This window comes from Pseudonocardia sp. ICBG601, from assembly GCF_020496245.1.
Window position 1 is genome coordinate 1 of sequence record NZ_JAHLJA010000068.1, and the last position, 43,919, is coordinate 43,919.

General features: G+C 72.1%; 39 protein-coding genes, 1 tRNA gene, 1 other RNA gene and 8 pseudogenes. 11 read left to right on the forward strand and 38 right to left on the reverse strand.

Translation table 11 applies throughout. The features are described from left to right. Positions 1-46 precede the first annotated feature (46 nt). The 11 genes and pseudogenes from KPL57_RS69965 to KPL57_RS66945 all read right to left on the reverse strand — a co-directional run bounded on the left by KPL57_RS69965 (position 47) and on the right by KPL57_RS66945 (position 10,878). Entirely contained in the window at positions 47-748 is a 702-nt protein-coding gene (locus tag KPL57_RS69965; RefSeq protein ID WP_226352849.1) for a hypothetical protein, read from the reverse strand. Beyond that, positions 706-2,220, reverse strand: a pseudogene (locus tag KPL57_RS20585) (hydantoinase/oxoprolinase family protein); the annotation flags it as partial. The pseudogene KPL57_RS20585 and the gene KPL57_RS69965, both read right to left, overlap by 43 nt. 14 nt (positions 2,221-2,234) lie before the next feature. Beyond that, the gene (locus KPL57_RS20590; RefSeq protein WP_226352821.1) at positions 2,235-3,650 is read right to left on the reverse strand and encodes an amidase; all 1,416 of its coding nucleotides are present in this window, start codon (positions 3,648-3,650) and stop codon (positions 2,235-2,237) included. Beyond that, the gene (locus KPL57_RS20595) at positions 3,647-4,327 is read right to left on the reverse strand and encodes a carbon monoxide dehydrogenase subunit G (RefSeq protein WP_226352822.1); all 681 of its coding nucleotides are present in this window, start codon (positions 4,325-4,327) and stop codon (positions 3,647-3,649) included. Before KPL57_RS20595 ends, KPL57_RS20590 begins: the two co-directional genes overlap by 4 nt. Then, positions 4,324-5,568, reverse strand: a complete 1,245-nt coding sequence (locus tag KPL57_RS66935) for a molybdopterin cofactor-binding domain-containing protein (protein WP_264198351.1) — start codon at positions 5,566-5,568, stop codon at positions 4,324-4,326. Before KPL57_RS66935 ends, KPL57_RS20595 begins: the two co-directional genes overlap by 4 nt. After that, a complete protein-coding gene (locus tag KPL57_RS66940) occupies positions 5,514-6,701 on the reverse strand; it encodes a molybdopterin cofactor-binding domain-containing protein (RefSeq protein ID WP_308252951.1) in 1,188 nt (395 codons plus the stop codon). Before KPL57_RS66940 ends, KPL57_RS66935 begins: the two co-directional genes overlap by 55 nt. Next, entirely contained in the window at positions 6,698-7,183 is a 486-nt protein-coding gene (locus KPL57_RS20605) for a (2Fe-2S)-binding protein (protein WP_226352823.1), read from the reverse strand. The genes KPL57_RS66940 and KPL57_RS20605 overlap by 4 nt, the downstream gene beginning before the upstream one ends. Next, positions 7,180-8,010: a xanthine dehydrogenase family protein subunit M gene (locus KPL57_RS20610; protein ID WP_226352824.1), complete on the reverse strand. Its 831-nt coding sequence runs from the start codon at positions 8,008-8,010 to the stop codon at positions 7,180-7,182. The genes KPL57_RS20605 and KPL57_RS20610 overlap by 4 nt, the downstream gene beginning before the upstream one ends. Then, complete coding sequence (locus KPL57_RS72440; protein WP_374203759.1) at positions 8,007-8,216, reverse strand: hypothetical protein; 210 nt, start codon at positions 8,214-8,216, stop codon at positions 8,007-8,009. The genes KPL57_RS20610 and KPL57_RS72440 overlap by 4 nt, the downstream gene beginning before the upstream one ends. Continuing rightward, positions 8,132-9,428, reverse strand: a pseudogene (locus tag KPL57_RS69975) (uracil-xanthine permease family protein). The gene KPL57_RS72440 and the pseudogene KPL57_RS69975 overlap by 85 nt, the downstream one beginning before the upstream one ends. A 166-nt stretch (positions 9,429-9,594) precedes the next feature. Further along, a complete protein-coding gene (locus KPL57_RS66945) occupies positions 9,595-10,878 on the reverse strand; it encodes a hypothetical protein (RefSeq protein ID WP_264198352.1) in 1,284 nt (427 codons plus the stop codon). Between the two features lie 76 nt (positions 10,879-10,954). Between KPL57_RS66945 and KPL57_RS69980 the strand changes: the two genes are divergently transcribed. From KPL57_RS69980 to KPL57_RS20640, 3 genes are read left to right on the forward strand one after another with little or no spacing between them, the layout of a single operon-like run. After that, positions 10,955-11,662, forward strand: a complete 708-nt coding sequence (locus tag KPL57_RS69980; protein WP_226352827.1) for a DUF2877 domain-containing protein — start codon at positions 10,955-10,957, stop codon at positions 11,660-11,662. Then, positions 11,659-13,086 (forward strand): FdrA family protein, encoded by a 1,428-nt coding sequence (locus tag KPL57_RS20635; RefSeq protein WP_226352828.1) that lies wholly within the window; start codon positions 11,659-11,661, stop codon positions 13,084-13,086. The genes KPL57_RS69980 and KPL57_RS20635 overlap by 4 nt, the downstream gene beginning before the upstream one ends. Before the next feature lie 13 nt (positions 13,087-13,099). Further along, positions 13,100-14,506: a DUF1116 domain-containing protein gene (locus KPL57_RS20640; RefSeq protein WP_226352829.1), complete on the forward strand. Its 1,407-nt coding sequence runs from the start codon at positions 13,100-13,102 to the stop codon at positions 14,504-14,506. On the opposite strand, the gene KPL57_RS20645 is transcribed toward KPL57_RS20640, so the two are convergent. Continuing rightward, entirely contained in the window at positions 14,484-14,789 is a 306-nt protein-coding gene (locus tag KPL57_RS20645; protein ID WP_075308864.1) for a hypothetical protein, read from the reverse strand. The two genes, KPL57_RS20640 and KPL57_RS20645, sit on opposite strands and share 23 nt — an antisense overlap. Before the next feature lie 295 nt (positions 14,790-15,084). On the opposite strand from KPL57_RS20645, the gene leuA reads away from it, so the two are divergent. Beyond that, complete coding sequence (leuA, locus tag KPL57_RS20650) at positions 15,085-16,881, forward strand: 2-isopropylmalate synthase (RefSeq protein ID WP_075308866.1); 1,797 nt, start codon at positions 15,085-15,087, stop codon at positions 16,879-16,881. 59 nt (positions 16,882-16,940) lie between these two features. On the opposite strand, the pseudogene KPL57_RS20655 reads toward leuA, so the two are convergent. The 6 genes and pseudogenes from KPL57_RS20655 to KPL57_RS20680 form a co-directional block, all read right to left on the reverse strand. Beyond that, positions 16,941-18,065: pseudogene (locus KPL57_RS20655) on the reverse strand (ABC transporter ATP-binding protein). Beyond that, positions 18,062-19,060, reverse strand: a pseudogene (locus KPL57_RS20660) (ABC transporter ATP-binding protein). Before KPL57_RS20660 ends, KPL57_RS20655 begins: the two co-directional pseudogenes overlap by 4 nt. After that, on the reverse strand, positions 19,057-19,983 hold the full coding sequence (locus tag KPL57_RS20665) for an ABC transporter permease (protein WP_020623366.1): 927 nt from the start codon (positions 19,981-19,983) through the stop codon (positions 19,057-19,059). Before KPL57_RS20665 ends, KPL57_RS20660 begins: the two are co-directional and overlap by 4 nt. Continuing rightward, positions 19,980-20,986: pseudogene (locus KPL57_RS20670) on the reverse strand (ABC transporter permease). Before KPL57_RS20670 ends, KPL57_RS20665 begins: the two are co-directional and overlap by 4 nt. A gap of 76 nt (positions 20,987-21,062) precedes the next feature. Then, positions 21,063-22,700: an ABC transporter substrate-binding protein gene (locus tag KPL57_RS20675; protein WP_226352830.1), complete on the reverse strand. Its 1,638-nt coding sequence runs from the start codon at positions 22,698-22,700 to the stop codon at positions 21,063-21,065. 129 nt (positions 22,701-22,829) lie between these two features. Beyond that, a complete protein-coding gene (locus tag KPL57_RS20680) occupies positions 22,830-23,750 on the reverse strand; it encodes a helix-turn-helix transcriptional regulator (RefSeq protein ID WP_226352831.1) in 921 nt (306 codons plus the stop codon). Positions 23,751-23,995: 245 nt separating this feature from the next. Here KPL57_RS20680 and KPL57_RS20685 point away from each other — a divergent pair, with 245 nt between their 5' ends. Continuing rightward, complete coding sequence (locus KPL57_RS20685) at positions 23,996-24,199, forward strand: hypothetical protein (RefSeq protein WP_226352832.1); 204 nt, start codon at positions 23,996-23,998, stop codon at positions 24,197-24,199. A gap of 179 nt (positions 24,200-24,378) precedes the next feature. On the opposite strand, the gene recR is transcribed toward KPL57_RS20685, so the two are convergent. Beyond that, complete coding sequence (recR, locus tag KPL57_RS20690; RefSeq protein WP_020624774.1) at positions 24,379-24,996, reverse strand: recombination mediator RecR; 618 nt, start codon at positions 24,994-24,996, stop codon at positions 24,379-24,381. Position 24,997: 1 nt separating this feature from the next. After that, entirely contained in the window at positions 24,998-25,312 is a 315-nt protein-coding gene (locus KPL57_RS20695; RefSeq protein ID WP_020624775.1) for a YbaB/EbfC family nucleoid-associated protein, read from the reverse strand. Between the two features lie 126 nt (positions 25,313-25,438). Between KPL57_RS20695 and KPL57_RS20700 the strand changes: the two genes are divergently transcribed. After that, positions 25,439-26,263: an N-acetylmuramoyl-L-alanine amidase gene (locus tag KPL57_RS20700; protein WP_226352833.1), complete on the forward strand. Its 825-nt coding sequence runs from the start codon at positions 25,439-25,441 to the stop codon at positions 26,261-26,263. A 22-nt stretch (positions 26,264-26,285) separates the two neighbouring features. Here the strand turns inward: KPL57_RS20700 and KPL57_RS72445 are convergent, their stop codons facing one another. The 3 genes and pseudogenes from KPL57_RS72445 to ffs form a co-directional block, all read right to left on the reverse strand. Then, positions 26,286-27,227: a hypothetical protein gene (locus tag KPL57_RS72445; protein WP_374203760.1), complete on the reverse strand. Its 942-nt coding sequence runs from the start codon at positions 27,225-27,227 to the stop codon at positions 26,286-26,288. 53 nt (positions 27,228-27,280) lie between these two features. Next, positions 27,281-28,816, reverse strand: a pseudogene (locus tag KPL57_RS20710) (DNA polymerase III subunit gamma and tau); the annotation flags it as partial. 51 nt (positions 28,817-28,867) lie between these two features. Beyond that, positions 28,868-28,962: signal recognition particle sRNA small type (ffs, locus tag KPL57_RS20715), an RNA gene on the reverse strand. 80 nt (positions 28,963-29,042) lie between these two features. Between ffs and KPL57_RS20720 the strand changes: the two genes are divergently transcribed. Next, a tRNA-Ser gene (locus tag KPL57_RS20720) sits at positions 29,043-29,127 on the forward strand. 77 nt (positions 29,128-29,204) lie between these two features. Here KPL57_RS20720 and KPL57_RS20725 read toward each other — a convergent pair. From KPL57_RS20725 to KPL57_RS20745, 6 genes and pseudogenes are all read right to left on the reverse strand, one after another. Continuing rightward, positions 29,205-30,434, reverse strand: coding sequence for a site-specific integrase (locus KPL57_RS20725; protein ID WP_226352836.1), 1,230 nt, complete (start codon positions 30,432-30,434; stop codon positions 29,205-29,207). Further along, positions 30,431-30,625, reverse strand: a complete 195-nt coding sequence (locus KPL57_RS20730; protein WP_226352837.1) for an excisionase family DNA-binding protein — start codon at positions 30,623-30,625, stop codon at positions 30,431-30,433. Before KPL57_RS20730 ends, KPL57_RS20725 begins: the two co-directional genes overlap by 4 nt. After that, positions 30,622-32,220 (reverse strand): helitron helicase-like domain-containing protein, encoded by a 1,599-nt coding sequence (locus KPL57_RS20735; protein ID WP_226352850.1) that lies wholly within the window; start codon positions 32,218-32,220, stop codon positions 30,622-30,624. Before KPL57_RS20735 ends, KPL57_RS20730 begins: the two co-directional genes overlap by 4 nt. 98 nt (positions 32,221-32,318) lie before the next feature. Beyond that, positions 32,319-33,910, reverse strand: a pseudogene (locus tag KPL57_RS20740) (FtsK/SpoIIIE domain-containing protein). Positions 33,911-34,280: 370 nt separating this feature from the next. After that, a pseudogene (locus tag KPL57_RS72450) lies at positions 34,281-34,433 on the reverse strand (hypothetical protein); the annotation flags it as partial. Between the two features lie 357 nt (positions 34,434-34,790). After that, a complete protein-coding gene (locus KPL57_RS20745) occupies positions 34,791-34,988 on the reverse strand; it encodes a hypothetical protein (RefSeq protein ID WP_226352838.1) in 198 nt (65 codons plus the stop codon). 114 nt (positions 34,989-35,102) lie between these two features. Here KPL57_RS20745 and KPL57_RS20750 point away from each other — a divergent pair, with 114 nt between their 5' ends. Together KPL57_RS20750 and KPL57_RS20755 are read left to right on the forward strand one after the other, a co-directional pair. Beyond that, the gene (locus KPL57_RS20750) at positions 35,103-35,444 is read left to right on the forward strand and encodes a GntR family transcriptional regulator (protein WP_226352839.1); all 342 of its coding nucleotides are present in this window, start codon (positions 35,103-35,105) and stop codon (positions 35,442-35,444) included. Positions 35,445-36,332: 888 nt separating this feature from the next. Next, positions 36,333-36,830 carry a hypothetical protein gene (locus KPL57_RS20755; protein ID WP_226352840.1) on the forward strand — a complete coding sequence of 166 codons (498 nt, stop codon included), beginning with the start codon at positions 36,333-36,335 and terminating at the stop codon, positions 36,828-36,830. A 906-nt stretch (positions 36,831-37,736) separates the two neighbouring features. On the opposite strand, the gene KPL57_RS20760 is transcribed toward KPL57_RS20755, so the two are convergent. From KPL57_RS20760 to KPL57_RS72455, 9 genes are all read right to left on the reverse strand, one after another. Then, positions 37,737-38,543 (reverse strand): site-specific integrase, encoded by an 807-nt coding sequence (locus KPL57_RS20760; RefSeq protein WP_226352851.1) that lies wholly within the window; start codon positions 38,541-38,543, stop codon positions 37,737-37,739. Next, complete coding sequence (locus tag KPL57_RS69985) at positions 38,458-38,844, reverse strand: hypothetical protein (RefSeq protein ID WP_226352841.1); 387 nt, start codon at positions 38,842-38,844, stop codon at positions 38,458-38,460. Before KPL57_RS69985 ends, KPL57_RS20760 begins: the two co-directional genes overlap by 86 nt. 157 nt (positions 38,845-39,001) lie before the next feature. Then, positions 39,002-39,289: a helix-turn-helix domain-containing protein gene (locus tag KPL57_RS20770; protein ID WP_226352842.1), complete on the reverse strand. Its 288-nt coding sequence runs from the start codon at positions 39,287-39,289 to the stop codon at positions 39,002-39,004. Between the two features lie 12 nt (positions 39,290-39,301). Further along, the gene (locus tag KPL57_RS20775) at positions 39,302-40,426 is read right to left on the reverse strand and encodes a DUF3631 domain-containing protein (protein ID WP_308252953.1); all 1,125 of its coding nucleotides are present in this window, start codon (positions 40,424-40,426) and stop codon (positions 39,302-39,304) included. Between the two features lie 22 nt (positions 40,427-40,448). Next, positions 40,449-41,564, reverse strand: a complete 1,116-nt coding sequence (locus KPL57_RS69990) for a bifunctional DNA primase/polymerase (protein WP_308252954.1) — start codon at positions 41,562-41,564, stop codon at positions 40,449-40,451. Beyond that, on the reverse strand, positions 41,561-41,758 hold the full coding sequence (locus KPL57_RS20785) for a DUF4236 domain-containing protein (RefSeq protein WP_226352843.1): 198 nt from the start codon (positions 41,756-41,758) through the stop codon (positions 41,561-41,563). The genes KPL57_RS69990 and KPL57_RS20785 overlap by 4 nt, the downstream gene beginning before the upstream one ends. Next, positions 41,755-42,177 carry an RRQRL motif-containing zinc-binding protein gene (locus KPL57_RS20790; RefSeq protein WP_226352844.1) on the reverse strand — a complete coding sequence of 141 codons (423 nt, stop codon included), beginning with the start codon at positions 42,175-42,177 and terminating at the stop codon, positions 41,755-41,757. The genes KPL57_RS20785 and KPL57_RS20790 overlap by 4 nt, the downstream gene beginning before the upstream one ends. A gap of 220 nt (positions 42,178-42,397) precedes the next feature. Further along, positions 42,398-42,883 carry a hypothetical protein gene (locus tag KPL57_RS20795; protein WP_226352845.1) on the reverse strand — a complete coding sequence of 162 codons (486 nt, stop codon included), beginning with the start codon at positions 42,881-42,883 and terminating at the stop codon, positions 42,398-42,400. Continuing rightward, complete coding sequence (locus KPL57_RS72455; protein ID WP_226352846.1) at positions 42,880-43,167, reverse strand: zonular occludens toxin domain-containing protein; 288 nt, start codon at positions 43,165-43,167, stop codon at positions 42,880-42,882. The genes KPL57_RS20795 and KPL57_RS72455 overlap by 4 nt, the downstream gene beginning before the upstream one ends. 249 nt (positions 43,168-43,416) lie before the next feature. Here KPL57_RS72455 and KPL57_RS20805 point away from each other — a divergent pair, with 249 nt between their 5' ends. Next, on the forward strand, positions 43,417-43,635 hold the full coding sequence (locus KPL57_RS20805) for a hypothetical protein (RefSeq protein WP_226352847.1): 219 nt from the start codon (positions 43,417-43,419) through the stop codon (positions 43,633-43,635). Between the two features lie 21 nt (positions 43,636-43,656). Further along, the gene (locus KPL57_RS20810) at positions 43,657-43,839 is read left to right on the forward strand and encodes a hypothetical protein (protein WP_226352848.1); all 183 of its coding nucleotides are present in this window, start codon (positions 43,657-43,659) and stop codon (positions 43,837-43,839) included. Positions 43,840-43,919 lie beyond the last annotated feature (80 nt).

The following is a 43,919-nucleotide window of genomic DNA, read 5'->3' on the forward strand; positions in this document are numbered from 1 at the left end:
CGGCCGGGCGCTCGGTCGCCGCCGTCGTCGCTGGGGTTCGCTGGGGTCACTGGGCGGCCCTCCGGGTCACGATGATGTTCAGGCGGCTGTCGACGCGGGCGGTGAAGCCCGGGTGCAGCGGGACGGTGGAGCCGAACTCCTCGACGATGGCCGGGCCGTCGACGACCGCGCCGGGGACGAGGTCGGTCCGCCGGTACACCGGGGTGTCGAGGTAGCCCTGCGCGGCGTCGAAGCAGACCGGGCGCCGGCCCGCCGCGGCGACGACCGGGTCGGCGACGAGGTCGTGGGTGGCGATCTCCCGGCGGCGGATCGGGCCGATGCCCGAGACGCGGAGGTTGACCCACTCGACCTGCTGGCCGGGGTCGCCCGCGAAGTCGTAGCCGTAGAGGGCCCGGTGCGCGGCGTGGAAGGCGTCGGCGACCGCGGCCAGGGTGTCCGGGTGACGGGTCCGTCCGGCACCGGGACGCGCACCTCGAAGGCCTGCCCGAAGTAGCGCAGGTCGGCGGTGCGGACGAAGGCGTGCTGCGCGGCCGGGAACCCCTCCCGGTCCAGCGCGGCCGCGGCCTGCGCGGTGAGGTCGTCGACGACGCGGGAGACCTCGGCCGGGTCGAGCCCGTCGGCCAGCGCGACGTGGGTCTGCACGTAGTCGTTCTTCACGTCCACGGTGAGCAGGCCGAACGCGGACACGTTGCCGGGGTTCGGCGGGACCAGGACGGTCGGGACGCCGAGCACGTCGACGAGCCGGCACAGCAGCAGGGAGCCGGACCCTCCGAAGGTGGTGAGGGCGAAGTCGCGCACGTCGAGGCCGCGCTTGACGGTGACCTGGCGCAGCGCGTTGGCCTGGTTCCAGGCGGAGATCTCCAGGACGCCGGCGGCGCAGGCCTCCGGGGTCAGGTCGAGCTCCTTGGCGAGGCGCTCGACGCCAGCGCGGGCGGCGGCGACGTCGAGCGGGATCTCCCCGCCGAGCAGGTGCGGGGGGATGCGGCCGAGGACGACGTGCGCGTCGGTGACGGTCACCTCGGTGCCGCCCCTGCCGTAGCAGAGCGGACCGGGGTCGGCGCCGGCCGAGTGCGGGCCGACCTTGAGGGTGCCCTCCGGGGAGATCCAGGCGATCGAGCCACCGCCGGCGCCGACGGTCACGACGTCGATCATCGGGATCTTGGACGGGAACCGCCCGACCGTGCCCTCGGTGGTGAGCGTCGGCTCGCCCCCGATGACGACGCTGACGTCGGTGGAGGTGCCGCCGCCGTCGGAGGTGAGGACCTTGTCGTAGCCGGCCTCCTGCGCGATCAACGCGGCGCCGAGCGCCCCGGCGGCGGGCCCGGACAGAACGGTCGTGATCGGCTGGTGGACGACCTCGTCGGCGGACAGGACGCCGCCGTTGGACTTCATGACGTAGAACGGGATCGCGCGGCCGTCGTACTCGGTGAGCCGCTCGGTGATGTTGGCGACGTAGGCCGACAGCCGCGGCTTCACCGCGGCGTCGACGAGGACCGTCGTGGCCCGCTCGAACTCGCGGTACTCGCGCAGGACCTCGCTGGACAGCGACACGACGGCGGCCGGGTGCTCCTCGGCGAGGACCTCCCGCATCCGCTGCTCGTGGGTGGGGTCGGCGTAGGCGTGCAGGAAGCAGACGCCCAGGGTGTCGACGCCGTGGTCGCGGAACCAGCGGGCGGTCGCGCGGGCCCCGGCCTCGTCGAACGGGCGGACCTCGGCGCCGGTGAAGTCGAGCCGGCCCTCCACCCCGCGGACCAGGTCGCGGGGCACGATCCGGTTCGGCTTGACCCAGAAGTAGGAGTTGCCGTAGCCGTCCGGCACCGACTGGCGGGCGATCTCCAGCATGGCCTCGTAGCCGGCGGTGGTCACGAAACCGAGCCGGCCGACCTTCCCCTCGAGCAGGAGGTTGGTGGCGACGGTCGTGCCGTGGCTGACGGCCTCGATGTCGGCGGCTGTTCTGATGCTCGTTCCGCCTGCGCTCCTCTGGCCCGCACCCAGCAGCTCCAGGACCTTGTCGATGCCGGCGAGAAAGCCGTCCGCCGGGTTGGCCGGGGTGGAGGGCGTCTTGGTCGTGACGAGCTCGCCCGACCCTTCGTCGAAGGCGACGACGTCGGTGAACGTGCCACCGGTGTCGATGCCGATCCGGATGCGCCGGCTCATCGGGGTCCTTCCTGCCTGGGGTCGGTAGTGTCGATTGAACTCACCGACCGAGCGGTGGGACATGGCGACTTCTGCCGTCAAAGCGCCGTTCGAGTGGCACTCTTCGCCAGTGCCTCGACCGCGGCCGCGACCTCCAGGAGGTACCGGTCGGCGCCGTGGCGGGCCACGATCTGGACACCCACCGGGAGCCCGTCGGGGGTGGTCCCGAACGGCACCGAGACGGCGGGGCAGCCGGTCACGGTGATCAGGTAGGCCGAACGCATCCAGTCCAGGTAGGAGTCCATCGGCATCCCGTCGACGGTGTCCGGGAACTCCCGGTCGGCAGGGAACGGCGGGACCTGCGACACCGGCAGCACCAGCACGTCGTGGTCGGCGAAGTACTCCCGCATCCGGTGCGCCAGCGTGGTGCGCCGCTGGAACGCGACGGCGACGTCCGCGCCGGTCAGCGACTCCCCCGCCCGGATGTTCGCTGCCAGCGAGGACTTGAACTCGGTCGGGTGCACGGCCAGCTGCAGACCGAACCGGGCCTGGAAGTGCCACGCACGCAGGGTGCGGAAGCACTCGTCGGCGCCCGTGAGGTCCGGGATCGAGCCGGTCACCGCCGCGCCGGCCCCGGCCAGCGCCACCCCGGCCGCCTCGACGACCGCCCGGACGCTCCGGTCGACGGCGAAAGCCCCGTCCAGGTCTGCGGACAACCCCACCCGCAGCCCGGCGAGCGACGCCGGGACGACCGGTGCCCCGAAGGCCGCGCCGGGGTCGCCGAGCGCATGCGGCGCCCGCGGGTCCGGCCCGGCCAGCACCGACAGCAGCAGCGCCAGGTCGTCGACGGTGCGGGCCATCGGCCCACCGGTCGAGGTGGGCTCCCACATGTTCGCCGACGGCCACTCCGGCACCCGCCCCCAGGACGGCCGCAGTCCGACGACCCCGCAGAACGACGCCGGGTTGCGCAGCGAGCCGCCCATGTCCGAGCCCTCGGCCAGCGGCACCATCCCGGTCGCCAGCGCGCACGCCGCCCCGCCCGAGGACCCGCCGGCGGACCGGGTCGGGTCGTGCGGGTTGAGCGTGGTGCCGAACACCCGGTTGAAGGTGTGCGAACCGGCCGCGAACTCGGGGACGTTGGTCTTGCCGATCGTCACCGCACCGGCCGCCCGCACCCGCTCCACCAGCAGCTCGTCGGTGTCCGGGACGTGCTCGGCGAACAGCGGGGAGCCGTACGTGGTCCGCCAGCCGGCGACGGCGTGGGTGTCCTTGAACGCGAACGGCAGCCCGTGCAGCGGACCGGGCTCCGCCCCGGCGGCCAGTGCGCGGTCGGCGGCCTCGGCCCCGGCCCTGGCGCGTTCCTCGTCGAGGGAGACGATCGCGTTGAGCCGCGGGTTGCGCAGCGCGATCCGCTCCAGGTGCAGGTCGAGCAGCTCGCGGGCGGAGATCTCCTTGGCCCGGACCGCGGCGGCCTGCTCGCGGGCCGGGGTCGCGACCGTGATGTCGGCGCTCACCGGCGACGCCCGATCACGGCGCCGACCAGCACGCCCAGCAGCGCGACGGCCGCGCCGATCCCGATGCCGCGGGTGAGCTCACCGCTGCCCGGGCCCCCGGCGGCGGACGCGGACGTGAACACCTGCGCGCCCGTCACCGGCTCGGCGTAGGCCGGAGCGCCGACGAGCGGTGCCGGCTCCGCCACCGCTACGGCAGGCCCGGGGACGGCGGGCACAGGGGGCACGGCACCCGCACCACCTGCGCCGATCGCCGCGCCGACGGCGTCGAAGAACCGGTCCGCCATCCGGGTGGACACGCTGGCGAGCATCCGCTGGCCGACGCCGCCGACCATACCGCCGACCGTCGCGTCGGCGGTGTAGCCGATCCGGGTGCCGCCCGCGCCGAGGTCGTCGAAGGTGACGTCGACGACGGCGTCGACCGTGCCCGGCCCACCCGCCCCGTTCAGGGTCATGACCAGCGACTCGTGCGGTTCCAGCTTCGACAGCGCGCAGCTGCCGGTGTAGGTGCCCCTGATCGCGGCGACCCCGGCGGTCACCGTCATCGCGTAGGCGTTCTCGCCGGTCGGCTCCAGCCGTTCGCAGCCGGGAATGGTCGCGACCAGCACCCGGGGGTCGAGCAGCGCCTCCCAGACCCGCTCGACCGGGTGCTCGACGACGTTGCTGCCACTGATCTTCACGAGCGGTGCTCCTCACGCAGGCTGAACAGGTCCGACGGCGAGATCGGCATCGCGGTGACCGGGAAGCCCTCGGCGTCCTCGACCGCGGCGGCGATCACCGCCGAGACCGGGATGACACCCGCCTCGCCCGCCCCCTTGATCCCGAGGGGGTTGAGCGGCGAGGGCGTCTCCAGGTGGTCGATCTCGATCCCGTCGGGGACCTCGGACACGTACGGCATCAGGAAGTCCATGAAGGACGCGTTGAGCAGCTGGCCGGACTCGTCGTAGGCCATCCGCTCGTACAGCGCGCCGCCGACGCCCTGGGCGACGCCGCCGTGGATCTGTCCCTCGACGACCATCGGGTTGATCAGGTGGCCGCAGTCGTGGACGACGGCGTAGCGCAGGATCCGGATCTCGGCGGTGTCCGGGTCGGTCTCGACGATCGCGGCGTGCATCCCGGAGGCGTAGGTCGCCCGCGGCGTGCTGTGGAAGTCGGTGCCCTCCAGACCCGGTTGTTCCCCGTCGGGGACCGGCAACGCGTCCGTGTCCCCGACCGAGAACTGGGTGGCGGCCTTCGAGGCCTCGTCGAAGGCGTAGCGCAGCGGGTTGGACAGCACCGACAACGTGCCCAGCGGGATCGACCGCTCGGTGCCCCGCACCCCCACCACGCCGTCGACGATCTCCAGGTCCGCGACGTCGGCCTCGAGCGCGTCGGCGGCCAGCCGCAGGGCCTTCTCCTTCGTCCGCCGGGCGGCCTTGAGGACCGCCGAGCCGGACATGACCGCGGCCCGGGAGGCGAACGTGCCGACCGCGTAGGGCATCCGCCGGGTGTCGCCGGTGACGACCTCGACGTCGGAGAACCGCACCCCCAGCTCGTCGGCGACGATCTGGGCGAACGCGGTCTCGTGGCTCTGGCCCTGGGTGGTGAGCCCGGTCGCGACCGTGACCCGGCCGGTCGTCGCGACGTGCACGTGCGCACCCTCGTAGGGGCCGACGCCGGTGCCCTCGACGTAGCAGGCCAGCCCGATCCCGACGGTCCGGCCCTGCTCGGCGCAGTCGCGGCGGAAGGCCGCGAACCCGTCCCAGTCGATCAGCGTGCGCAGCTTCTCCAGCAGGGCCGGGTAGTCGCCGGAGTCGTACTCCAGCGGCCTGCCGTCCTGGAAGATCAGGCCGTGGTCGTAGGGGAACTCGTGCGGGTGGATGAAGTTCACCGCGCGGACCTCGGCGCGGTCGCGGCCCAGGTAGCCCGCGATCGCGTCCATCGTGCGCTCCATGGCGAAGCAGCCCTGGGGCGCCCGGCGCCGCGGTACGGCGTCACGATCACGGTGTTGGTGTAGAGCGAGGAGAAGGCGACCCGGTAGGCGCCCGGCTTGTACGGGCCGAGCAGCTGGGTCGAGGTGATGATCGGGACGATCAGGCCGTACGGGGTGTAGGCGCCGTGGTCGTGCCAGAACTCGACGTCGAGGCCGAGCAGCCTGCCGTCGTCGTCGAAGCCGACCTCGACGTGCTGGACCTGGCCGCGCTCGTGGGCGGAGGAGACGAAGTGCTCGCGCCGGTCCTCCACGAACTTCACCGGCCTGCCCAGGGCGCGGGCGGCCATCGGGACCAGCAGCTCCTCCGGCCACGGGTGGACGATCTTGACGCCGAAGCCGCCGCCGACGTCCGGGGTGATCACGTCGACCCGCCCGATGTCCAGGCCCAGCCGCGTCGCGACGGCGGCGCGGACCCCGGTGGAGCTCTGGGTGGAGGTCCACAGGACGAGCCGGCCGAGGGCGGGGTCCCAGCGGGCGACGGTGCCGCGGCCCTCCAGCGGCATGCACGCGCTGCGCTCGATCTCCAGGTCCAGCTCCAGGCGGTGTGGCGCCGCGGCGATGGCGGCCGGGGCGTCGCCGACGGCCTGCTCCAGCCGGGCGCCGACGTTGCCGGGCACGTCGTCGTGCACGAGCCGCTCGGCCGCGCGGGCCGCCGCGACCCCGACGACGGCGGGCAGCACCTCGTAGTCGACGACGATCCGGTCGACAGCGTCCTCGGCGAGGTAGCGGTCCTCGGCGACGACGAACGCGACCGCCTCCCCGACGTGGTTGACCTCGTCGCGGGCCAGCGCGAACTGGGTGCGGCCGTGGGTCAGCGCGGGGTGCGGGATGAGCACGGGCAGCGGCTCCGCCATCGGGCCGGTCAGGTCGTCGTGGGTGTAGACCGCGTGCAAGCCCGGCACGTCGAGGACGCCGGACACGTCGATGTCGCGGATGCGGGCGTGCGCGTGCGGGGAGCGCAGCACCGCGGCGTGCAGCACGCCGGGTCCGGGGTCGACGTCGTCGAGGTAGCGGCCGCCGCCGCGCAGGAAGCGCTGGTCCTCGACCCGCTGGACGCGCTGGCCCATGAGCTTGGTGGTCACCGGGCGGCCCCGATCTCGGCGGACCGCTCGACCGCCGTGACGATGTTCTGGTAGCCGGTGCAGCGGCAGAGGTTCCCGCCGATCATGTCGCGGGCCCGCTCGTGGGTGGGGCAGGGGTCGCGGCGCAGCCCGGCGGTGATCGTCGTCAGGAAGCCGGGGGTGCAGAAGCCGCACTGCAGACCGTGGCACTCCGCGAAGGCCTGCTGCACCGGGGACAACGACCCGTCCGGCTCGGCCAGCCCCTCGACGGTGGTGATCGCCCAGGACTGCGCGGCGACGGCGAGCATCAGACAGGCCCGTGCCGGCTCGCCGTCGAGCAGGATCGTGCAGGCCCCGCAGACCCCGTGCTCGCAGCCGACGTGGGTGCCGGTCAGGCCGAGGTCGTGGCGCAGCGCGTCGGACAGCAGCCGCCGTGCCGGGACCCGCAGGTCGTGGACGACGCCGTTCACCGTCAGCCGGATGTCGTGGAGCGTCTCGCTCATCGCCCGCCTCCCTGCGCGGTCGCGTTCCGGGTCGCCGCGGCCACCACCCGGTCGGTCAGGACCCGGACCAGCTGTCTCCGGTAGGCCGCCGTGGCGTGGATGTCGGTGGTCGGGTCCAGGTGGTCGAGGGCGGCGTCGGCCCGGTCGGCCGGGGCCACACCGGTCAGGTCGACGACCACCGGGACGTCGCTCACCGACAGGTAGCCGACCCGGACCCGGTCGCCGTCGACGACCGCCCCCGCACCGACCAGGGCGTAGTCGCCGTGCCGGCGGGCGACCTCGTCGAAGGCGACGCCCGCGCCCGCCGGCAGGGCGGGGAAGAACGCCGAGACGGCGATCTCGTCCGGGCCGACCGCCGACTCCAGCGGGCCGACGAACAGCTCACGCGCTCCGATCGTGCGGCGCCCGGCGGGCCCCTCGACGTCGAGCGACCCCTCCAGCAGCCGCAGCACCACCGGCATCTCGGCGGCGGCGTCGGCGTGCACGAGGGACCCGACGGTCGTGCCGCGGTTGCGGATCGTGGGGTGCGCGACGTGGGCCAGCGCGGCAGGCACCAGCGGCTGGAGCCTGGCGAGCAACGGTGACTCCAGGACCGCGGTGTGCCGGGCCAGCGCGCCGACCCGGACACCCCCCTCGACCTCGGTGATCGTGTCCAGGCCGGGTACGCCGTTGATGTCGACGACCAGGGACGGTGCGGCCAGCCGCATGGACAGCAGCGGCACGAGACTCTGTCCACCGGCCAGCACCTTCGAGTCCGGCGCCGCGAGCGCGGCGACGGCCCCGGCCAGGTCCGTCGGGCGGACGTAGTCGAAGGGTGCGGGCTTCACGGGCTGTCCTTCGCCTCCCCGTCGTCGACCCTGGTCACCATCGTCCCGGCGTGGCGTCCCGGACGGGCCGGTCGTCCCGGACCGGCGGTCGCGCAGCGCACGACGGCGTGGAAGTAGACGATCACCAGGATGGTGCCGAGCGCGATGCCGCCCAGCTCGAACCCGTTGCCCAGGTCCAGCGCGACGCCGCCGATGCCGGCGACCATGCCCGCCGCGAGGCCGACGAGGTTGCGGGGCTCGCCGAAGTCCACCCCGTTCTCCACCCAGATCTTGGCGCGCCGACCAGCGCGATCATCCCGTAGAGCACGAGCGTGATCCCGCCGAGCACGCCGCCGGGGATCGCCCCGACCAGCACGCCGAACTTGGGGCACAGTCCGAGCAGGATCGCCACGGCGGCCGCGACGTAGTAGGCCGCGGTGGAGTACACCCTGGTCGCACCCATGACGCCGATGTTCTCGGCGTAGGTCGTGGTCGGGGACCCGCCGAACAGGCTGGCCAGCGCGGTGGTGGCGGCGCCGTCGGCGCCCAGCGCCCGGCCCAGGTAGGGGGTCGAGGTCGTCGCCGGTCATCTCGGCGACCGCCTTGACGTGCCCCAGGTTCTCGGCGACCAGCGCGATGACGCCGGGGAGCACCAGCAGCACGAACATCAGCGAGAAGCTGGGCGCGTGCACGGCCGGGACGCCGTCGTCCAGGGTCCCGCTGGGCAGGCCGAACCAGGCGGCGTCGGCCAGGCCCTCGAAGGAGACGCGCGAGTGCGGCTCCGGGGTGCAGTCCGTACCGCCGCAGGAGGTGATCGGGCCGCTCAGGAGGTCGAGCAGCCAGGAGAGCACGAACCCGAAGACGAGCGCGAGGAACACCGCGATCCGTCCCCAGAACCCGCGGAACAGCACGGCGGCGCAGACCAGGAACGTCGCGGTGAGCAGCGCGGTCCACTGGTCCACCGGCCAGTACACCGACGCGACGACCGGGGCCAGGTTGAACCCGATCAGCATGACGACCGCACCGGTCACCGCGGGCGGGAGCACCCGGTGCACGAGCCGGGCGCCCGCGACGTGCACGAACACACCGATCGCGAGCAGCACCAGGCCGGAGACCATGATCGCCCCGGTCACGGCGGCGGAGTCGCCGCCGGCCGCCCGGATCGCCGCGACCCCGCCGACGAAGGCGGCGCTGGTGCCGAGGTAGCTGGGCACCATGTTCTTGCAGACGACCAGGAACAGGACGGTGCACAGGCCCGAGAACAGGATCGCGAGGTTGGGGTCCAGCCCCATCACCACGGGGAACACGAAGGTCGCCCCGAACATCGCGACGACGTGCTGCATCCCCAGCCCGACCGTCTTCCCCCAGGGGAGCCGCTGGCGGGGTGCGACCGCCTCCCCCGGCCCCGGATCGACCACTTCCCACCTGAACATCGACATGGCGATCCCTTCACACGGCACCGGAGACCCGACTCAAGCTAATGAGACCCAGGTCGCACCTCGACGGCTACTACTGCCGATTGATCGGTGGATCCACTGGCACGAATTGATGACGCCAGCACGATGCCTGCATGCGTCGGGCCGTGCGGTTTCCGCTGGATGTCGTTCACGTTCCGCCCGGTCGGCCGACGATGCGCAGCGCCTGCAGCGCGACGGCGACGTCGAGCCGCAGGTTCGGGTCCGTCGACAACGGACCGAGGAGCCGTTCCAGCTTGGCGACGCGGGTAGCGCATCGTGTTGTAGTGGAAGAACTGCACCCGGGCCGCCTCGGCCACGGTGAAGTTCGTGTCGAGCAGGACCTGCAGGGTCTCGCGCAGCTCGGCGGCCTCGGTGGTGGCCTCGGCGAGCGGGCCCAGCGCGTCGCGGACGAAGGAGTCCAGCTCCGCCGGGTCCGGGACGAGCGCGAGCAGCCGGTGCAGGCCGAGCTGGTCGAAGAACGTCGTGCTGCCGCCCCCGGAGATCCGGCGGCCCACCTCGACCGCCCGCCGTGCCTGGGCATAGGCACCGGGCAGGGCGTCGATGTCGGGCACCGGGCGGCTGACCCCTGCCGAGAACTGCCGTCGCCCGCCGCCCTTGTCCCCGGCGACCGCGGTGACGGCCCGCCGCACGATGTCGCGGCCGGGGGCGGACCGGGGTCCGCGTCGACCGGCAGCAGGGTCACGACCTCGGAGGAGAAGTCGACGGTGGGGATGCCCTCCCCCAGCCCGGAGCAGACCTGGCGCCACCCCGCCGAGAACCGCTTCTGCCAGGCGCGCCACTGCTCGGCCGGGACCCGCGCGTCGATCGGGTCGAGCTCGGCGGTCAGCACGACCATCGGGCGGCGCAGGTCCCAGCCGAGGGTGTCCGCGTGCTCGGCGACGTAGGCGGGGTCGGCGGTGCGGCGCAGCAGCAGGTCCCGCAGGAAGTCGCCCTGGTACTTGGTCTCGACGGCGGTGACCGCCTCCTCGCGGGTGATCAGCAGCGCGGCCACCGCGGCGGCGCGCTCCAGCGCCTGTACGTCGTCCGGGGCGAGCCGGGCGGTCAGGCGCACGCAGACCAGCCGGGCGAGGTTCTGCCCACCGGCCGCGACCCGCAGGGTGCGGGCCTCCCCGCCCGCGACCGGGACACCGTCGATCCCCATCCGCTCGACGCGCAGCCGGCCCGTCGGGTCGACGAGGTCGTGCTCGGTCAGCATCCGGAGCTGGTCCTCCGACAGCGCCGACGCCCGCTCCCGCCCGTCGGTGGAGGTGACCGCGACGCCCACGTCGAGCACCCGCCCGACCTCGGCCGCGATCCCCGCGAGGTCCCCGCCCTCCAGCGCGATCCGGGTGAGCCCGGTGTGCAGCGCGTCGAGCCGGGCCAGCGCCTCGCGGGCCGGGAACTCCGGGTCCCCGGTCTCCTCCGTCAGCAACTGTTGCCGCCCCTTCGGTCCGAAAGTGGCACAAGTTAACATCGGCGGACGCTGCTGCCCAGGCTAGTTTCGGTCCGTGATCGGAGTCAGCGCACCCGTCCGGGTCCGTGACCTGCTGCGGCGGGCCGCGGACGGCCCGGTCCGGGTCGTGCACCGCGGGTCCGACGCCGTCTACCTCGCCGTCCACGACGACGGTCGCGAGACCTGCGTCGGCGGCCTCGGCGCGGACGCGGTGCCGGTGCCCTGCGGACTGCGGTCCCGGCTCCCCTCGCTCGCCGTCGGCACCGCCGCCGTGCACGGCGGGGTCCTGCACCTCGACGACGAGCCGGTCGTCGTCCGGCGGCTGGTCGACACCCGGGTGCCCGCGCGGTCCCCGCTGCCCCGCACCGGGCTCCGGCCGGCCCCCGGCCTGCCGGCCGAGGTGACCCCGGCCGCCGTCGCCGGGCTCGTCGGACGCGGCGAGGGGCTCACTCCGCTCGGCGACGACGTCCTGTGCGGCTGGCTCGCCCTGCACCGGGCCGCCGGCGTCGCCACCCCCGAGGTGGACGCCGTCGTCCTGGCCCACCTGCACCGCACCACGCTGCTGTCCGCCGAGCTCCTGCGGTGTGCCCTGCGCGGCGAGGTCGTGCCCCAGTTCGCCGCGCTGGTCACCGCACTCGGCACGTTGGCCGAGCCCGCGGCCCGCGCCGCGCTCGACGCCGTCGGGCACACCTCCGGGGCCGCGATGGTCCACGGCGCCGCGCTCGCCCTGTCCGCCCTGCACACCGAAGGAGTCGCCGCATGACGACGACGCACGTCGAGGTCCGGCCCGGCGCCTACGCCGACTCGGTCACGCTGCTCCGGGTCAGCCGCACCGCCCAGCAGCTCGACGGGGTGGTCGCCGCGCAGGTCGCCATGGCCACCCCGCTCAACGTCGACGTCCTGACCGGCATGGGGTTCTCCGTCCCCGCCGGGACCGGCGCGAACGACCTGGTCGTCGCCCTGCACCTGACCGGTGACGACGCGTTGCCCGCCGCCGTGGCAGGTGTCGACCGCGCGCTCGCCGAGGCGGCTCGCCCGGCGCCGGACGGCGGCGGGGCCGGTGCGGTCGCGCCGCCGCGCACCACCGCCACGGCGCTGGACAGGGCACCGGGCTCGGTCGTGCTCGTGTCGGTGCCCGGGCCGCACGCCACCGTCGAGGCGATGGACGCCCTCGACGCCGGCAGCGACGTCATGATCTTCAGCGACAACGTGCCGGTGGAGCAGGAGGTGGCGCTCAAGCAGGCCGCCGCGCAGCGATCCCTGCTGGTCATGGGCCCGGACTGCGGGACGGCCGTGCTGGACGGGCTCGGCCTGGGGTTCGCCAACGTCGTCGAGCCCGGCCCGGTGGGACTCGTCGCCGCGTCCGGGACCGGGTGCCAGCAGGTGATGGCGCTGCTCGACCACGCCGGGGTCGGTGTGCGCGCCGCGCTCGGCGTCGGCGGGCGGGACCTGTCCGCGCCGGTCGGCGGCCTCGCCACCCGGGAGGCCCTGCGCCGCCTCGACGCGGACCCGGCCGTCGAGCTGATCGTGCTGGTGTCCAAGCCCCCCGCCGCCGAGGTCGCCGAACGGATCGACCGGCTGGTCGCGACGCTCACGACGCCGGTCGAGTACGCGCTGCTCGGGCCGGGCAGGCCCGACCTGACCGCGGCGACCGAGGCCGCCCTGGTGCGGCTGGGCCGACCCGTCCCGGACTGGCCGGTGCACGGCACCGCGCGGCCGGCGTCCGGCGGGCACCGGCTGCGCGGCCTGTTCGTCGGCGGCACGCTCGCCACCGAGTCCGCGCAGATCGCGGGCGAGGACGCTGCCCGGGCCGGCCACACCTTCGTCGACTTCGGCGACGACGAGTGGACCCGTGGCCGCGCCCACCCGATGATCGACCCGACGGTGCGCCTGGAGCACCTCGCGGCCGCGCTGGCCGACCCGGAGACCGCCGTCGTCCTGCTCGACGTGGTGCTGGGGCACGGCGCCGAGCCGGACCCGGCCTCCGTGCTGGCCCCCGCGGTCGCCGGGTCCCGGGTGCCGGCCGTCGTCTCGGTCGTCGGGACCGGCGCCGACCCGCAGGACCTGGCCGCGCAGATCGACGCGCTGGTCGCGGCCGGCGCGGAGGTCCACCTCTCGCACGCCGGCGCCACGCGCCGGGCACTCGCACTCCTTCCCGCCGACACGACGACCGGAGCCGCCCGATGACCACCCCTCGCTGGTGAGCACCGGCACCGACCTGCTCGCCGACGCCGCCGCCGACCAGGCGGTCCCGGTCACCCGGGTCGACTGGCGCCCGCCGATGGACGGCACCGCGGCCGATCTGGCGACCGTCGCCACCGACCCGCTGCGCCGGGCGGCGAACGACCGCGCCCTCGCCGCGATGCTCGACGTCACCGCGACGCTCGTCGACGTCGCCCCGGCCTCGGAGGTCCTCGGCCTCACCCCGGGAGAGTTCCTGCACGCCGGGCCACCGATCACCTGGGAGCGCGCGTCAGGCCCGCTCCGCGGCGCCCTGATGGGCGGCGCCGCGCTGGAGGGCCTGGTCACCGACCCGGAGGACGCCGCGGCGCTGTTCGCGTCGGGCTCCTCGGTCTCGCTGGAGCCGTGCCACCACCGCGGGGCGGTCGGCCCGATGGCCGGCGTCGTCACCCCGGGCATGTGGATGTTCGTGCTCGAGGACCCGGCCACCGGCCGCCGTGCCCACTGCTCGCTGAACGAGGGGCTGGGCAAGGTCCTGCGCTACGGCGCGTACGGCCCTGAGGTGATCCGGCGGCTGCGCTGGATGGGCGACGTGCTGGACCCGCTGCTGCGCGGCGCCGTCCGGGCGCGGCGGGACGCGGGTGAGCCGGTCGACGTGACCGGCGTGCTGACCCAGATGCTGCAGATGGGCGACGAGGCGCACAACCGCAACCGGGCGGGGACCCTGATGCTGCTGCGGGACCTGGGCCCGGACCTCGTCGCGACGGCGGCCGCCGCCGGCGTCCCGAGCACCGACGTCGCGGAGGCGCTGCGGTTCGTCGGGGGCAACGACCACTTCTTCCTGAACCTCGCCATGCCCGCGTGCAAGCTGGCCCTGGACGCCGCCCGGGACGTCGACGGCTCCACCATGGTGGTGGCGATGGCGCGCAACGGAACCGACTTCGGCATCCAGGTCTCCGGCACCGGCGACGAGTGGTTCACCGGCCCGGCCCAGCTGGCCGACGGCCTGTTCCTGGGCGACTACGGCCCGGCCGACGCCAACCCCGACATCGGCGACTCGGCGATCACCGAGACGGCCGGGATCGGTGGCTTCGCCATGGCGACCGCCCCGGCGATCGTGCGGTTCGTCGGCGGGACCGTGCCGGACGCACTGGCCACCACCCGCCGGATGCGCGAGATCACGCTCGGGGAGAGCCGGCGGTGGACCGTCCCGATCCTGGAGTTCGCCGGGGTCCCCAGCGGCATCGACGTCACCCGGGTCTGCCGGACGGGCATCCTCCCGCAGATCAACACGGGGATGGCCGGACGGGTCGCGGGCGTCGGGCAGGTCGGGGCCGGGCTCGTCACCCCGCCGGCCGAGATCTTCCCGAAGGCGCTCACCCGGCTGGCGGAGCGGACGGTCCTCAGACGCGGCGCAGCAGCCTGACGACGACCGTGGTGATGATCAGCCAGAGGATCGCCGCGACCCCGTAGTTCAGCGTGACGGCCATCTTCGGCTGGGCCGGGGTGAACAGGTCACCGAGGCCGAGGTTCAGCTGGGCCGCCCACGACGAGATGTACTCGGTGAGGAAGTTCGCCGGGTTGGCGTCGAGCAGGGTCAGCACGATGTGCGCGACCAGGATGGCCACGATCACCAGGCCCACGATCCGCACGATCGTCGCGATGATGCCCACGCCCTGCCGCACGGTCGTACCCACGGTTGCCGCCATCACACACCCCTTTGTCTCCGACGGCGTCATGGTCGCACCGCCGTGCCCTCACTGCCCCCACAACGAGGAAGAACGCTCTCGGTTGTGATCACTTCGTTGCGTGCCGTCGTCCGGGTGACACCAACACCGGTCCGGGACAGCGGGTTGCCGTGCAACGGGGGGTCGGGTCTACGGTGGGGGCATGGCGCGCCTGCTCCTTCGCCGCCGCGGCGGGGTCTGAACCGACCGGCCCCTCGTCGCGGGGTTTCGCGTGTCCGCCGGTCGCCACGACCGTCCGACATCAGGAGCAGTTCCCGTGACCACCTCTCCCGACGCCTACGAGGCCCGCGCCCGCAGCAACGTCCGCACCCCCGAGGGCGCGCCGCACGCGACCCAGCCGGCCTGGAACCGCCAGCGCGGCTCGCAGATGCCGGTGCACCGGTACAAGCCGTTCCATCAGCTGGTCGAGCCGGTCTCGCTGCCGGACCGCACGTGGCCGGACAAGGTCATCGACACCGCGCCGCTGTGGTGCGCGGTCGACCTGCGTGACGGCAACCAGGCGCTGATCGACCCGATGAGCCCGCTGCGCAAGCGGCGCATGTTCGACCTGCTGGTACGCATGGGCTACAAGCAGATCGAGGTCGGCTTCCCGGCGGCGAGCCAGACCGACTTCGACTTCGTCCGCGAGATCATCGAGGACGAGGCGATCCCGTCCGACGTGCAGATCCAGGTCCTGACCCAGGCCCGGCCGGAGCTGATCCAGCGGACCTTCGAGGCCTGCGAGGGCGCGCACTCGGCGATCGTCCACCTCTACAACTCGACCTCGATCCTGCAGCGCCGGGTCGTCTTCCGCTCCGACCGCGCGGGCATCACCAAGATCGCCACCGACGGCGCGGAGGAGGTCGCGAAGTTCGCCGAGAAGTACCCGGCGACCGACTGGACCTTCCAGTACTCGCCGGAGTCCTACACCGGCACCGAGCTGGAGTACGCCGTCGAGATCACCAACGCGGTGAGCGCGATCTGGCAGCCGACGCCCGAGCACCCGATGATCGTCAACCTGCCGGCCACCGTCGAGATGGCGACGCCGAACGTCTACGCGGACTCCATCGAGTGGATGCACCGCAACCTGGCCCGGCGCGACGCGCTGATCCTGTCGCTGCACCCGCACAACGACCGCGGTACCGGCATCGCCGCCGCCGAGCTCGGCTACCAGGCCGGCGCCGACCGCATCGAGGGCTGCCTGTTCGGCAACGGCGAGCGCACCGGCAACGTCGACCTGGTCGCGCTGGGCATGAACATGTTCACCCAGGGCGTCGACCCGCAGATCGACTTCTCCGACATCGACGAGATCCGCCGCACCGTCGAGTACTGCAACCAGCTGCCGGTGCACGAGCGCCACCCGTGGGGCGGCGACCTGGTCTACACCGCGTTCTCCGGCTCCCACCAGGACGCGATCAACAAGGGCTTCGCCGCGATGGAGGCCGACGCCGCCGAGGCCGGGCACCCCGTCGCCGACCACACCTGGGAGGTCCCGTACCTGCCCGTGGACCCGAAGGACATCGGCCGCACCTACGAGGCCGTCATCCGGGTCAACAGCCAGTCCGGCAAGGGCGGCATCGCCTACATCATGAAGACCGAGCACCAGCTCGACCTGCCGCGACGGCTGCAGATCGAGTTCAGCCACGTCATCCAGGCCTTCACCGACACCGAGGGCGGCGAGGTCGAGCCCAAGGCGATGCGCGACGCGTTCGACGTCGAGTACCTGGGCCGCGAGACCCCGCTCAAGCTGGTGCGCCACCGCGTCCACAGCGACGGCGAGGGCCGCGACGAGATCGTGGCGACGGTGCGCGTCGAGTCCGACCTGCACGAGATCGCCGGCTCGGGGAACGGGCCGATCGCGGCGTTCGTGGACGCGCTGGCCGGGATCGGGTTCGACGTCCGGGTCCTCGACTACCACGAGCACGCGATGGGCGGCGGTGACGACGCCCGCGCCGCGGCCTACGTCGAGTGCGCCGTCGAGGAGAAGGTGTTCTGGGGCGTCGGGATCGACAGCTCGATCACCAGCGCCAGCCTCAAGGGCGTCGTGAGCGCGATCAACCGCGCCCTGCGCTGACGCCTCCACCACGCCGCGCGAACGGGCCGTCCGTACGACCTCTCGTACGGACGGCCCGGTCACGGGTGACCGGTGGGCCGGTCAGCGGCCGATCGCGTCGCCGAGGGTGATCTGCTGGCCGGGTACCTCCGGGCGCTGCCCGGGCCGACGGCGGCGTCGGCCTCCTCCGCGGTCACCTCGTGCGGGTGATGACCCCGTCGCGGATGGCCTCGGCGTGGTGGCAGGCGACCCGGTGCCCGGTGGTGTCGCCGTCGAGCGTCCGGAGCTGCGGGCGCTCGGTGGAGCACCGGTCCTCCTGACGCCACGGGCAGCGGGTGTGGAACCGGCACCCGGCGGGCGGCGCGGCCGGCGACGGCAGGTCCCCGGACAGCAGGATCCGCTCGCGGGTGTCCTCCACCGTCGGGTCCGGCTGGGGCACCGCCGAGAGCAGCGCCCGGGTGTAGGGGTGCAGCGGGCCGTCGTAGAGCGCGCGGGCCGGCGCCTCCTCCACGATCGACCCGAGAGTACATCACCCCGACCCGGTCCGACACGTGCCGCACGACGGCCAGGTCGTGCGCGATGACCAGGTAGGTCAGACCCACTCACGCTGCAGCGAGCGCAGCAGGTTGAGCACCTGGGCCTGCACCGACACGTCCAGCGCGGACACCGGCTCGTCGGCGACGACCAGGTCGGGCTCCACACACAGCGCCCGGGCGATCCCGATGCGCTGGCGCTGCCCGCCGGAGAACTCGTGCGGGTAGCGGCGCAGGGCCGCCTCGGGCAGCCCGACCGCACGCATCAGCTCGGCGAGCCGGTCCGACCCGGCCGCGATCCCGTGCGCGGGCCAGCCCCTCGCGCAGCAGCGACCCGACCGACTGGCGCGGGTCCAGGCTGGACATCGGGTCCTGGAACACCATCTGGAACCGGCGGCGCATCCGGCGCAGCGGCTCCCCGGTGAGCGCGGCGACGTCGGTGCCGTCGAAGGACACCGTGCCCGCGGTCGGCTCGGTGAGCTTGAGGATCGCCCGCCCGAGGGTCGACTTGCGCAGCCGGGACTCACCGACCAGGCCGTAGGTCTCGCCGCGCTCGATCCGCAGCGAGACGCCCGTCGACGGCCTTGACGTGCCCGACCGTGCGCTGCACCAGCACACCCCGGGTGATCGGAAGTGGACCTGCAGGTCCTCGACCTCCAGCAGGGGGCTCATGCCGTCGCTCCGATCGGCTCGGGGTTGTGGCAGCGCAGCAGCCGGCCCGCCGCGTCGTCGGCAGCCGGGGTGACCGAGGTGCAGGTCTCCAGCGCCCGCGGGCAGCGCGGCGCGAAGGCGCAGGCGTGGTCCCAGGGCAGGTTGTCCGACACCGACCCGGTGATCGCGGGCAGCTCCGCGGCGGGGTCGGAGTCCAGCCGCGGGATCGACCGGATCAGCCCGGAGGTGTACGGATGCCGCGGACCGCCGAACAGCGCGTGCCGCTCCGCGCGTTCCACGACCCGGCCGCCGTAGAGCACGTTGACCCGGTCGCAGAGCCCCGCGACGACGCCGAGGTCGTGCGTGATCATGATCAGCGCCGTCCCCGTCTCGGCGACGAGCTCGCGCAGCAGCTCCAGGATCTGGGCCTGGATGGTGACGTCGAGGGCGGTGGTCGGCTCGTCGGCGATGAGCAGCTTTCGGCCGGCAGGCCAGCGCGATCGCGATCAGCGCGCGCTGGCGCATCCCGCCCGACATCTGGTGCGGGTAGGCCGACACCCGTCGGCCGGGTCGGGGATGCCGACGCGCTCCAGCAGGGAGACGGCCTCGCGGCGGGCCTCGTCCTTCCCCATCCCGCGGTGCCGGGTGAGCGCCTCGGTGATCTGGACGCCCACCGACACGACCGGGTTCAGCGACGACAGCGGGTCCTGGAAGACCATCCCGATGTCGTGACCGCGCCGCTCGCGCAGCTGCGCGTCGGACAGGGTGAGCAGGTCGGTCGGGCTGCCGGTCCCGTCGTCGAACGTCACGGAGCCGCCCACCCGGGGGGTCCGCCCCGGGAGCAGCCCCATGATCGCCAGTGAGGTCACGGACTTGCCGCAGCCGGACTCGCCGACCAGGCCGACGACCTCACCGGGGCGCACGTCGAACGACACCCCGTCGACGGCGACGACGTCGGCCTCGCCCCGGCGCACGAAGCGCACGGACAGGTCCTCGACGGACAGCCGGGGGTTCATCGGCGTCCCTTGGGGTCGATGGCCTCGCGCAGCGACTCGCCGAGCAGCGTGAACCCGAGCGCGACGACGATGATCGCGATCGCCGGGTAGACCGCCAGCCCGGGCCGGACGTCGAGGTAGGGCTGTGCGGAGGCGAGCATCAGGCCCCACTCCGCGCGGGCCGGGTCGGCGTCGCCGAGGCCGAGGAAGGAGAGCGCGGCCGCGTCCAGGATCGCCGTCGCCAGGGTCAGCGTGGCCTGGACGATCACCGGGCCGATCGCGTTGGGCAGCATGTGCCGCAGCACCACCGCCCGTCGCTTCACCCCGAGCGCGGTGGCCGCGAGGACGTGGTCGGAGTCGCGCTGGGCGAGCATCGATCCGCGCAGCAGCCGCGCGAAGATCGGCACGTTCACCAGCGCGACGGCGATGATGACCGTGGTCTGGCTGGGCCGGGCGGCCAGCGCCGCGACCGAGATGGCGAGCAGCAGCGACGGGATCGACAGGAGCACGTCGGTGACCCGCATGAGGACGGTGTCGATCCAGCCGCCGAAGGCCCCGGCGAGCACGCCGATGACCAGACCCACCGCGAGCCCGAACACGGTGGCGAGCACGCCGACCAGCAGGGTCTGGCGCGACGCCAGGATCATCCGGGAGAACTCGTCGCGGCCGTTCTGGTCGCTGCCGAGCGGGAAGCCGGGCTGCGGTCCGGGGATCGAGCCGGGACGCAGCTGGTCGAGCAACTGCGGGAAGGCCTGGGCCGGGTCGTGCGGGGCCAGCAGCGGCGCGAACACCGAGACCAGCACGAACAGCCCGATGATCACCGCGCCGACGATCGCGGTGGGGCTGCGACGCAGCCGGCGCAGCGCGTCGGCAGACAGGCTGCGGCCCGCGGTGTCGTCGATCCGGTCCCTGCGCCGTTGCGCCCAGGTGGTCGGTGCGCTCATCGCAGCCTCACCCTCGGGTCGATCACGGCGTAGGACAGGTCGACGAGCAGGTTGACCAGCACGTAGATCAGTGCGCCGAGCAGCACCACGGCCTGCAGCCGCGGGTAGTCGCGACGCTCGATGCCCTCGGCGATCAGGGTGCCGATGCCGGGCCGGTTGAACACCTTCTCGGTCAGCACCGCGCCGGCGAGGAGCAGGCCGGTCTGCAGGCCGATCGTCGTGGAGACCGGCAGCAACGCGTTGCGCAGGACGTGCCGGCCGCGGACGGTGCCCGGCGCGAGGCCCTTGGCGTTGGCGGTGCGGACGAAGTCGGACTCCAGCACGTCGAGCACCGAGGCCCGGGTGATCCGCACGATGACGGCGAGCGGGATCGTCGCCAGCGTGACGGCCGGCAGCACGAGGTGCATCAGCGAGTCCCAGCTGGCGTCGAACTCGCGGGTGAGCAGGCCGTCGAGGGTGGGGAAGCCGGTCACCGAGGTGGCGTCGATGCCGGTCGACTGCAGCCCGGACGGCGGGAACAGGCCGAGGTCGACGGCCAGGAACTGCTTGAGCACGTAGCCGAGGAAGAACACCGGCACGGCGACGCCGACCAGCGTTCCGACGATGGTCAGGTTGTCCCAGATCCCGCCGCGGTGGCGGGCGGCGAGGTAGCCGAGCGGGATCCCGAGGGCGACGGCGAGCAGCAGCGCCGCCAGGGAGAGCTCGATCGTGCCCGGCAGCGCGCGGCCGAGCTCGGTGATCACCGGGTCTCCGGTGACGAGGGAGGCGCCGAAGTCGCCGGTCAGCGCCCGGCCGAGGTAGTGCAGGTACTGGATCGGGATGGGTTGGTCCAGGCCCAGCGTCTTGTTGAGTGCGGCGATCGACTCCGGGGTCGCGCCTTGTCTCCGAGCAGCGCACCGGCCGGTCCACCGGGCAGCGAGCGCAGCCAGGCGAACAACAGCACGGACAGGATGAGCAGCGTCGGGACGACCTGGAGCAGGCGGCGCGCGACGAAGCGCAGCATGCGTGGATGTCCTCAGTGGTGGGAGGCGGGACACGCGGCCGGGCGCCGCGGGGTCTCCGCGGCGCCCGGGGCACGGTCAGTTCTTGCTGACGGAGACGAAGCGCTCGTCGGTCAGCGGCGACGGGACGAGGCCCTGCACGTTCGGTCCGACGACGATCGCCGGTCCGGTGGTCAGGATCGGCACGGCCGGCAGGTACTTGGCCATGATGTCCTTGTTGGCCTGCTGGTACGCCGCGGCGTGGCCGGCCGGGTCCGGGATGGCGTCGGCCTTGGCCAGCTCGGCGAACATCGCCGGGTCCTGCGGCCCGAACTCGGCCTTCTCCCGGCCGAAGAACGTGCCGACGAAGTTGCCGGCGTCGTTGTAGTCGCCGGTCCAGCCGAGCAGGTGTAGGTCGTGCTTGCCGGCCTTCTGGACGTCGTCCTTGTAGCCGCCGTTCCACGGCCGCGCGACCGGGTTGACCGTGATGCCGACGGCCTTCAGGTTCGCCGACATCGCCGAGAACAGGTCCGCCGGGTTCGGCATGTAGGGGCGGGTGATCTCGGTCGGGTAGTAGAAGTTCAGCGTCAGGTTCTGCGCGCCGGCCTCGGCGAGCAGCTGCTTGGCCTTCTCCGGGTCGTACGGGTACTCGGTGACGTCGTCGGCGTAGCCCGCGACGGTCGGCGGCACGAACTCCTTCGCGACCGCGGAACCCTCCGGCATCTTCGTGCGGACCAGCGACTCGCGGTCGATCGCGTAGGCGAGCGCCTGACGGACCCGAAGGTCCTTGAGCTTGGGGTTGTTCTTCGTGTTGATGCCCATGTAGAGCAGCGAGAACGGCTGGCGGATCAGCACCTGGTCGCCCTGGTCCTTCAGGGTCTGGTAGTCCGCGGGCGACGGGTAGTCGTAGCCGTCGATGGTGCCGGCGGCCAGCTCCTGCTTACGGGCGTTCTCGTCCGGGATGATCTTGAAGATGAGCCGGTCGAGCTTGGCCTTCTCGCCCCAGTACTGGTCGTTGCGGACCAGGGTGATCGTGTTGTTCGCCTTGTCGAAGCTCTCGAACTTGAACGGCCCGGTGCCCGTCGGGTGCTCGTTCGCGTAGGCGGGGTAGGTGAAGGAGTCACCGCTCTGGGTGACGGCATCGGCGTCGTACTGCTTGAGCGCCGTCGGGCTGGAGATCGAGAACGACGTGAGGCCGAAGGCGGCCGGGAACGCGCCCTTGAACTTGTTCAGTGTCAGGACGGCGGTGTTCGGGCTCTGCGCCGTGCAGGACTTGTAGAGCGGTGCGCCCGAGGCGTCACCCTCGTTCTTGGCGAAGCCCTCGAAGACGTCGCCGTAGTAGATCATCTGGCTCTGGGCCGCGGCGCCCTTCATGTTGAACCAGCGGTCGAAGTTCGCGCAGACCGCGGTCGCGTCGAACGGCGTGCCGTCGTGGAACGTGACGCCCTCGCGGAGGGTGAACGTCCAGGTCTTGCCGTCCGGAGTGGACTTCCACTCGGTGGCCAGGCCGGGCTCGAGCTCGGTGATCCCCGGCTTGTAGGTGATCAGCGTGTCGAACATCTGCCGCGCCGGGCGGAAGCTCTCGCCGTCGTCGTTGAAGATCGGGTCGAAGTTCTTCGGCGCGCCGGCGGCACCGAAGACGAACGTCCCCCCTGCGGCGTCGCCGCCCGCTCCGCGCTCCGAGCTCGCGCAGGCGGTCATGCCCACTGCGAGCACGCCCGCCATGACCGCCGTCATCCACCGTCTGCGCATTCCGGTCCCCTCGTAGGCAGAGGTGTCCACCCGATGTGCGCGTGAGGACACCTGATGACGGGGAAACCTATAGCGGTCCGTTACCAACCGGTAGACCCTTGCGTCACGATAGTGCTACGAACTGGTACGCACGTCCCGTTCGCCCGGCCCCTCGACGACGGCCGTCCGGTGCGCGTCCCGGTGGTTCGCGACCGCATCCCGTGAGGCGTCCTCGTCGAGCGCGGCGGCCCGGACCTCGGCGAAGACCTCACGGTAGGTGCGCAGGTCGGTGGGCGATTCCAGGAACGACTCCCCTGCGTGCCCCTCGGTGTGGACGACGTCGGGTCCGAGTGCGTCGGGGACGGTCAGGATCGCGAAGCGGCCGGCGTGGGCGCGCTGCGGCCCGGCGTCGAACGGGAGTACACGCAGCGTCACGTCGGGCAGCTCCGACAGCGTGAGCAGCCGGTCGAGCTGCTCGGCCATCACCGCGGGACCGCCGGTCGCGCGGACGAGCACGGCCTCGTCGACGACCACGTCGAGCACCAGCGGCGGTGTCGCGGTGAGCGCCTCGTGGCGACGACCGCGCAGCCGCACGAGCTGGTCGATCTCCCAGTCCGGGCGACCCGGGAGCCGAGCGCGCAGCGCGGCGTGGGCGTAGGCGGGCGCCTGGAGCAGCCCGTGCAGCACGGTCAGGTCGAACGCGGCGACGGCGGTCGCGTCGGTCTCGGCGGCCGCGTAGCGACCCGGCGACGGCAGGAAGTGCGGGTCGGTGCGCAGGCCCTCGGTGAACGGCTCCCACCAGCCACGGGTGCGGCTCTCGGTGACCAGCCGCTCGAGCATCTCCGCCTCGACCCCGGCGACCCCGCCGTAGACCTCGACCAGCGCGGCGACGTCGGCCGGGCGCGGCACCCCCTTGCCGTTCTCCAGCCTGCTGATCTTCGACGCCGAGCAGCCCACCCCGGCCGCGGCGTCCGCCAGCTTCAGCCCGGCGTTGACGCGCAGCCGGCGCAGCTCGGCACCCAGCCGTCGTCGTGCGCCGGTCGGCTCCTGCTCCACCTCGCACCCCTCCCCGGTCCCGCCGTGCAATCTACAGCTCCGTGCAATTCCCCGAGTCTGCAATTGCACGGGAGCGCTCCGTCGGGCATGCTGGCATCACCCGGACGTGACGGCAGCCACACCGACCGTGGCGGACGGGGACCACGGACCGACCGCGACACACGAAGGGAGATGGACATGATCCGCAGGACGCAGGTGCCGCACACAGGCACGTACCACCGCGCCCGTACCGGGCGGTGGTCGCCGTGATCGCGCTGGTGGCGGTGGCCCTGGCCGGGCTGGTCACGCTGGTCCTCTCGGCGATCGTGATCGGGGTGACCGACCGGCGCCAGAGCGAGGCGTGGCGTCGGATCGCCGAGCAGCGCCGCCGGGAGTGGGAGCGCAGGCAGCGCCAGCTCCACGGCCGGTCGCACCACGTGGACGCGTGGGGCGACGAGGACACCGACTGAGGCTTACCGAAGGAGCATCAGCCCCGCTGAGGCTTGCCGAAGGAGCATCAGCCCGACCGAGGCTCCGCAGTCGGGATCTCACCAGGAAGGAGGCGCAGCGGCGGGGGGTTGCTGCGCCGGGTGGCCGGTCACGACCGGGGCGTCGCGCCCGGTACGGACCGGCCGTTCCGTGTCCGGGTCTACAGGGCCCGTCGGCCGGCGAGCGCGCGGCCGAGCGTCATCTCGTCGGCGAACTCCAGGTCGCCGCCCATCGGCAGGCCGGACGCGAGCCGCGTGACGCTCAGGCCGGGGAAGTCGCGCAGCAGCCGCACCAGGTAGGTCGCGGTGGCCTCACCCTCGGTGTTGGGGTCGGTCGCGATGATGACCTCGGAGATCTCGGTCTCGTCGGTCGCCGGACCGGTGCCGCCGAGGCGGGCGAGCAGCTCACGGATCCGCAGGCTGTCCGGGCCGATCCCGGCCAGCGGGTCGAGCGCACCGCCGAGCACGTGGTAGCGGCCCTTGAACTCCCGGGTCCGCTCGACGGCCAGGACGTCCTTGGGCTCCTCGACCACGCACACCAGCGTCGGGTCGCGTCGCGCGTCGGAGCAGTAGCGGCAGCGGGTGTCCGACGCGACGTTGCCGCACACGTCGCAGAACGCGACGCCCTGCTTGACCGTCTGCAGGACCTCCTGGAGCCGGTTGATGTCGGCCGGGTCCGCGGCGAGCAGGTGGAACGCGATGCGCTGGGCGCTCTTCGGACCGACCCCGGGCAGGCGTCCCAGCTCGTCGATCAGGTCCTGGACCGGTCCTTCGAACACCTCAGGCGCCCGGGAGGCCCAGGCCGCCCATGTCGAGGCCGCCGGCGAGCGGGCCCATCTTCTCCTGCTGCAGCTCCTGCGCACGGCGGACCGCGTCGGCGAGCGCGCCGGCGACGAGGTCCTGCAGGGTCTCGACGTCGTCGGGGTCGACGACCTTCGGATCGATCCGCACCGAGCGCGGCTCCAGACCCGCGGTGACGGTGACCTCGACGAGCCCGTTCCCGGCCTGGCCGGTGACCTCGGCGGTCGCGAGCTCGGCCTGCGCCTGCTGGAGCTGCTGCTGCATCTTCTGGGCCTGCTGCAGGATCATCTGCATGTCGGGCTGACCGGGTTGCACGCGTACCCCTCGCTGTCGGGTCCGGCTCGCGCGATCGGGGGCTTCCCCGGCGCGACCGGCGCGGACGTGTCGTTCTCCAGGGTAGACGTGTCAGGCTGACCGACCGTGCGCGCCCTGATCCGTTCCGCCACGGCCGTCCTCCCGCTCGTCGTCGCGTTGGTGTGCGCCGGCTGCGGTGCGCCGGCGCCGGTCCCGCCTCCCGTCGACGCGGCCCCGCGACCGGCCGCGACGACCCGTTCGCTGCCGACCACGCCGGCACCGCTGCCCACCACGCCGGCACCGGTCCCGCGCCCGGTCGTGCTGCTCGACCCCGGTCACAACGGCGGCAACGCCGCGAACAAGGCCGCGGTGAACCGGCCGGTCCCCGACGGGCGCGGCGGGACCAAACCGTGCAACACGACCGGCACCTCCACGAATGCCGGCTACGCCGAGCACGCCTTCACCTGGGGCCTGGCCGGGCGCGTGCGGTCCCGGCTGGAGGCCGCCGGTGTGCGGGTGGTCCTCACCCGTTCCGACGATGTCGGCGTCGGCCCGTGTGTCGACGCCCGCGGGGCGGCGGGCGGCCGGGCCGGCGCGGCGCTGGCCGTGTCGCTGCACGCGGACGGCGCGGCGGCCTCGGCCCGCGGGTTCCACGTCGCCTACGCCGAGCCCGCCGTGCACGGGACGGGACCGGCGTCGCTGCGCCTGGCCACCGGGCTGCGGGACGCGCTGCGCTCGGCCGGGTTCGCCCCGGCCGGCTACATCGGCCGCGACGGGCTCGACGGCCGCCCGGACCTGGCCGGTCTGAACTCCTCGACCGTCCCGACGGCGCTGGTGGAGGCGGGCAACATGCGCAACGCCGGCGACGCCGCCGTGCTGACCGACCCGGCCGGGCGGGACCGGATCGCGGCGGCGGTGGCCGAGGCGGTGCTGGCACAGCTGCGCCGCTGACCGCGCTCCGTCCGGGCCGGGGTCAGCGTGGGTCGAGTTTGCGTGCTCCCAGGTGCGAGGTGAGGATCTCCAGCGCGGCGGCCTCGGGGTCGCGACGGGCGCCCGGCGACGCCGCCTCGGCCGCGGCCTCGGCGAGCATGTCCTCCTCCTCGGCGGCCTGGTTCCGCACCGGGGCCGGTCGTGCGCCCGGACCGTCGCCCCCCTGCGGTCCGGCATCACGAGGGTCCGGCGGTGCATCCTCCGGCGGCGGTTCCGGCGGCAGCGGGACGTCGGAGTCCCCTGCGGGTCGGCGAGCGGGGCGCCCGCCCTGCTCACGCTGCGGGGCGTCGCGCTGCGAGGGACGCTGCGGCACCGCCCGCTGGGCGCGGTCCGGTGCGGCGGCGCGACGCGCGGTCGCGGCCTCCCCGGTGTCGCAGTGGACCCGCCACTGGACCCCGAGGACGGCGCGTAGGGCGTCGGCGATCACGTCGGTGTTGCGTGCCTCGGACAGTCGCCGGGCCAGCGGCGGAGCGCCGATCGCGAGGACCAGGGTGTCACCGTCGACCGCCCGGACGGTGGCGTTGACCAGCAGTGCCTCCGTGCTGCGGCTGCGCTGACGGACGGCGGCGAGGATCTCCGGCCAGACCCGGCGGACCGCGGTCGCGTCCAGCGACGACGTCGACGACACCGGCTGCGCCGACTCCGGCGGCACGGCGTCGGGGGGCGCGCCGTCGCGGGGCGGAGCGGGGCTCCGGGACGGAGCCGCCTGCGCTGCCGGTTCCTCGGTGTCTTCGGCACCGGCTCGGCCCGGGCCGGGATCGTCCGCCCGCCGGGCGCCGTCACCGGGGCCGTCGGCCTGCCGGGTGGGCTCGCCGTCCGTGTGCCCGGTACCGGTGGCGGGAGCGTCCGCTGCGGGGCCGTCCGCCGGGACCGGGCCGTCGCCCGCCCCGGGGGCGACAGGGTCCGACTCGGCAGGCGCCGACACGGCGGGACGGACGCGTCGGGGACGGAGTCGTCGGGCACAGGGACATCAGGCACAGAGGCATCGGGGACGGAGGCCGGAGCGCGTTCCGCGGAACGCGGGTCGGCCTCGGCCCGGTCGCCGGAGCGTGCCGGTGCGGCCGGACCGGCGGCCGGCGTGGCCGCGGAGCCGTCCTCGTCGTCGCGTTCCGCGGAACGCGACACGTCCGCAGCCCTGGTCACCGCGGGCCGCGGTGCCGGCTCGTCCGGTCGCGCCGGCGCCGGGGCGGGCACGGCGGCCGGGGCCCCGGCGTCGCGTTCCGCGGAACGCGCCGGCGCGCCGCCGCCCGCACCCGGGGCGGCGCCGTCGGAGGTGGGCGCCGGCGGGCGCTCGCTGGGCCGCACGAACCGCTTGGCGGCGCCGTCGTCGGACGGGCCGGCGGGGTCGGGGGCGATCGCGTTGCGCCGCTCGATGCGCTCCAGGCGTTCGAGCAGGCCGCCGTCGGAGGTCGTGGCCGCGGGGAGCAGCATCCGGGCGACCAGCAGTTCCAGCAGCAGCCGCGGCGCGGTGGCCCCGCGCATCTCGATCAGGCCCTGGTGCAGGATCTCGCCGTAGCGGGTGAGGGTCGCCGGACCGAGCCGGGCGGCCTGGTCCGCCATCCGGGCCAGCTCGTCCTCGGCGCCGTCGACCAGGCCCTGCTCCGCGGCGTCCGGCACGGCCTGCACGAGCATCAGGTCACGGAAGCGCTGCAGCAGGTCCGAGGCGAAACGCCGCGGGTCGTGCCCGGCCTCGACGAGCCGGTCGACCGCGCCGTAGACGGCGGCCCCGTCGGCCGCGGCGAGCGCGTCGACGGTGTCGTCGATCAGGCCGGAGTCGGTCACCCCGAGCAGCGCGACCGCGCGCTCGTAGGTGACGCCCTGCGGCCCGGCACCGGCGAGCAGCTGGTCCAGCACCGACAGCGTGTCCCGGGCCGAACCACCCCCGGCCCGGATGACCAGTGGGAACACCGGCGGCGCGACGGTCACCTGCTCCTCGCCGCAGATCTTCTCCAGCAGCGAGCGCATCGTCCCGGGCGGGATCAGCCGGAACGGGTAGTGGTGGGTCCGCGACCGGATCGTCGGGAGCACCTTCTCCGGCTCCGTCGTCGCGAACACGAAGACCAGGTGCTCCGGGGGCTCCTCGACGATCTTGAGCAGCGCGTTGAAGCCCTGGGTGGTGACCATGTGCGCCTCGTCGACGACGAACACGCGGTAGCGCGACTCGGCGGGCGCGTAGAACGCCCGGTCACGCAGCTCGCGCGCGTCCTCGACACCACCGTGGGACGCCGCGTCGAGCTCGACGACGTCGATGCTGCCCGACCCCTCGGGGGCGAGCGCGATGCACGAGTTGCAGACGCCGCACGGGTCCGGGGTCGGCCCCTGCTCGCAGTTCAGCGACCGCGCCAGGATGCGCGCCGAGGACGTCTTGCCACAGCCCCGCGGCCCCGAGAACAGGTACGCGTGGTTGATCCGCCCCGCGGTGAGGGCGGTGGCCAGGGGCTCGGTGACGTGCTCCTGCCCCACGACGTCGGCCAGCTTGGCCGGGCGGTACTTGCGGTACAGAGCCAGAGCCACGAGGGGAAGGCTACCCAGGGGGTCCGACACTTCGGGGACCCGCTCGGAGACAGAAGGGGACCCCGCGCACCCGCCAGAGCCTGTTGACCCTTGCTGCCTTCCGGCCCTGGGGGAGTTCACAGGATGGACGCCGCACGGGGTCCGCGGACAGTGTGCCACGGACGGCGCCGTCGGGCGGCGAGGGGGCCGCGTCGGATCGCCGAGGGCGTCGCGTAACCTTCTTCGCGGAGGATTCGCCTAGTGGCCTAGGGCGCACGCTTGGAAAGCGTGTTGGGAGCAATCCCTCACGGGTTCAAATCCCGTATCCTCCGCCGCTGATACCAGCAGAAACGCCGCGCCGGACCCGACAGGGACGGCGCGGCGTTGTCGTTCAGTCTCAGTTCCAGTCTCACTTGGCGTCCGGCCGACCCCAGATCAGACCGCCCACACGATGGGCGACATCGCTGCGGACGGCCCCGGTGATGTGCTGGTAGCGGGCCGCCATCGCGGTCGTCGACCAGCCCATCAAGCCCATGACAGCGCGCTCCGGGACGCCGAGGATCAGCAGCACCGTCGCGGCTGTGTGGCGGGCGTCATGCAGGCGACCGTCACGGACCCCGGCAGCCCCCAGGAGCTTCTTCCAGTGGTGATAGTCGGTGTTCGGGTTGAGCGGTTCGCCGCGCTCGTCGGTGAAGACATATCCGGAGTCCCGCCAGAGCTGCGCGGCCGTGTCTCGCTCGCGGTCCTGCTCCTCGCGGTGGGACTTCAGGAGCGCGACCAGCTCGTCGGGGAGGCCGATGGCGCGGCGTCCGGCACGCGACTTCGTCTCGTCGGTCTCCGGCCGGTCCGCGACCCGGTTCGGGCAGTAGCCAGCCTTCCTCCCGCACGAGCCGCCACAGCCGTGCCGGTAGCGGGGACGCAGTCGCCCCCGGCGGACGAGGAGCGTCCCGGTGTCCAGGTCGACGTCGGTCCAGCGCAGCCCCAGGACCTCACCCTGACGGAGCCCGAGCGCGAGGGCGATGGCCCAGCGGGCGTGGTTCCGCCCCTTGGCGGCGGTGGTGAGCAGTCGTCGGACCTCGTCGACCGAGTAGGGCTCCACCTCCGTCTCGCTGACCCGAGGCGCCTTCGCTAGCGCGGCCGGGTTCCTGGTGATCCGTCCGCGCCGTTCGGCCTCCCCGAGCGCGGTCCGGAGCGTGCGGTGCACCTGGTGCGCGGTGCCGGGCGAGCTGCCGTTGCGGATCATCCGCGCGTACAGCTTCTCCAGGTGCTCAGGTTGCAGCCGGTCGAGCCGGTGGGCACCGATCCCGGGGACAAGGTGTGTCCGGACCGCGACCCGATACCCGGCGAGTGTGTTCTCCCGGACCACGGCGGCGGCGATGTTCTCCACCCAGTGCTCCAACCACTCCCCCACGGAGCCGACCCGGCCGGGCGCCTGGACGGTTGCCGAATCACGGTCGCGTTCGAACTTGCGGACCGCGCGGATGGCGTCCGCCTTGGACTTCCGCATGACGTGGCGACGGTCCGGCTTGCCATCGTCGCGAACCCCGACGGTGACCCGGCCGTGCCAGTAGCCGTCCTTGCCCTCGTAGACGCTCGACGTGCCGTTCGGCTGTCGGGAGCGCTTCTTCTCCTCGGTCACGCCGCGCTCCCCCGCAAGCTCTCGACGTAGACGACCAGGGCGTCACGCGGAATGCGCCGGAGCCGCCCGATCCGGACCGACTCCACCTCCCCGGCGGCCACCAGGGCATACATGAGCGTCCGACCAATACCCAGCAGCTCGGCAGCCTCCTCGACAGTCAGCACAATCCGGGCCTCGCTGATCTTCATCATGCTGCTACTCCTTCGGTTGCCGAACGGTCGTCCGGTGGTGAGCCGGTGGTGGCGAGGAGGGCGGCGTCGTAGTCGGCGCGCCATCGTTGGCGTTGGTGGATCGCGTGGAGCAACAACACCGGGCGGGGTGGGACGTCGCTGTCGCCGGGTTGCACGGGTTCCCAGTCGAAGGGCCCGTCATCGACCGGGTAGGCGGGTGTCACTCCGGCCCGGTTGAGGAGTTGCCGAACGAACGCGCTCCGGTCGGCGCGGTGATCGGAGAGGGTCTTGTTGGACCATTTGCGGGAGACCAGGACGCGGCGTCCGGCGATGCCGAGGTGTTCGGGCTTGTGCGCTGTGCCGGTGCAGTGACCGGGTGTCATCTCCGGGCGGGCACCCTTGGGCGCAATGCCGTAGAGCAGCCAGATCGGGCAGCGCGGCGAACACGGTGTGATCGCCAACTCGGCGGTGAGGCGTCGGGCGTGCTCACGCTGGCGGGCGGTGGCCGTGTCGTCGAGGCCAGCGGCGTGGCCGACACTCTTGGTCAGGTATTTGGTGAGGTAGCCGATATGGCGTCCGGCTTCTTCGGTGCCGCCGAGGATGCCTTTCACATGCACTTGCGGGCCGAAGACCACGGTGTGGGCCGGCGTGGTCAGGACCTCGGGGTCGGTGGCCTCATCCCAGGTCGGGAGCGGTGTGTGGGTGTCGGGGTCGACGAAGGCTTTCTGCCGGTGGTCCCAGCGGGGGAGCTTGTCCCCGGTGTAGACGATGTCGTCGTGGGCGGGCCACCAGACTTGGTGGTAGGTGGCGGCGGTGATCGCGCGCAGCTCGGTGCGGGGGATGGTGCCGCGGATGGCGGTGTGGAAGTGCGGGGCGCCGCGTTTCTGTGGTTCGACGGTGCCGAAGTACTGCACGTCCCAGCCGACACAGCGCCGCGTGTTCTGCCAGAACCTGTCGAGCAGCTTCGGGAAGTGGATCGCATCGCGGGCGGCGCGTCGGTAGTCGTAGGTATCGGGGTCGAGTGCTGCGCCGTGGTTGTCGACGCGGCCGTAGGTGTCCAGGGTCAGGGTGAGGAAGGTCGAGGGCCGGTATTTCCCGCCGAAGACGCGTCCGATCGTGCGGTCGGCCACGGGACGCCGGGGCAGGTTCGGGGCGTCCTGACGGCGCCGGGTGGTGCGTCGGATGGCCTTCGGGCGGGGGTCGAGCGGGGCGAGGGGTCCGCGGACTCCGAGGGCGCGGAGTTCGGTGTCGATGTCGTCGACGATCTCGCGTATCTCGTCGCACTCGGCGTTGTCTCCGGCGGCGAGACAGTCGGTGTAGGCGGTGTGGAAGTCCGCGCGGGCGGCCATCAACTCTTTCTGCGCGGTCGTCGGGTCGGCAGGTGTGACGGCGGGTTCGTTCTCCAGGTGCCAGCCTTCGCGGCACTGGGTCATCCGCAGCCGTCGGGCCTTGTCTGAGCAGGGGCGGCACTGGTCTTCCCTCGTCGACCCACACGGCACCGGCACGACATCGACCCGGCCGGTGGATTGGTCGATGCGGCGCATCGCCAGGGGGCGCACACAGACGCCGTGGTCCTCGGCGAGCTGGACCGCGACCTCGGAGGAGAGGGCGAGCATCGCCTTCTGCGCTCGGGTGAGCGCGTCCTGATCGACCGGCTCCCGCCCCACCGCGCTGGCAGCATTGCCGGTGTTGTCGATGTTGGGGTCGGTGGTGGTCATGCGGCTTCTCCGATCTCGCGGTGGGGCTCGGGCGGGGCGGGGAGAGCCAGCACCGGCGCTACCACAGCGCTCGGGGTGGTGCGGGTGACGAAGGCCTCCAGGTCTTTCACTGCGCCGTCAGACACCCACCCGGCCCGGATGCGCAGGGGTTCACGGATACCGTCGCCGAACAGGTAACCGACTCCTGCCTCGTCTTCACCGATCCGGTTCGCCCACGCACCCCGGTCGTAGGCGTGATCGCCGAGGACCATCGACACATGGGACTTCGACGCGACGCGCAGGCAGATGCGGCGGGGGAACAGCTCCCGGACCGGGGACGGTGTCCTTGGTCGGTTCCTGCACATAGCCGCGCACGGTGTAGCCCAACGCGCGGCCCTGGGGTGGTGAGCAGGGCGACGCGGTCGGTGATCGCCTCGCGGGTCTTGCGGTCCCCGCCGTAACGCAGCAGCGCACCGATCTCGTCGAACTCCACGATCTCCAACGGGGTGTCCCGGGTGACGGGGACCAGGCGGGTCGCCCCGGCGTACTCGCGTTTACGGGCCTCCATGCTCTCGACAAGATCATCGAGCAGGGCGAGGGCGTCTTTGCTGGTGACGGCGTAGCGGTGGAACACTCCCCGCCCGTAGGCCAGCTCCATGCCTTTCGGGTCGATCCCGTTGACCCGGACCAGACCGTCACCGATCGCGGGGGCGATCGCACACAACGGCGCCCACATCAACGACCCCTTCCCCGCCCCAGTCGCCCCCGCGACCAGGGTGTGACCGACCGATCAACGACTGATGCCAGTCCGTGCCGTACTCGGTACGCCCCGACCACACCCGCGACAGATCAATCGCCGCCCCGTCGACAGTGGTGAGGGTGTCCAGGCCTGGGGCGCGCACCACCTCGGCCAGCAGGTTGCGGCGCTGGAAATCGACCGACACCACATCCGGGGCGAGCTCGCGGACCTGACACCGGTTCACCCTGCGTGCGACGGCCAGGGCGCGGGTGGCGGTGTCGAAGGACTCCGGGGTCTGCCCCGGCACCAGCCGGAGGCGGACCTCGTCCCACGACGGCCCCGACCGGACTCCCAGAATGCGGGGGAGCTGATCAGCCACAGGCCGGGTCCGCGACATCGTTGGGATACGGCGCAACGGATTCACCTGAAAAACGGGTGCCCCCACCCGGTCGGGGACCGTCAGACCACAGGACCGCAGCCAACGCGGCATCCGAGGCGCATACAGCGCCCAGCGCAGCCACCACCCCCGCAGACGACGCCCGGCATAACGATCGAACGACACCACCGATGTCCACCGCCACACCCCCAGCACGAGCGCCGCCGCGACGATCGTGATCACGAGTGAGGGCCACCCGAGCAGCGAGCACCACACCACAGCAACCGCAGCGGTGATCGTGGTGCGCCAATGCCGGACCACCCACACGCTGACGATCACTGCGGCCTTGCCACCAACCACACGGTGACGAACACGACCGCGATCGTCGCCGCACCCTCGGCGATCCGGCCGAGGAACTGCCCCACCCAGTGCAGCCCGGCCAGGGCTACCAGCGTCACGATCCCGGCCAGGACCAGGGAACCCGTCGTCGTCATCGCAGACCCCCACCCTGCTCGGGGGAACGACGCGGAGCGCACACGGCAAGGAGGGGGACCAACGCGAGCTGGTCATGATGGTCGCTACACCGACGCCCGTCCCCCTGAGACACCTCGCGCAGCGGGGTCAGACACACCCCACACCACACCGCACCCTCACCGGTAACGACATCGGTGGTCATGTCGGGGCTCATGCCGCCCACCCCGACGCCTGCGTCACTGGAGCAGCAGCCCGGCGGGCGGCCCGGTACAGGCGATACGCTCCACCGGAGCCGTGCCACCGACCACACCGAACCGGCGTACCGGGTCCTCCACCACCAGAGCCTCCGCGAGACACTCCCGACGGACCCGGCACCCACCCACACACCCGCAGGGCAGGCTCAACGGCCTCCGGACGGGTGTCAGCAGGGAAGAACAGCTCGGTGTCCATCCCGCGACACGCCGCCGCCTCGCGCCACCCGCCCTCACCCAGGCCTCCGCACACGAGCGCGAGATGCGGGGGTGGTGAAAATCCTGTGTTCATCTAGAATCGATGTCCTTCCACGTTGACTCCTGGTTGATCAACTGCCTGCCACGGCAGCAACACACAACACGGAAGACCCCCGTGGGGGAGCCCGCCTCCAACGGGCTCCCCCACCACGAGCCTCCACAGCTCACCTCACGCAGCGTCCTGCCCCTTCGCGCCATGCCCACGCTGCGGACCCGGCGCACGCATCCCGCCGCCCGAAAGCTGTACGCCACACGCGGACGACCACCAGCCTCCTGCACATACGGAGTCACCGTCAGCCCATCGAACTCCACCGGACGAAACGGCAAACCAGCAGCAGCCTCCGGCGGCACCGGCTGATGCGCCGCAGCGATCTTCACCACCACCGTCTTCTCACTCCGCCGCGCTCCGGGTCGGCATCCAGCACCGACACCGACCACCCGGCAGCCCGGACTCCTTGTCCATTTGCTGCACCGGACGCCCCGGCGCGGACTTGTCGAAGTCCCGCACCGCCTCCACCTCCGACACGATGAACGCCCCCAGCGGGAACACGTCACCCATCGCCACCACGAAACTGTTGCTGCGTGCCATCTGGCACCTCCTTGATCATCGACTAAGGTCAGTGTAGATCGATCTATTTTGCTATTCAATCCTCCGGATGAGTGACCTATGTCGCCCTGAGTCGAAGCACAGTAGCCTGGAGCGGTGGATGCCATCGCAGGCCGAGCCGCCTACCAGCAAGTCGCAGAGGCGATCAAGGCGGACATCAGGTCCGGTCACCTTCGCCCCGGCCAGCAGCTTCCGAGTAACCGAGCACTCTCCAAGCAGTACGAGGTTGCCCTCGGCACGGCGCAGAAAGCACTGAAGATGCTCGAAGACAGCGACTGGGTCACCGCCACGCCAGCAGTGGGTGTCTTCGTCGCGACTACGCCCGGGCGCGATGAGCCGTCTACCACTCAGGCTCTCGTGGGTCGCATCGAGCGGCTCCAGGACGCCCTGGAGTCCCTGCGAGAGCGAGTGCATCGCCTCGAAGAAAGAGATCGGTGAATAGCATGCAGCGATCTTGCTCCCACGACCGACCGCCACGGCAGTGTCACGCTAGGTGTCAAGACAGTGACATGGTGATGAGCGCTCGTCACCAACGCATCACCACCGAGGCGGCGAGGCCAACGCCGCAATACGCGAGTCCAGAGGAGGCCACTAGTGTCTAGCAACACTCCAGAGTGGGCGCGACGTATTCGCGCCCTTCGCGAGGCCCGTCAATGGTCACAAGCCGAAGCCGCTGAGCAAATGCGGCGCCACACCACTTCCGCTCTACCCGATCCTGACCACTTGCTCAGACGCTGGAAGGCTTGGGAGCGTGGAGAAAACCGTCCTAGCTCTCACTACACCCCCTGATTGCCGCTACATTGCAAACCGTCTCTACTGCACTGTTTCATGTCGAGAATAACTCCGAGTCCAGCACTGCAATCATCAACGCGACCGGAATGGACACGATGGAAATCGTGTCAAGACTCCAGGCGTCCTCCGTCAACACTGCGACCATCAACGCCCTTAGAATAACAGTCGATCGACTCTGCTCCGAGTATGCTCACAGTCGTCCTGGCGAACTCCTCATGGAAAGTCGCCGATGGCTACGCCGCATCGTTGAAATGCAGGAGGAGCGACTCAGCTTCAGCCAAAGGCGCGAGACTCTGGAACTAGCTGGATGGCTTGCGCTGCTCGTCGGCTGCCTTGAATACGACATGGGCGACCGGCGAGCGGCCGAGGCAACCCGCGCGCGCGTTCCACCTCGGCCAGGAAGTTGAGAGCGCCGGTGTCCTGGGCTGGTCCCACGAGATGCGAGCCTGGTTCTCACTGACCTCCGGGGACTACCGAGGGGTTGTCGCAGCAGCGCGGTCTGGAGCTGAAGCAGCGGGCAATCATTCAGTCGCAGTGCAGCTCGCCGCCCAAGAAGCCAAGGCTTGGGCACGCATGGGAAATCGAAAGGAGATGGATATCGCACTTGAGCGCGGACGCGTGCTACTGGAATCGCTGCCCTATCCAGAGAACATCGACAACCACTTCGTTGTGGACCCTCTGAAGTTTGACTTTTACGTCATGGATTGCTATCGGAAAGTCGGGGAGGATAGACTTGCGAGCGCGCTCGCGGACGAGGTGATACGCGGTGCTGTTGATTTCAATGGAGCCGAGCGAGCACCAATGCGTATAGCAGAAGCCCGAGTAACTCTCGGGGTCGCAGCTGCACGAGACGGCGACCTTGAAGGAGCTATTCTCCTCGGGCACCAGGCCCTCAACGGCGAAAGGAAATCGCTCCCCTCTCTTGCGATGGTCTCCCAAGACCTCGCTTGCGTCCTCGCTGATCGCTTCAGTAACGCCCCCCAGGCGGCTTCCTATCTCGACCAGCTCCAGGAGATAAGACGTAACCCCTGAGCGAATTTCGAGAGCCCTTTACCTCTCGGTCCTCGGTCCTCGGTCCTCGGTCCTCGACGCAAGCTTCTGATGACGCACTGCGACGCCCCAGGTCAGGGCACCGTACGCAGCTCCTCGTCATACGCAGCACTGCCGAATTTACCTTTAGGGGATCAAGGCGCCGCCTCCGGCGGCGCGGGGTCGGCCACGCCGCCCCCGCCGCTCGCTCACTACACCTCCGGCCCGTTCGCGGCGGCGGGGTCGGCTACCCGACCCCAAGCCGTCATGGAGGCGCCTTGAACCCCTCAGAGGCGCCACGGCACGTTTCCGCGACGGATAGCGCCGCGTCAATGCCATTGCACCCAGCCGACCGCCACGCCGGTCGTCACGCCGCCGTCGATGCCCGGACAGCCGTCCGGCTGACCTGCAGTCAGGCGTACCTCCCCGGGATGCCTCCGGCGGCCGGGCTCCGCCCGGACCCGACACCGCTCGGAGATCAGGGGAGGTGCGGCAGGGCTGGTGATCTCCTCACGGCGCGCCGAGACGGCAAACCAGACCGAGGGGTGGGGTGCAAGGCTGAACCCCGTGCCTTGCACCCCACCCCTCGGCCCGGCAGGGATGAACCCGCGCCGCGAGGAGATCACCAGCAGGCCAGGCGCGTGGAGGGCAGTCTCAATTCCAGTCTCATTCACCGAGGTTCGCGCAGGTCTACGGGGTGCTCGGCGACGAGAATCAACGCATGTAGAGGACGGGACCGACACACGCTGGACGGCTGCCATCAGACTTGGAAAGCGTGTTGGGAGCAATCCCTCACGGGTTCAAATCCCGTATCCTCCGCCAGCCTGAACAGGCCGAACGCCGGGCACACCCGATCATGGGTGGCCCGGCGTTCGGCGTTTGGTTGCATTCCTGGTTGCAGTTGGCCCGTCAAGCGGCCGGGGACTCCCCTCCCCCGCCCTCGTTCGGCTTCCAGATCAAGTCACCGATGCGGACCGCGACGTCACGCCGGGCCGCCGCGACCACGTGCTGATACCGGGCCGCGATCGCCGTGCTCGCCCATCCCATGACCGACATGACGGTCCGCTCCGGGACACCGAGCAGCAGCAGGACCGTCGCCGCGGTGTGCCGGGCGTCGTGCAAGCGGCGTTCCGGGACGCCCGCCCTGTCGAGCAGCGCTTTCCAGTGGTGGTAGTCCGTCGACGGGTTCAGCGGTCGCCCCGTCGGGCTGGTGAAGACGTAGTCGCCCTCCGTCCACATCTCGCACGCGGCGGCGCGCTCCTTCGCCTGCGCTTCGCGATGGTGCTTCAGGAGTCCGACGAGGGCGTCCGGCAGCCCGACCCCCCGCCGTCCCGCCCGGGACTTCGTCTTGGACGTCTCGGGGCGGCGCGGCACCCGGCTCGGGCAGTAGCCGGGGTGCTTCCGGCCGCACGTGTCGTCGCATCCGTGGTTCCACTTCGGCCGGAGACGGCTACGCCCGACGATCAGGGTCCCAGCGTCGAGATCGACGTCCGACCACTTCAACCCGAGCACCTCCCCTTGCCGCAGACCGAGGGCGAGCGCGATCGCCCATCGCGCGGCGTTCCGCTTCTCGTTCGCCGCGGTGAGAATCTGCTGTATCTCCTCGACCCCGTAGGGCTCGACTTCCTCGTCATCGGGCTGCGGGGCCCGTGCGAGCGACGCCGGGTTCTCGGTGATGTGCTTGCGCCGCTTCGCCTCGTTGAGAGCGGCCCGGATCGTGGCGGTGGACCTGGTGGATCCGCCCCGGCTTGGCGCCGCCAATACTCATCGTGCGGTAGAGCCGCTCAAGGTGCTCGGGCTCCAACCGGTCGATCCGGTGCGCTCCGATACCCGGGATGAGGTGGACCCGAGCCGCGACCTCATAGGCGTCGTGCGCGTTCTCGCTGATCGTCGGCGGGGCAATGATCGTGTCCAGCCAGTGGCGGAGCCACTGCTCGACGGTCCAGGTCTCGCCCGCCTTCCGGACCGCGCCCTCATCACGGGCCTTCTCCAGGGCACGGACCTTCTTCGTGACCACGGCCTTTGTCTTGCCGCGGACGTGGCGCCGGTCGCTCCGCCCGTTGTCCTTGATCCCGACGGTGACGTAGCCGTGCCACGAGCCGTCCGAGCCTCGAAGATGCTCGACCGGCCGTCGGCGTTGCGGGTCTTCTTCTCGCGAGGCATGTCCGCTCCTCTCAGGCAGCGCGGTTACGGGCGACGAGCCGGGCGGCGAACCCGGCGATGGCGTCGGCGTGGATGCGGCGCAGACGGCCGATGAGCACCGATTCGAGTTCGCCGGTCCGGACGTAGGCGTAGGCGGTCGTCTTGCCGATGCCGAGTTGTTCGGCGGCCTCCTCGACTGTGAACAGCAGCCGCGTGGGGCGGACCACGGGCTCGGGCTCCCGGGCAGTGGGCTGGTCGGCCACGAGCGTGGCGAGCTGAGCGAGGAGCTGCCCGATCTGCGCGGTGCGGTCGTCGGTCATCGGGCACCCCCGTCAGAGTCGGTTACATCGGTTACAGCGGTTACATGCCTGGTCAGGGGAGTAACCGACGACTGGCGTGTAACCGCTACATCGGTTACACCGGTGCCGTCCGGCGGTGCCTCGGCCGAGGGCTCGACAGGGGGTGTAACCGCTGTAGCGGTTACACCGTCGGGATCGGTTACGCCTCTGACCTGCGGTGTAACCGCTGTAACCGACGTAACCGCTCCTGACGGGTCGGCCTCGGTGACGGCGGGCAGGTAGCGGGCGAAATGCGTCGGACAGTGCCCCGGCGATGGTGTATCCCTTGGCGACGTGCCCGCCGATGCGGATCGAGCCGGGCCGGACGCCGTAGCGGGCCAGTTCGCGGGCCATGCGACGGCCGTCGAGCGGGCGGCCGTCCAGGTCGGACCATCCGGCCTCGTCGTCGGCACAGAGTCGGCCGATGATGTCGCTGGTCGCCATCCGGTCGGTCTCGTGCGCGACGAACAGGGCCCGCAGATCAGCGAGCAGCCGGGTCCCGACCGACGTCCCGGTCTCGACGGCTTGGCCGACGAAGTGCACCGCGGCCGCGCGGGCGGTATCGGGCCAGTGCCCACCGGCCAGGTCGGCGATGGCCAGCAGCGGTTCCCACACCTCGGCCGCGCGGTCGGTGACCTGCTCGGGCATCACCGGCTCGGCCCCGACGAGGTGCTCCTCCCCGACCCTGTCGAGCCAGGCGGCCAACTGCTCACGCAGCGGCTGAGCCTCGGCCTCGACCCGGCGCTCTCGGAAGGCCTCGGCTCGCTCGTGCGGGGCTCGGCGGCGCATGTGCACGGTGATCGCGCGGGTGGTGATCGTCGCGGGCATTGCCCCGGCGATCCCGGCGAGTGCGACCGGGGCGAACACTGGGAAGCGTTCGACCTTCATCCGGGACGCGTCGCCGACGCAGCGGGACACGGTCGCCGAGCGCTTGTAGCCGGAGTTGAGCAGCCCGCGCAGGTCCTCGTTGTTCCCGCCGCCCTTGGGCGAGAACACGGCGTCGATCTCGTCGAACAGCAGCGTGACCGGGCCGTCGGCGAGCATCCGGAAGATCGCCGCGGTGGTGGCCGAGATCGTCATCTCCGGGCGACGCACCAGGTACTGCGCCACCTCCAACACACGCGTCTTCCCCGACCCCGGCTCAGCGGAGTCCAGGATCAGTCGTGGGGTGGTGTAGAAGTGCTGGGCTGCGTGGGTGTGGGGCGTACCAGAGCGCCAGCATCGGACCCGTGTGCCGGTCCGGGAACACCGAGAACCGCGACACGAATGCCGTCACCTGATCCAGCAGGACAGCCGGTGCGACAGCGGGCAGGTCCCGGACCGCCCGAAGACCCTGCGGTGCGGTGGTGCTCATGCCGACCGCCGCCCCTCGGAGGTGGTGCTCGACAGGGGGGCAGACGGCGGGGTCGGCGGGCGCCGTAGCCGAGCCGGAGGCGATCGTGGCGGCGATGTCACTGGGCGTGCAGTCACACGGCCCGTCCACGATGTGGCCGGCCGCGGCGGTCAACTCGGCGGCGGCCTGGTGCTCGTCGAGCACGCGAGCGCCGACGAGCTGGCCCAGGGCGCGGGCGGCGGTGAACACCGCGGCGTTGTGACCCCCGCGCCCGGCCTCAGCGACGCGCTGCAACTCGGCCCGCACGATCGCGGCCACGTAGGCGCCGTGGTCGCGCGGCGCCGTGCAGGGGCTCACACGAGGCCCTGAGACGGCCACAGAGCCGCGGACCGACAGGTGCCAGACCAACCACCCCGGCAACGGCGGCGGGTCGGTGTCGTCGGCGAGTTCGTAGGCCCCGTTCGGGAGGCGGCTGCCGGGGGCGAGGACCTGGCCGCCGTGCCCCCGACTGTCGAGCATCGGTCCAAGGCTCTTGGCGGTGTTGCCGAGCCGGGTGGCCGGGGCTCGGAAGTACAGATGCCGCCCACCGGACGGCGTGGTCACGGTCCAGGTGTCAGGCAGGCCACCGCGTCCGTCGGCGAGTCCGGTCAGGACGTCCCAGCCGTCGCGATCCTGGTCGGGTGCGTCGGGCTTGGGGGTGTCGCAGTCGAGGACGTAGAGCCCGGACGGGCCGCAGGCGATCCCGGCGTTGTGGCCGGGGTGGGTGCGGAAGTAGTCCACGATGGTCCTCTCGTCGGTGGTGGCGCGGGACTCCCAGGCGGGGATGGCGGGCTGCTTGCGGCCGGGCAGGACCGGGAACAGCGCCCAGCCGCGGGCGGCGAGGTCGAGCCACCCGGCCAGCCGTGCCCGGTCGGTGGCGCTCACCGCTGACCACCGCCTCGGCGGCGGCCGTGCTGGTGGTGGAACCCACCGGGGCCGGGGGTGTCGATCGAGGTGGTGCGGCGGGTCAGGTTGTGGGTGACCGGGCCGACCTTGATGGCGAAAGACCAGCGGTCGGACTGGTTGACCGTGGCCCGGAAGGGGCCGAGGCGGAACGTCTTGCGGGCGCGGAACCTCATCGGATGCCTCCGTCGGCGTCGTAGCGCGTGGTTGTGGCGGTGGTGGTTTCGTGGCAGTCGATGCAGCAGCCCAGCGAGCGGGGGATGCAGTACCCGGCGTCGCGACCGCAGGACGGGCAACGCCGTCGGGCGGCCAGGGCCCGGGCGAGTGCGGCCCGCTGTGCGGGTGTGGGGGTCCGTTTAGGTCCCAGCTCGGCCGGGTCCCACAGCAGCGCCCACCGGCGCCCGCGGCGGCACTCGATCCGCCCCACCGGCGCCGCTCCCACCGGGGCTCGTCCGGCTGCCCGCATCTGCCGGCGGGTCACCAGCCCGGCCGGGGCGCACCGCCACCGCCAAGTCGGCAGGCCCTCGTGCAGTCGCGCGGTCGGCTGCCAGCCCCACCACTCGGTCATCACTCCGTGCTCACTCTGCGTCGACATCGCTACTCCTGTTTTCGGCATGGGTGAAGCCGGGGAGGGAGGCACGAGGTGGTGTCTCGATCCCGGGATGGGTGCTGTTTTCGCTGGTCGGACGGGGTGGGTCCCTCGGGACCCTCAGCGGTGGTTGTTGCTGATCAGGGCGGGGAGGGAGCCGGTGGGGACCGGTCAGGGAGAACTCCCCGCCTCCCTCACCGGCCCCTCGGTTGCGGCGGCCGGTCCCTCACCTCAGACCGTCACCATCGGTGACTGACTCGATGTCGGTGTCGCGGTCGTTGATGGCCTCCGCGATCCGGGCGGCGGCGACCTGCATGGTGCCGCCGGTCTTGTAGGGCTTGGCCCCGTCGGGCAGCTCCTCGGCCAGACGCTCGAAGGTCCAGGACCCGTAGTGCCCGCGGTCCACCGCGGCCAGCAGCGCGAGGGCCTCCTGGGTGCGCATCCGCTTGGCCCCGGCGGAGGCGAGGACCTGGGTGAGGTCGTCGAGCAGGTCCCGCACCGCGACCGGCTGCGGCGTGCGGGCCGGGTCGGTGTTCAGTCCGGCGTCGGCGCGGATGCCCAGGGCTCGTTCGACGACGGGGGTGACGTCGTCGACGCCGTTGCCGCGTGCGACGTAGAAGCAGCGCATGAGCCCGTCGACGGGGGTGAACCCGCTGGTCATGGCCGTGCCCAGGTCACCCATGTCGACGGTGCCGTCGGAGTCCACGGTCATCGGGCGCAGCGTGGTCGCGCTGATTCCGGCGCGGTGCTTGCCGGTGCCCAGGATCGCGTCGTTGCCCTGGTGGTCTCCGATCGCGAAGCACGCCCGGTTCGACAGAACCTTCGCGACCTTGCGCGGCAGGCTGTCCGCCGACGGGACGGGGTGGCGAAGATCAACGTGACTCCGTACTTACGGGCCTTGGCCACGATCTTCTCCACCAGCTCGGCGGCCTCCTCCCCGACTCCGGAGACGAACAGTTCCTGGCACTCGTCGATCACGACCACCCGCGGGCGCATCGTCGGATCGGCCTCAGCCAGGGCCCGGGTCAGCTTCGGCTCCCGGCGGCCTGCAACTTCCGGCCCCGCTCCGACAGCTCCGACATCAAGACTTTGAGCGCGTCAAGGACGGTGGGGATCTGCTCGGGGTCGTCGGACCTGACTTTGGTCACCCGAGCCTGGTTCGCAGCTTGTGCTGCGCTGAGCTGCGGTGATGTGTTTGCGCGGGAGCGGTGTGAGGCACTAATTCGGTGCTCTACGCTCGGTCAGGTGGCGTGGGTGAGGCGGGTACGGACGGCCTCCGGGGCGACCGCGGTCCAGATCGCCGAGTCCGTGCAGGGCCATCGACGGATCGTGGCCCATGTCGGGTCAGCGCACACCGAGGCCGAGCTGGGCCTGCTGGTCGAGCAGGCCCGTGGGCTGATCGACGACGCTGCACAGCAGGCCTGGATCTGGGCGTCGCGCCGTCACCCCGGCGGGCCGAGCTGATCGCGCCCACCGCGGCCGGCGGTGCCACGCAGGAGGGGGCTGTTCGGCCAGATGCCGCGGCGCGCCCCGAGCACCACAACCCGGCGGGTGGGTGCGCCGCAGGTGATCACGACCGGGTCGCGGGTGCTGTTCGACATCCTCGCCGAGGTCTACGCGGGCCTCGGGTTCGCAGAGTCGCTGATGACACGTTCCGCGACCTGGTGATCGCCCGGATCGTCGAGCCCCGTCCACCTGGACACCGGTCGGGTGCTGGCCGGTTGGGGCGTCACCGCGGCGAGCGAAAG

Bases quoted from the DNA above. Each gene is read 5' to 3' on its own strand.
- KPL57_RS66935 (WP_264198351.1), bottom strand. From the start codon at position 5,568: ATGGACGCGATCGCGGGCTACCTGGGCCGCGACCGCGCCGAGGTCCGC.
- KPL57_RS20605 (WP_226352823.1), bottom strand. From the start codon at position 7,183: ATGAGCGAGACGCTCCACGACATCCGGCTGACGGTGAACGGCGTCGTC.
- KPL57_RS72440 (WP_374203759.1), bottom strand. From the start codon at position 8,216: ATGGTCGCCGGCATCGGCGGCGTCGCGCTGGACCTGGGCAACGGGTTC.
- KPL57_RS20635 (WP_226352828.1), top strand. From the start codon at position 11,659: ATGACGACGACGCACGTCGAGGTCCGGCCCGGCGCCTACGCCGACTCG.
- KPL57_RS20645 (WP_075308864.1), bottom strand. From the start codon at position 14,789: ATGGCGGCAACCGTGGGTACGACCGTGCGGCAGGGCGTGGGCATCATC.
- KPL57_RS20665 (WP_020623366.1), bottom strand. From the start codon at position 19,983: ATGAGCGCACCGACCACCTGGGCGCAACGGCGCAGGGACCGGATCGAC.
- KPL57_RS20675 (WP_226352830.1), bottom strand. From the start codon at position 22,700: ATGACGGCGGTCATGGCGGGCGTGCTCGCAGTGGGCATGACCGCCTGC.
- KPL57_RS20695 (WP_020624775.1), bottom strand. From the start codon at position 25,312: ATGCAGATGATCCTGCAGCAGGCCCAGAAGATGCAGCAGCAGCTCCAG.
- KPL57_RS20730 (WP_226352837.1), bottom strand. From the start codon at position 30,625: ATGATGAAGATCAGCGAGGCCCGGATTGTGCTGACTGTCGAGGAGGCT.
- KPL57_RS20735 (WP_226352850.1), bottom strand. From the start codon at position 32,220: ATGCTCGCCCTCTCCTCCGAGGTCGCGGTCCAGCTCGCCGAGGACCAC.
- KPL57_RS20745 (WP_226352838.1), bottom strand. From the start codon at position 34,988: ATGGCACGCAGCAACAGTTTCGTGGTGGCGATGGGTGACGTGTTCCCG.
- KPL57_RS20770 (WP_226352842.1), bottom strand. From the start codon at position 39,289: ATGACCGACGACCGCACCGCGCAGATCGGGCAGCTCCTCGCTCAGCTC.
- KPL57_RS20785 (WP_226352843.1), bottom strand. From the start codon at position 41,758: ATGAGGTTCCGCGCCCGCAAGACGTTCCGCCTCGGCCCCTTCCGGGCC.
- KPL57_RS20790 (WP_226352844.1), bottom strand. From the start codon at position 42,177: ATGTCGACGCAGAGTGAGCACGGAGTGATGACCGAGTGGTGGGGCTGG.
- KPL57_RS20795 (WP_226352845.1), bottom strand. From the start codon at position 42,883: ATGACCGTGGACTCCGACGGCACCGTCGACATGGGTGACCTGGGCACG.
- KPL57_RS72455 (WP_226352846.1), bottom strand. From the start codon at position 43,167: ATGCGCCCGCGGGTGGTCGTGATCGACGAGTGCCAGGAACTGTTCGTC.